The following is a 57,344-nucleotide window of genomic DNA, read 5'->3' as shown; positions in this document are numbered from 1 at the left end:
ATTCCATTTGCTTCAGCGTGGTGTTCTGCGACATGGAAAAACTGCGCTGAACCTCCGCAGCAGCAAGGTCCGCACTGATCGAAGACAGCAAATCCCCTGCCAGTCCTGCGGATGAACGCGCCGCCGCGGTAAACCCGCCAGAGGCCGGGGCCCGGGCAACGTTCAACGCATCTGCAAGATCATTAATGAGGCTGGCATTGCCAACCGGTCCCTGTGTCGTTGCGCCCAAACCATCCCTTATTTTCCACAGATTTCCGCCTTGAGCAGGGTCGATCAGAGCGTTTACAGCAAGACGACCAGACAAACCGATTTCCGTAAGGGGGTCGAAAACGGCGCCATTATCCGTAAATAGCCCAGGATCGCCCGGGGGTCGCGTTCCATCGAGTGCGGGGTCTTCGAAGCGCTCCATCAGATCTCGGGCAAATCCATCCAGGCGGGTTTGGGCCTCTACCGCAAGTTCATCACGAATTTCAAACTCGGCCGCAAGTGACCCACCATGGATCGGACTCCGCACACCATCCGTGCGAACCGGCTGGCCGTTCATGGTCAGCCCCGACAATGCACCACCCGATTGGGACATTTCCGGAACAATCATGTTTACCGGGGTAAAGCCGAACTCAGCGGCTTTGTGATCCAGCACGATGGCGCCACCGGTGGTCATCAAGGTAACCATTCCATTTTCACGTGGCATCTGTTTCAGGGGAACAATCGACGAAATCCGATCAATGGTTTGCTGGCGCAGGTCCATCAAACCAGAAGGATCCACGCCCCGGGTGACTGCTTCCTGAATTTTGACATTTAATTGTTCAACCTGCTTGAGGCCGGTGTTCAACTGACCAACTTGAGCGGCGATATCTTGATCCGCATCCAGCCTTGCCTTCTGGATATTGCCGGATGTCGATTCGAGATGTGAAACAATGCTTTTTGCGGCCTCGTTCACCGCCGACAGCCTTGCCTGGCTTTCGGGTTGAGATGACGCCTCAATCAATGCGGCCTCAAATTGGGCAAGCCGACCAGACAGGGACCCGGCCTGGTCCGGGGTCCCGATCATGCTTTCCACAGATTTCAGGAAGTCAGCTTTCGTATTATCATACCCAACCGCGGCATCGGTCAACCTTCGGTCCCCAATCAGCACTTCGTCGGTGTGGCGGGTCACCCCTTCGACAAAAACACCCGAGCCGGACCCGGCGAGCGAACGGGACGAAAGTTCGAGTGACCGGGGTCCATAACCTTCGGTCATGGCATTGGCCACGTTGGACGACACCAGGTTTGCCGCTCGGGACGCTGCGTTTAACCCTGACAGGGCATTTTGCATCGAGTTTGCAATGGTCATGTCTCAACCTCCGAACCCACCCCGGAAGTTACCGTTTGATGTTCGTTGTTTCCTGCAGCATTTCATCCACAGTTTGGATGACCTTGGCATTTGAACTATAGGCCCTTTGGGTCTGGATCAGCGACGTCAGTTCGCCGGCCACATCCGTGGTCGACCCTTCCCGGGCAAATCCGACCACCTCACCGGTCGGACCATCCCCTGCATTCCACAGGAAAAAAGAACCGGATTGCGGAGAAACCTGGTAGGCCTGATTCGAGAGGGATTTCAGCCCGTTCGGGTTCGGAATATCGACCAGCGGCACTTGATAAATGGTGCGCGTAAATCCGGTATCATAAGTGGCTTTGATATAGCCATGTTCATCAATTTCAACCGCGGTCAGATTGCCAACTGGTGAACCGTCTTTGGAAATCGAGCTTGGCGCGAAACTATCGGACAGCTGGGTCAACCCGTTCGGGTCACCAATCTTACCGATGGTCAGAGTAAGCGGACCACCGTCAACGGTCAGGGCCAGCTCGCCCGTGGCCGCATCATAGGCCCCGCCGGAAACAACCGCGACCGAAGCCAAGGTCCCGCCGTCTGCACGGCTGTCATCAAAGGTCAGGGTATATTCACCGATCAGGTTGTTCCCACCCGCGCTGTCCCGGATTTCCATTGTCCAAACATTTGATGGTGCGGTGCCGCTGGCTGGCACGGTTGGCGTAAAGGTGAAATCCAGCGTTTCAGATGTTCCGAGGTTCCCGAAGTATTCAACGGACAACGGCAGAGAATTCCCTGACGCTCCAACCTCGGTATCGACAGCTGGCAAGTTCACACCAAGTTTCAGGCGTGTCGTCGGGTCGCCTGCAGTCTGGTTGGAGTTGATAACAATCGGTTCAAGCGCCGCGGCGGTATCGCGTGGATAAACACCTACATTCCCATCAGCATCCGCTGGCCATCCCAAAAGCACCAACCCGGTTTCCGTCTTCAACACACCTTCACTATCGGTGCGGAATGACCCGGTGGTGGTCATCATCATCGGGCGTTCGCCAGAGTTCCCCCCCAGGTACACCTCTTGCGTCACCGGCAACATGCCGCCCCCGCCGATGGCGATATCCAATGGGTTGGACGTTGAGATCAGCGGTCCATGCTCATCGATCAACCGCTGGGTGGACACGCGCACACCACCAGCAGAGTAGGTCCCTGCCCCGGCATTGCCACCAATAACCATGCTCTGGAAATCAGCTGTGGCCCGTTTGTACCCAAATGTTGAGGAGTTTGCGATATTATCCGAAATCGTGGCGAGTTTCGTTGCGTTGGAGTTCAGCCCGGCGACTCCGGCACTCAGCGAAGATGAAATCGTCATGGTGCGCCTTTCTGCTGCATCATCTATGTTCAAATCGGACCTTAGCCGCTCACCCCTTAACAGCGGCCTAACAGCTAAAATCCAATTTGTTTCATGCGGAAGATTTCAGGACGGTTGGAGTTTGCCCAACATCTATTATGACCGCTACCGTCCTTTTCTCAGCAGGATTAGCTCGATGCGGTTGTTGCGCAGCGCCATCGGGTTGCGCGCAGCCGGCTTTCTGTCTGCATGCCCGGTTACCCGCCGAACACGAGACCCGTCCAATCCATGCGTTTCCAGAAGCTCTCGCATAATGTCCGCCCGATCCCCGGAAAGATCCCAAGCGGTGTTTTCGGCAACCACCACGGGTTGCGACCGCACGTGGCCTTCAACAGACACTCCGTTTCGCACAAGGGAAAACGTGCGCGCCATCAATCCGGCCAACTCGACCATAATCGGGGTTGGTGCATTGGTTACCGGGTCGAAAAGCGGTTCGCCCTCAATATCGAACAGTTCGATCAGCAGACCTTCATCGGTGACACGTGTCACAATGTGGCGACGGCTTTCATCGCTGACCATGCTTTCACCGGATTTGCCCAAAAGCAGTTCTTCGACCTTATCAATCGCCTCTCTGTCTTCCTGGGCTTCATCCGCCTTGCGACCGCCAGAGTGTTCCCCTTCGCGATCCTCGGTCGGATTGCGCGGCAGCCCCCCGTTCCCGGATTGGGCCAGCGTTTCCTCGGTAAAGATCGAATCCCCCCCGAAAGAGCCGGATCCACCGCCCGACACCCGGTTGACCGGGATGGTTGGACTGAAATAATCCGCGATCCCCTTGCGTTGTTTTTCGGTTGTTGCATTCAAAAGCCACATCAAGAGAAAAAACGCCATCATGGCGGTTACGAAGTCGGCATAGGCCACTTTCCAGGCCCCACCGTGGTGACCATCGCCACCACCCTTCTTGATTTTCTTGATGATAATAGGCGCTTGTCCTTGCGCACTCATCCCACCACCTCATTTTTATTCACCCAGGATCATGAATAGCAAAGAGGCGTTTACGCCCGCTTAACCCCTCAAATTGTCAGCATTTCCACTAAAGCCGACCGATTGGCCTGTTTTCCTTGACTTCATTGCATATGCAACAATATTATTTAACCAGCGAAAGGATCCGCCCAAACCGTCAGGGCCGGGCGTCAGGAACAGGGAAACAGCATGAGCAACAACAGCGGTCTGCGCGAGATGACGCGCGCGGTGTCAAATGTCGGCACCGATGTGGAATATATGCCCGGCTGGGCCAATGATTTCGAAACCGAAGCCCTGCCCGGCGCCTTGCCGCAGGGCATGAACAGCCCGCAGCGCTGCAACTATGGGCTCTACGGCGAACAGCTGTCCGGCACTGCCTTCACCGCCAACCCGCCGGAACGCACATGGTGTTACCGGATCCGCCCGTCGGTGAAGCATTCGGCGCGCTACACCAAGGTGGATATGCCCTATTGGAAATCCGCCCCCAATGTTGACCCGGATGTGATCTCGCTGGGGCAATACCGCTGGGACCCGGTCGAGGCCACCGAAGGGCTGACCTGGATCACTGGCATGCGCACCATGACCACGGCGGGGGATGTGAACACCCAGGTCGGGATGGCGAGCCATGTCTATCTGGTCACCGAAAGCATGGTGGATGATTATTTCTTCTCGGCCGACAGTGAACTGTTGGTGGTGCCGCAGGCCGGCAAGCTGCGGTTTTACTCCGAACTGGGCGTGATTGATCTGGAACCGAAAGAGATTGGGATCATCCCGCGCGGTCTGGTCTATCGGGTCGAGCTGGTGGATGGCCCGGCGCGTGGCTTTGTCTGCGAAAACTACGGTCAGAAATTCGAGCTTCCGGGACGCGGGCCCATCGGGGCAAACTGCATGGCAAATCCGCGCGACTTCAAGGCGCCAGTGGCGGCGTTTGAAGACCGCGAAGTGCCCTCAACCATCACCGTGAAATGGTGCGGCCAGTTCCACAAGACCGAAATCGGCCAGTCGCCACTGGACGTCGTGGCGTGGCACGGCAATTATGCGCCCTACAAATACGACCTGACCACCTATTGCCCGGTTGGGGCGATCCTGTTTGATCACCCGGACCCCTCGATTTTCACCGTGCTGACCGCGCCGTCGGGCCATCCGGGCACCGCCAATATCGACTTTGTGCTGTTCCGCGAACGCTGGATGGTGGCCGAAAACACCTTCCGCCCGCCTTGGTATCACAAGAACATCATGTCCGAACTGATGGGCAATATTTACGGCCAATATGACGCGAAACCGCAGGGCTTTGTGCCGGGCGGGATCAGCCTTCACAATATGATGCTGCCACACGGGCCGGATCGCGATGCGTTTGAAGGCGCGTCGAATGCGGATCTGAAACCCGAGAAGCTCGACAACACCATGTCGTTCATGTTTGAAACCCGCTTCCCGCAACACCTGACCGAATTTGCCGCCAAAGAGGCCCCGTTGCAGGACGAATATATCGACTGCTGGGACAGCCTTGAGAAGAAATTCGACGGCACACCGGGTGAAAAATGAGGGGTGAGATGTGATGGCGTTGAAGCTCTACACCTATTGGCGCTCGACCGCCGCCTACAGGGTGCGGATTGCCCTGAACCTCAAGGGGATCAAGGCCGATATGACCTCGGTCCATTTGGTCAAGGATGGTGGGCAGCAACATACGAAGGCGTATGTTTCCAAGAACCCGACCCATCTGGTGCCCTCACTGGAGCTGGAGGATGGCACGGTGCTGGCCCAATCGCTGGCAATCATCGACTATCTCGAGGCGCTGAAACCCACCCCGGCCCTGTTGCCCGCTGATCCCGTTTTGCGCGCCCGCACTCTTGCCGCCGCCCATGTGATCGCCATGGACATCCATCCGGTGAACAACCTGCGGGTTGCAGCGCATCTGGGCGACGTGTTCGGGGCCGACGCTGAGGCCAAGAAAGACTGGATGTGTCACTGGATGGCCAAGGGCTTTGATGCGCTTGAGAAAATGGTCATGAAGGACAAAAAATACGCCTTTGGCGACACGCCGTCACTGGCCGACATCTGTCTTGTTGCCCAATATTACAACGCAAGGCGATGGGGGCTGAACCTGGCCCCCTATCCGCGCCTGACCGAGATCGAACAAACCTGCCTCGCGCTGCCGGCCTTTGCCGACGCAGCCCCCGAGGCCCAATTTGATGCAGAGTGAGAGACCATGAGCCAACTGAAAAAATCCTGGGTGGACAGCGCCAACTCCGCTGACACACCGTTTCCGCTGAACAACCTGCCCTACGGCGTCTTTTCTATCGGCGACGAAGAACCGCGCTGTGGTGTGGCCATTGGGGACATGATCCTTGATATGGCCGCAGCCGAAGAGGCCGGGCTGGTTGAAATCAGCGACGATCCCGTTTTCGACGTGCCGTTCTGGAACGAGGTGATGGAGCTGGGGTCCGATGCCTGGGCCGCCCTACGCACCCGTATGGAACAGCTTCTCAGTGAAAATTCAGGCGAGCGTGAGGCAGTAGAGCCCCTGTTGGTGGCGCAAGCCGACGCCGAAATGCACATGCCGTTCCTTGTCGCGGAATACACCGATTTCTATGCGGGTCGTCAGCACGCCGCCAATATGGGCGCAATCCTGCGCGGATCCCCGGATCTGCCCGCCAACTGGCTGCATATCCCAATCGGGTATAACGGTCGCGCATCCTCCGTGGTGATTTCCGGCACCCCGATCCACCGCCCCAACGGCCAGCGCAAAGCACCCGACGCCGAGATGCCCAGCTTCGGCCCCTCGATGCGTCTGGATATCGAGCTGGAAATGGGTGCCATTGTCGGCAAAGCGTCAGAGTTCGGCCAGCCGATCACGGTGGACGAAGCCGACGACATGATCTTTGGCTACGTGCTGCTGAATGACTGGTCCGCGCGTGACATTCAGGGCTGGGAATATCAACCGCTTGGGCCGTTTCAGGGCAAAGCGTTTGGTACCTCGATCTCTCCGTGGATCGTCACCGCCGCCGCGCTGGAAGAGTTCCGCGCGCCCACGCCCGAGCGCGAGAAGGAACTGCTGCCGTATCTCGATGGCTCAAAGGACGGTCTTTATGACATCGACCTGCAGGTGCTGATGCAGCCGGAAGGCGCGGAGAAAGCGACCGTGGTGGGCGAAACCAACTACACCCGCATGTATTACTCCGCCGCCGAACAGCTGTGCCACCACGCGGTGGGGGGCTGTGGCATGAATGTCGGTGATCTGCTGGGATCGGGCACCATCTCTGGCCCTACCAAAACCGAATACGGCTCCCTGATGGAAATGAGCTGGGCCGGGCGCGAACCCTTCACGCTTGATACTGGCGAGACCCGCACCTTTATCGAGGACGGCGATACGCTCACCCTGCGCGGGGCCGCCAAAGGCGACGGGTTCCAGATCGGCTTTGGCGATTGTGTCGGCCAGATCCTGCCCGCCAAAAGCTGGCCGAAATAATGGGTCTGGCGCTCAGATCATCCTGCGGCCGATTGCCATTCGAGGATTGCCTCGGAGGGCATCAAAAGCATGATGATATTGAGCGCCAACCCGTCTCGGATCAGGTAAGTGGTCAGCACCTCGAACCCAACGATGATGGCAACCGAGGCCCAGATCGGCAGGCGCAGCGCCAGCCAGAAGCCAAGGAACATCGCCAACAGGTCCGCGCCGGAGTTGATCACCGCGTCGCCCCAATATTCACCGGACACGGTGAACTCGCGGTACCGGTTGATCACGGCCTCGGTGTTTTCGGCAATCTCCCACGCGGCTTCGACCCCGGTCGCAACCAACAATCGCCAGCCCAGCGCGAACCGGCGCATGGTCAGGAAGGTGATCCCGTAAAACAGGAAGCCGTGGATCAGATGACTGGGCGCGTACCAGTCCAGCAAATGCTGCGACCCCTGCCCGCTGTCATCGCCGGAATACCACAAGAGCACATATCCGCAGGGGCAATACAGGTTGCGCCCCATCAGAAGCAAAATCACCAACATCGCGATGGTGACACCGAAAACCGCCCAATAGGGCAAATGACGTCGATCAAACATGCAGGAACAGAATCACGTTATTCTGACTGCGTCTAGGAAGGAAAACCCAACCATGGCAAAAGCTTTTGCGTCCCAAGGGGACATGACTGAGAAGAAAATCACCTTCGAAGAGGTGGGGCGCGACATCTATGCCTTCACCGCCGAGGGCGACCCGAACTCCGGTGTGATCATTGGCGATGACAGCGTGATGATCGTCGAGGCCCAGGCCACGCCGCGCCTTGCAAACAAGGTGATCGAATGCGTGCGTTCGGTGACGGACAAACCGATCAGCCACGTGGTGCTGACCCACTATCACGCCGTGCGCGTGCTGGGCGCGTCTGCGTTCGGCGCCGATCAGATCATCATGGGTGACACCGCCCGCGCGATGGTTGTGGAGCGCGGCCAGGAAGATTGGGATAGCGAGTTTCAACGCTTCCCGCGCCTCTTCGAAGGCCACGAGAGCATCCCCGGCCTGACCTGGCCCACCACCACCTTTTCCGAAGACATGACCGTCTATCTCGGCAACCGTCGCATCGACCTGATGCATCTTGGGCGCGCCCACACCGCAGGCGACATCGTGATCCACGTGCCGGATGAAAACGTGATGTTCACCGGCGACATCGTCGAATACCACTCGGCTTGCTATTGCGGCGACGGGCATTTCAGCGATTGGGGCGACACGCTCGACAATATCGCCGCCTTCGACGTAGACGCCATTGCGCCGGGTCGTGGCGATGCTCTGGTCGGGAAAGAGATGGTGAACGCCGCGATCGAGAACACCCGCGATTTCGTGGAAAGCACCTATCGTCCCGCCGCCAAGGTTGCCGCGCGCAATGGCACGCTGAAAGAAGCCTGGGATGCAGTGCGCGCCGAATGTGACCCGAAATTCGCCGATTACGCGATCTATGAACACTGCCTGCCGTTCAATGTTGCCCGCGCCTATGACGAGGCCCGCGGCATCGATACCCCGCGCATCTGGACCGCCCAGCGCGATCTGGAGATGTGGGACGCGCTGCAAGGCTGACGGAACACCCCGGTGTGTGGGGCCATCTTTGGTCCTCAAATATCCCCGCCGGAGGCACCCAACAAAAGAAAACGGACCCGCGCAAGAGGAGAGGGCGCGGGTCCAACGAAACGCGCCGAACCCATGGCCGTTCCCTTCCTAAAAAGGGCGGCCGCTTGTCGGAGGAGGAACGACATGACGAAAATCTTTGAAACCCCGCTTTATGCCTATAAGCGGAGCCCCGATCAGGACGTGGAAACCCCCACGCGCCGCAAAGTCGTGGTGATCGGCGCCGGCCCCATTGGCCTCGCCATGGGCATCGAAATGGCCCAGGAAGGCATCGAGGTGGTGATCCTCGATGACAACGACAAAGTATCCTTCGGGTCGCGCGCCGTGTGCTACGCCAAACGCCCGCTGGAAATCCTCGACCGCCTGGGCTGCGGCCAGCCGATGGTCGACAAAGGGGTCGAATGGAATGTCGGCAAGGTGTTCTTTGACGATCGCGAGGTCTATCAGTTCAACCTGCTGCCAGAGGAAGGCCACGAACGCCCGGCCTTCATCAACCTGCAGCAATATTATTTCGAAGAATATCTGGTGAATCGGGTCCGCGAGCTGGAGGCCGAAGGCGCGCCGATTGAAATTCGTGGCAACAACAAGGTCACCGCCATTGGCACACATGATGACCATGTGACGCTGGAAATCGACACGCCGGAGGGGTCTTACAACCTCGAAGCGGAGTGGCTGGTGCCGTGTGATGGCGCCGCCTCTCCAACCCGCAAGATGCTGGGGCTGGATTTTGTCGGTCGCGTCTTTGAAGACAACTTCCTGATCGCCGACGTGATCATGGAGGCAGAGTTCCCGACCGAGCGCTGGTTCTGGTTCGACCCTCCCTTCAACCGCGGCCAGTCCGCCCTCTTGCACAAACAGCCCGACAATGTCTGGCGCATCGACCTGCAACTGGGTTGGGACATCGACAAGGACGAAGAGAAGAAGCCGGAAAACGTCATCCCGCGCCTCAAGGCCATGCTGGGCGAAGACGTGCAGTTCGAACTGGAATGGGTGTCGATCTACACGTTCCAATGCCGCCGGATGGAACAGTTCCGCCATGGCCGCGTGCTCTTTGCCGGGGACGCCGCCCACCAGGTGTCGCCCTTTGGCGCACGGGGGGCAAACTCCGGCCTGCAAGACACCGACAATCTGGGTTGGAAACTGAAACTGGTGATGGAAGGCAAGGCCCCCGAGAGCCTGCTTGACAGCTATGACATGGAACGGGTGCATGGCGCGGATGAAAACATCCTGAACTCCTCGCGCTCCACCGATTTCATCACGCCCAAATCCGAGATGTCCCGCATTTTGCGCGATGCGGTGCTGGATCTGTCGGAGCAGTTCGAATTTGCCCGTCCGCTGGTGAATTCCGGCCGCCTCTCGGTGCCCTGCACCTATGATGGCTCGCCGCTGAACTCCTCCGATGCGCTGGATGGCCCGGATCGCACCCGTCCTGGGTCTCCCTGCCCGGATGTACCTTTGAGGGATGCATTTTTGCTGCCGAAACTGGGGGGCAAGTTCACCCTGCTGACCATCGACGCGGAGGCGCCCGATGTGATCGAGGAAGACGGGGTCGAAGTCACCCGGCTGGCCCTGTCGGTCAAAGATGACAAATCCGGTGCGCTCAAAGCCCGCTATTTGGGGGATGCGCCCAGTGCGGTCTACCTGATCCGCCCGGATCAGCACGTGGCCGCCCGTCGCCCCAATTTCGATGAAAACCTGATGCGCGCCGCCATCCGTCGCGCCACTGGCAAGGAGTGAGTCCCATGAACGAGACCATGCCAACCGACCTGATCCTGACCCCAAATATCGATGGGGCAGATGATTTCTATGCCGAATTGCTGGAGGCGCATGAAGAGCTTTCGAAAGAGAAAAGCGATGCGCTGAATGCGCGCCTGTTGCTGGTGCTCGCCAATCATATCGGCGATCGCGCGGTGCTGAGCGCGGCGATCTCAACCGCGAAATCCGCGTTGAAGTAATCGCAGCACAACGAAAAGCGGGGGCGCCCGGTCGGTGCCCCCGCGCGACTGCCGCCCCAAGGGGTCTTGGCAGCCGGTTCTATGGCCAGCGCGTTACGCGCCGGGGGCCTTGGCGAACCGCAGATAGGGCAGCTTGATGTCCAGATCGCCGTATTGTTCGCGTGCCTGATCATCATCCAGCGCCAGACCGACAATCACGTCCTCGCCCGGGGTCCAGTTCGCCGGGGCGGCCAGGGGTTTGCCATCCGTCATCTGGATCGCATCCAGCGCCCGCAGCACCTCGGCGAAATTGCGGCCAATGGTCATCGGATAGGTCATCGACAGGCGCAGCTTCTTGTCCGGCCCGATGATGAACACCGAACGCACGGTGGCACTGTCGGCGGGGGTGCGCCCGTCTGGCAGATAGGCCTCGGCGGGAAGCATGTCGAAGGCTTTCGACACCTCAAGCCCTTCATCCGCGATGATCGGGAACCCGGCCTTGGTCTGGGCAAACCCTTCGATATCGGTCTTCCACTTGCGGTGCTCCTCGGCGCTGTCCACGGACACGCCGATCACCTTGGTGCCGCGCTTTTCCCATTCATCCGCCAACTGGGCCACCGCGCCAAATTCGGTGGTGCAGACGGGGGTGAAATCCTTGGGATGCGAGAACAGAATCGCATAGTTGTCGCCAATCCAATCGTGAAAAATGATCTCGCCCTGATCGGTCATGGCGGTGAAGTTGGGGACGGTGTCGTTGATACGCAGGCCCATTTCTGAACTCCTCTTTGTGTCATTCCCTATCAACTTACGTGTGAATTCGGGAATTTGAAGAAGGGGCGTGGATATGTCGCAAATATAATTTGATCAAATTATTGCACTCCGGGCTTGCGCCCCGATATAAGGAGTGCAAGAGTGCAGCCAAATCCGTCCATGGAGTCAGGAATATGATCGAGAAACGCGACTTTTACATCAACGGCCAGTGGGTCGCCCCGGCCAAGGCACATGATTACGAGGTGATCGACCCGTCGACCGAAGAGGTCTGCGCGGTTATTTCCTTGGGCGATCAGGCCGACACCGACGCCGCCGTGGCCGCCGCCAAAGAGGCGTTCAAAACCTGGGGTATCACGTCGAAGGAAGACCGCCTGGCCCTGATCGAAAAGATCTTCGAGGTTTATGGCGCGCGCGCCGAGGATCTGGCGCAGGCCATGACGATGGAAATGGGCGCGCCCCTGGATCTGTCCCGCAACAATCAGGTTGGGGCCGGCAGCTGGCACATTGCCAATTTCATCAAGGCGTTCAAGAAGTTCGAATTCGACCGGATGCTGGGCGACCACGCCCCGAATGACCGCCTGCTTTATGAACCCGTTGGTGTGACAGCACTGATTACCCCGTGGAACTGGCCGATGAACCAGGTGGCCCTGAAAGTGGTTGCCGCCTTGGCGGCGGGCTGCACCATGGTGCTGAAACCCTCTGAAATCGCACCGCTGTCGTCGATTGTCTGGACCGAAATCATGGACGAAGCAGGCGTTCCCGCCGGTGTCTTCAACATGGTCAATGGCGACGGGATGGGCGTGGGCTCGCAACTCACCTCGCACCCCGACGTGGACATGGTCAGCTTCACCGGCTCCACCCGCGCGGGCATCGCGATTTCCAAATCCGCCGCCGACACGATCAAACGCGTGGCGCTGGAGCTGGGTGGCAAGGGCGCCAACATCATCTTTGATGACGCCGATGACAAAGCCGTGGTGCGCGGCGTGCGCCACATGATGCAGAACACCGGGCAAAGCTGCAACGCCCCCTCACGGATGCTGGTGCAGCGCGGGATCTATGACCAGGCGGTTGAGATTGCCCGTGAAACCGCCGAGAAAACCGCCGTGGACGTGGCCCATAAAGAAGGTCGTCACATCGGCCCGGTGGTGAGCGAGCTGCAATGGGGCAAAATTCAGGATCTGATCCAGAAAGGCATCGACGAAGGCGCGCGCCTTGTGGCCGGTGGCCTTGGCCGCCCGGAAGGTCTGAACAAGGGTTACTTTGTCAAACCCACCGTCTTTGCCGACGCCAACAACCAGATGACCATCGCCCGCGAGGAAATCTTTGGCCCGGTCCTGACCATGATCCCGTTCGATACCGAAGAAGAGGCGGTCGAGATCGCCAATGATACGGTTTACGGCTTGACCAACTATGTGCAGACGCAAAACGGCGAGCGCTTGAACCGGGTGATCCGCCAGATGCGGTCAGGCATGGTCGAAGCCAACGGCACTTCCCGCGCCGCTGGATCACCCTTCGGTGGCTACAAACAATCCGGCATCGGCCGCGAAGGCGGCGAATTGGGCATCGAGGATTTCCTCGAAGTGAAAGCCGTGTCGGGTTGGTTTAACGGGTAAACCCCGGCCACAGTAAACACAAAAGGGCTCGCAATTTGCGGGCCCTTTTGGCCTAAAAGATATTCGGATCGCATTTCCAAACAAGGTAGAGCCACAGCCCAAGAGTTGGCACGACAACAAGCATAGAACGCAAAAAGCCTTTCAGCGTATAGGCTCTACTGCTTAATCCTATATTCCGTTTGATGGCTTCTACCCAATTGTATCCAATGGATTTAGCTTCACGCCACACACATATGAATGCTGCCCCCCAGAAGTAAACAAAGGGCCAGAAACTGCTACCTTCGATACAAGCCAAGTGCTCCAATCAATCGGCTCCTACTTTACATTTACTCACTTCGCCGCACCACCACAGACCCCACCGAGTAACCCGCTCCAAACGAGCAGATCACCCCGGTATCCCCCGGCTGCAGATCGTCGGAATATTTCGAGAACGCGATGATTGATCCGGCGGACGAGGTATTGGCGTAGTCTTGCAGGATATTGGGCTGCTCGCCCTCTTCCGGCACCCGACCCAGCACCTTTTTCCCGATGAAATCATTCATGGTCTTGTTGGCCTGATGCAGCCAGATCCGCTTCAGATCATCCTGCCCGATGCCCAGCTCTTCCATGTGGCCAAGGATGTGTTTCGAGACAATCGGCAGCACCTCTTTGAACACCTTCCGCCCGTTTTGCATGAATTGCATGTCGCGCCGGTCGGGCAGCGCGCCGCCCTCTTCGCGGGCGCGACGCAGGAACCCATTGTTGTTGCGGATGTTGTTGGAAAACTGGGTCAGGCATTTGGTGCCGAGGATCTCGAAATGATCGCCCTTCGCGTCCTCTTTGCGCTCCAACACGGTTGCGGTGCAGACATCACCAAAGATGAAATGACAATCCCGGTCGCGCCATTCCAGATGGGCCGAGCAGATTTCCGGGTTGACCACCAGCGCGCGGCGCACGGACCCCGACCGGATCATGTCTGCCGCCGCCTGAATACCAAACGTGGCCGAGGAACAGGCGACATTCATGTCAAAGGCAAAGCCTCCCGCGCCCAGCGCCTGCTGGATCTCAATCGCAATCGCCGGATAGGCGCGTTCGTGGTTCGAGGCGGCGCAGATCACCAGGTCAATCTCATCGGCCCGCACCCCGGCCTTGATCAGCGCCTGACCACAGGCCTCCACCGCCATTTCGGCCATAATGCCCAGTTCGTCATCCGCGCGTTCCCGCAGTTTCGGGCGCATCACCATCGGATCAAGCACACCGGATTTGTCCATCACATAGCGCTGCTGAATGCCCGACGCGTTGACGATGAATTCCTCGCTGGAATGCCCAATCGATTCCGCGTCACCCGCCGCAATCGCATCGGCATTTTCGGCATTCACCCGGTCGGCATAGGCATTAAAAGCCACAACCAATTCTTCATTGGTGATGATTTCGCTGGGGGTGAACACACCGGTGCCAGAGATGACGGGTTGGAACATGGGGATCTCCTCATAAAGCGTTTTGACTTTGTTGCCCCTCACAGCAAAAAGTCGAAACGCCCGGAACATATAGCCGTTGTGGGCGTTTCCAAATGAAGTTGTGACCCAACTTAATCTGGAAACGCTTTGGATCCCGACACTCAAGCAAATAAGGGGCGCAAGGGCAAGGTGGGTGACGTTTCGTCAATCTCGCGAAACCGCCTAGAACGGCACTTTGGCGCGGAAATTCATGCCCCTGCCACCATCCGGGTGACGCAGGCGCAGCTGTTCTGCGTGCAGCATCAGGCGTGGTGCATCGCGCGCCTCGCCCGTGGCATAAAAGGGATCGCCAAGGATCGGATGACCGAGTTCGAGCATATGCACGCGGAGCTGGTGGCTGCGGCCGGTTTTGGGGAACAGGCGCACGCGGGTGTTGCCACCTTCAAAGCGCATCACCTTCCAGTCGGTCAGCGCAGGCTTGCCAGTTTCAAAATTCACATGCTGCTTCGGGCGATTGGGCCAGTCGACGATCAGCGGCAGATCCACCGTGCCTTCTTTTTCCGCCATCTCACCCCAGACCCGCGCCACATAGGTTTTCTTCATCTGGCGCTTTTCAAATTGCAGCCCAAGGTGGCGCTGCGCGTGAGGGGTGAGCGCAAAGACCATCACGCCAGAAGTGTCCCGGTCGAGCCGATGCACCAAGAGCGCCTCGGGAAACACCGCCTGAATGCGCGCAATCAGGCAATCGGCCAGATGCGCGCCCCGCCCCGGCACAGAAAGCAGGCCGGACGGCTTGTCGACCACGAGGATTTCATGGTCCTGATGCAGGATTACCAGTGGATCCTGGGGTGGGGTGTAGCTGTCAGTCATGCGGCCCAGATAGCGGGCGTGGTCCAGTGACACAAGGGGTGGCGCGTCAGTGGTAATGTTTGTTGCGCGACATTTTCCCGATGCCCGGGTTCATGGAATTGGTCGGATCGACGGATTTATAGAACGCGGCCAGGTCCGGCTTGGCGGTGTAAAGATGCCCCACATTATGTTCCGCCGGATATTCCGCTCCACGCTGATCGAGGATCTTCAACATCGCGGCCTTCAGCGCCTTGGGATCCGCGCCTTTCTTCACGATGTAATCCTGATGCAGCACGTGGCACATGAAATGGCCGTAATAAAGCTTGCTGACCAGTTGATCGCTGATCTCGGCGGGCAGCTCTTCGAACCAGTCCCGATCATTGCGGCGCAGCGCGATGTCCAGCGCAAGGATATCTTCGACCTCGGCCCGATGCACATTCATGTACCGCACCGCGGCCCCGGCGGCGGCAAAGCGGTGCAGCCCGGCCATCTTGGCCTCGCGCGCGTCGCATTCGAAATAATCAAGCTGCCCGGCGGCTTTCATGTCAGACAACAGCGCCTGTGCTTCGGCAATCCCGCCATCGCGCATTTTCAGGATCAGGTGATGCGGGTATTGGGCGCGGAAATCACGCATCCGCGCAGGCAGAATATCCGGCCAGATCCGCGCCAAACCTTGCATGAACTTGTCGGTGAAGTTTGCCATCCCCGGCACATTCGCCAGGCGCGCATCCACCGCGCCTTTCAGCGCAAAAAATATCGGCAGCCGGTCGGTGCCCAGCTTGTCGATCATCACCATCGTGTCCTTGCCGTAGCGGTCAGACAGGTCGAACACCTCTTCATGCATGTATTCGGCGGACACCGGCAGAGTTTCGAAATCGGCCAGAATGCGGCGGCGCAGCTCGGTCAGGGCGGCGGTGTCTTGTGTGCCGACATAAAAGGTCCGTTCGGCGTCATTCATCGGATAGGTGTCCAGCCGCACGGCAAAGACCGCCAGCTTGCCGGCACAGCCCGCCGCTTCATACAGGCGCGATTTATCCGCGTTGAACCGCGCGGGCGTATCGGCATTCACATTGCGCACCCGGCGGGCATAATCGGTGTCCGACGCTTTGCGGTTGGAGCTTTCCAGATCGGCGGGGGTGAAATCGCCTGCCTCCAGCCGGGTCAAAATCTCTTCCGGGGTGTCGCCCAGATTGATGCCCAAATGGTTGACCAACTCCAACCGGCCCTCCTCGGTGATCCGGGCGTAAAGCGACAGTTCAGTGTAAGACGGCCCACGTTCCACCAGCGAGCCGCCGGAATTGTTACACACGCCGCCCACCACGGACGCCCCGATGCAGGACGACCCAATCACCGAATGCGGTTGGCGTTTCAGGGGGGCGAGCAGTTTTTCCAGCGCAAACAAGGTGGACCCCGGGAAGGAAATCACCTGCGTACCATCTTTGATCAGCTGCAACCGATCCATGCGCCGCGTGTTGATCAGCACCACGTCGCGATCATATCGGCCCTTTGGGGTCGACCCTTCGGTCAGGCCGGTATTGGCCGCCTGCATGATCACGATCTTGTCGGCCTCCACGCAGGCCTGCAGAACCTTCCATTGCTCCAGAAGCGTGGCGGGTTGCACCACGGCCAGCGCATCCCCTTCGCCCGACCGAAACCCCTTGCGAAAGCGGGCGGTGCGGCGGGCATCGGTGAGCACATGGCGGCGCCCACAGATGTTTTGCAAGGTCTTGATAAGGTCGTGATCGGTCATGCCCCCACCCTTTCTTAATAGGCAACCGAAGGCAACCAGGTGGCAAGCGCGGGCCAGAGGAAGACCAACATCAAGCCCAGGAGCTGCAAGAGCACGAAGGGGATGATGCCCTTGTAAATGTCGGTCAGTCTGATTTCCGGCGGGCAGACCCCCTTGAGGTAGAAGAGCGCAAAGCCAACTGGCGGCGTCAGGAACGAGGTCTGAAGCGTCACCGCGACCAAGATCACAAACCACACAAGGGCAGGTTCGTCGATGGCCCCAAAGCCGGGAATATCCAGCCCCAGCGCGTTCACAATCGGGCGCATCAGCGGCAGCACGATCAGGGTGATCTCGATCCAATCCAAGACGAACCCCAGAAGGAAAACGATGAAGAGGATCATGAAGACCGTGCCATTGGCCCCCAGGCCCGCGCCGTGGATCATGTCTTCGATCAGGGCATCCCCGCCAAGTTCACGCAGCACATAGCTGAACACCGTCGCACCAAGGAAGATCGCGAAGATATAGGCGGTGGTGTTGAAGGTGGCCTTCAGCACGTTCACCAGTTTGCGCAGGGTGAGCTTACGATAGCCAAGCGCCAGAAGGGTCGCGCCCAATGCGCCCACACCCGAGGCTTCGGTCGGCGTGGTCAGCCCCGCGAAGATCGAGCCTAGCACAGCGAGGATCAGGCCCAGCGTTGGCAAAACCGCGATCAACACATCTTTCACAGCGGCCCAATCCGGGCGGGTTGCCCCCGCGGGCACCGGGGCCACGTCGCGTTTGATCAGGGCAATCACGAAGATATAGGTCAGGTAGAGCCCGCCGATGATCACCCCGGGAAAGACCGCTGCCATGAACAGATCACCGACAGACAAGGCCATCTGATCCGCCATGATCACCAACATGATCGAGGGCGGGATGAGGATGCCCAGCGTGCCTGAGGCCGAGACCACACCGGCCGCAAGGCTGGGCGAATATTTCTGCTCCATCATCGAGGGCAGCGACAAGACGCCCAAGAGCACAACGGAGGCCCCGATGATGCCGGTCGAAGCGGCAAGGATGATACCGATCATCGTGACCGTGATCGCAAGTCCGCCGCGCACCGTGCCAAAGAGGCGCTGCATTGCGGACATAAGGCGTTCCGCCACGCCGCTTTCATCCAGCATCAATCCCATGAAGATGAACATCGGAAGGGCCACCAGAACCGCGTTGGACATGGTCGCATAGACCCGGTTCACCACGGCGCCCAGCGTCAGATAATCCAGCCCGGTAAAGGTGCTTTCCAACCCGGTCCACAGCATCAGATCATTGTCAAAAAGATAGGCCAGCCCACAATAGGCCACGCCAACACCGGCCAGGGTCCAAGCCACCGGGAAGCCGGTGAACAAAAGCGCGATGAAGGTGAGGAACATGGCGATGACCAGCTTTTCCTCGGTGCTTTCCACAAGGAACGTCAGCCCGGTTGCGACCACGGCGAAGGCCACAAGCGCCCAGAGGATCAGGCGCAGGTCCTTGCCCATCCGCTCTTCGCTATGCGCCACGAAAATCGCGTGGGCATCGTGAATGAGGCGCGCGACGGCGGCCAATGCCAAGAGCACGAAACTGGCCGGGATCACCGCCTTCAGCGCCCAGCGCGCGGGCAGACCTGTGGGGCTGTCGGAACGTTCGTTTACCCGCCAGCTTTCATAGAAATAGTCATAGCCCTGATCGATCATCAGATAGATGAACGGCACCAGCAGGGCGAGGATGCCAATCACCTCAATCACCCGTTGGGCACGACGCGACAACTGCATATGCAGGATGTCGACGCGCACGTGACTGTCGGTGACCAGCGCATATGAAATGCCCACCATGGTGACCAAGCCATAGAAATGCCACTGCACCTCATCCAGCTTGGGCAGGTTCACGTTGAACAGATAGCGCAGGCCAACTTGGGTCACGATCGCGGCGACCAGCAGCAGGTTCGCCCACATCACCACATTGCCGATCCCCTTGACCGTCTTGTCGATGGCGACGGCGGCAACCTGCGTGTCACGATCCTCGTGTTCCAGGATGTGTTCGTAGACGTCAATCGGATCCAGATCGGGATCATTGGGGGCAGGTATATTCTGGGTCACATTTTGGGCCATGGGGCGTCCTCCTCAGAAACTGGCGCGAAATGGGCGCGGCTCACGGGATGGAAAAGTCACAAATCTGTGTGGGAAAAGGCGCGCGGCAGGGTGGTGCCGCGCGAGGGTGAGGGGCGGGTAGGCCACCGCCCCTCATGCGCAAGCAAATGGGTTACTTGCGCGGGAGGAAGGCGTTTTCTTTCCAGATGGCATAACCGTCGCGGAATTCGGTCATGTCCCCCAGAACCTTGGCAAAGAAGGCGTCATTGGCGGCCTCTTCCTGTGCCACGGCGTCCCAGTTTTCGCGGAAGGTGGCGAGCATCTCGTCATTCCACTTTTTGATCTCGACCCCGTTGTTTTCAACATTGTCGATCAGGGCCGCGTGCTGGATTGCTTCACCTTCGGCAAAGCTATCGGTCATCGAGGCCTTGCAGGCGTTTTCGATGATCGCCTTATGCTGGTCACTGGCCTCGTTCCACACGTCCTTGTTCACCAGAAGTTCAAACACGGTCGCCTGCTGGTGCCAGCCGGGGAAGTAGTTGTATTTGACCAGTTTGTGGAAGCCAAGACGGGCGTCGATGGCGGGCATCGAAAACTCGGTCGCGTCAATCGCGCCTTTTTCCAGCGCCGGGAAAATTTCGCCGCCGGGCAGCAGGCTGGTGGCGACGCCAAGGCGTTGCATCACTTTGCCACCCAGACCGAAGAAGCGCATTTTCAACCCGTCCAGATCGCCCGGCTGGTTGATTTCCTTGGCAAACCAGCCCGAGGTTTCAGGGGCGATGATCGCGCAGGGCAGAACCTTCACGTTGAAACCGGCTTGGTCATACATTTCCTGATACAGGGTCATGCCGTTGCCATAGTAAAGCCACGCCATGTATTCGCCCGCCTCAGGGCCAAACGGCACGGCGGAAAACAGCGGGGCTGCGGGGATTTTCCCGGCCCAGTAGCCCGCCGTGGTGTAGCCCGAGTTGATCTTGCCCGACGACACGGCGTCCAGAATTTCAAACGGCGGAACCAGCTTGCCCGGCTCATATACCTTCATTTTCAGCGTGCCACCCGACATCAATTGCAGCTGTTCGGCAACACGCGGGATCGGAGAGCCAAGGCCCGGCAGCGCAGTCGAAAACGCGATCGGGGTTTTCAAAAGCAGTTTGTCAGCAGCTTCCGCAATCGGGGCGGTCAGCAGGGTGGCAGCCATCGCCACCGAGGTCAGGGTCTTTTTCATGTGGGTCTCCTCCAGAATGCAAGCAAGCCGCCTCCACGGCTTCAACCGGTGCCAATTCAGCACGGCATTATTGGTCAATAATATTTACCACTTTATTATGTCAACAAGATTATTTACCACTGATTGCCCAAGATCGGCTGCGTTCAGCCCCGCTTCGCCCCCACAGAAGCCGCGAAAAAACGCCTCATTTTCTGATATTTTCTATCAATGACAAATGATTGCACCGCACCGTCGCGCGCGGCTTCGACCTACGCTTTCGCTTGATCTGGCGCGGGTCAGTGGTAAAGATAAAGAACATGTTCCTTCACCGACCCATCATCAAGGAGCCAAGATATGAGCGACACCAGCCCCTTCGATCCGGTCGGTCACGAATCGTTGGCCGAAGCCGTGGTCGAGCAGATCGAGACGATGATCGTGGATGGAATCCTGAAAGAAGGGCGCAAATTGCCGTCGGAACGCGAACTGGCCGAGGCGATGGGTGTGTCGCGTCCCAAGTTGCGCGAAGCCCTTCAGACGCTCGAAGACCGGGGGTTGGTGCATGTGCGCCACGGCGAGGGCACCCATATCGCATCGCTGTCCGGGCGCGCCATGTCCCCTGCGATGCTGGCGCTTTACACCCGGCATGGATCCGCGTTTTACGACTATCTGGAATATCGCCGGGAGCAGGAAGCCTTTGCCAGCCGCCTTGCCGCCCAGCGCGCCACCCAATCGGACAAGGACCGGTTGAGCGACATCCTGAACACGCTGCAGATAGCCTGGGAAAGCGGTGACACGGATGCCAGCGAAGAGGCCGATCTGGCGCTTCATGTCGCCGTGGTGGATGCCAGCCAGAACACCACGCTGATCCACATGATGGCGTCGATCTATGACCTCACCCGGCAGGGGTTGTTTTATAACCGGAAATTCCTGCGCACGATGGATGGCACGGGGAAAAAGCTGCTTGATCAACACCGCGAGATTGTCGAGGCCATTCTGGACGGCGATCCAGACCGCGCCGAGGCGGCCGCCCGCAACCACCTTGATTTCGTGGAAACCAGCTTTCGGATCGGCCAGGAGCAGGCCGAGCGCGAAGCCCGCGCCGCAAAACGGCGCAAGCTGTCACAGTTATAATCGGCGCGTGTATAATCGGCGCGTGATCAGGCGGACACCTGCTGTAGGTGGTCAAATTCCGACACATGGGTCCCAACCCCCAGACTGACCGACCGCAGCTCGGTGACGATATCGGTCATTTCCGCCAGCGGGACCAGCGCCTGTACCTCGTCCCAACCGGACCAGCCGGGTTTGGCGTCAAACCCCAACAGCTGCCCGCGCCGCCCGGACACAATGCGCTGCACTTTGGGGGTGAACTCGGCGGGCACCGACAGGCTGACCTTGTGAATGGGCTCCAGCGTGATCGGCTTGCATTGCGGAATGGCCTCGCTCATCGCTTTGATCGCGGCGCGTTGAAAGGCCATGTCAGAGCTGTCCACATTGTGATGGCTGCCATCGACCAACGTCACCGCAAGATCGACAATCGGGTGGCCGTTTGGCCCTTTCTGCAAATACTCGCGCACACCTTTTTCGACCGCCGGGATGTATTGCTTGGGCACCGCACCGCCCACAATGCGGTCGTCAAAGGCAAACCCCGTGCCACGCGCCAGCGGTTTGATCTCGATCTCGACATCGGCAAATTCCCCATGCCCACCGGATTGCTTTTTGTGCCGCGCCTTCTGGGTGATCGGCTTGGTGATGGTTTCGCAAAACGGCACTTTCGGGGACGATTGGGTCAGCGTCAGCGCGCTGTCGGCCTCGAGCTGTTTCAACGCGATCTGCAGCTGGATGGCGCCCTGCCCTGACAACACCAGCTCTCCGGTTGCCGGGTCGTGCCCGGCCCGGATCGACGGATCGCCTTCGGTCAACCGCCCCAGCGCTGCGGACAAGCGCACCTCATCCGCGTGATGTTCGGTTTGCAAAGCCACCGAGAAAAGTGGTGACGGCGGCGTGGGCCAATTGGCCGTGGCGGTGCCGTCGCGGGTCAGAAGATCCCCGGTCTGCACATCATTCATGCGACCCAGAGAGACAACTTCGCCCGCGCCAGCCGACTGCACCTGCTCAGATTTGGCCCCCAGATGGCGACGGATATTGGCAACCCGTGTTCCATTGAGCGTATCGCCACCCGACACCTCACCCGCCCAGACCCGCGCATAAGACAGCTTGCCCGCCTTACCCGCATAGGCGGTGCGGAACACCTGCGCCACCGGGCCGTCCATTGGCAGGCCGAGCCGCGCGGCAGAGGCGGCCACATCTGGCGCATCGTGGCGCAGTGCTTTCATCAGCCGACGGATGCCGTTTTCATTTTCCGCCGAGCCGAAGAACACCGGCACAATCAGATCTTCGCGCAGGTCCCGGGTCAGATTTTCATAGATCTCATCGGTCGAGGGCACCACGTCGTCCAGCAGCTCCATCATCAGGGTATCGTCAAAATCCGCGAGCGATTCCAACATCGTGTTGCGCGCATCCCCTTCCAGATCGGTCATATCCTTGGGCAGGGTGATCATCTCGGATTTCTTGTGCGGCTCCCACCGCCAGGCGCGTTCGCTGACCAGATCCACCATGCCGGTCAATTGCCCGTCCGCATCGCGGATCGGGATTTCGCGCATCAACAGCGGACGCGAGGACACGGTTTGCAACGCTTCAAACGTGGCGCGCACCGAGGCCTCCTCCTGATCCATCTTGTTGATGTAAATTAGGTGCGGGATATTGCGATCATCCAGGAATTGCAGGATCGGCGACAAGGTCACCGCACGGTCCGGTTTCGGGTCGCAGACCACCACCACGATATCCGCCACCATCATCGCGCATTGCGCATCATAGTTCAGTTCAACCGATCCCGGACAATCGAGCAGCGTCCAATCTTCGCCCAGATAGTCGAAGGTCGCGACATTCACCTCGGTCGACATGTCGCGCGCCCGCGCTTCGGGGGACGCGTCCCCCAATGTGGTGCCGTCTTTCACCGTGCCCCGTCGCGGGATTGCACCCGCCGCAAACAGAATATCTTCCATGAGAGTGGTTTTGCCGCTGGAATATGGCCCGACAAGGGCCGCCACTCTGGCGCCGTTTTTTTGACCTGATGTGGTGTCTGACATGGGGATCCTCCGTTCGGCCGATTGGCGGGTTGCGCAACCGGATCGCACGGGAGGCCGGACCCGTGCGGTCCGGTAGGGGCACTGTCATACCCACGCGTTTTCGCGTCCATGATATGCATCAATCGGAAAGCCGCAGAATACCCGGCATCTCCGCATTGGCATTCCGCATTCTTGAACAAGCGACCTGGTTCGAAGCGACGAACACATGTGGCCCCAATAAAAGACAACCGCGCGGGTTGGAGCTTTAGTTTGCCCTAGCCCTGGCCAACTTGGCAATGCTCAGCTGGCAGCACCCGCATCATCGGTAATGTCACCCGTGGCAAGAATTGGCGCAGCCGAGATTTCATCCGCATTCATCAGGGCTGCAAGACGCTCTGCCGCGGCCAGCAGCATTGCCTGCTCCCAATCTTCCAAACGCTCGAAGCGGCGGGCAAAGTCACGCTGCATAGGGTCGGGCGCATTTTCCAAAGCCTCCCGCCCCGCATCCGTGATCAGGATGGTTTTCTTGCGCCGATCCTGATCCGAAACCCGCCGTTCGATCATCCCCTTCGCCGCGAGCTTGTCCAGGAGCGCGGTGATCGTCGCCTGCGACACCCGCATATGATAGGCCAGCGTCGTGGCCGTCGCCCCACCGGCATCGTGCGTGATTTTCAAAAGTCGCAGCTGCACCGCCGTCAGCCCCACCGCGCTCGCCACTTCACGACCGTGCAACTCGGTGGCGCGAAGGATCTGCCTGAGGGCGGTCAATGTGGCGTTGGTGCGGTCCATATCTATCCTCTACTCCGGAAACTGGTTTCGGCCAAGCAGGTATTACTATGCCTACCTAAGTGTTTTCGGGCCACGTACCCCTTCAAGGCACCCGTAAGCCACGGCAAAGAAACGGGTTGATTGCCTGAACCTTGTCACAAAACAAACTATTAGCTTAGCTAAACTAATTAATAGCCATACAAAGTTGCGCGAAAACATAGGGAGAAATTCATGCGGAAACTGATGATTGGTGCGGTGCTTGGCGCCGCCATGCTGCCCGGATTGGCCGCCGCTGAAGATTGCGGCGAGGTGTCGATCACCGAAATGAACTGGGCGTCATCCGCGATTGTCACACAGGTCGCGAAGTTCCTGCTGGAGCAAGGTTATAAATGTACGGTGCAAACCGTGCCGTCCTCAACCGTGCCCGCGGTCACCTCGCTTGCGGAAAATGGCGAACCGGACATCGTCACAGAAATGTGGACCAATGGCGGCGGCCCGGCCTATCTGAAGCTGCGCGACGAAGGCCGTGTTGCGGAACTGGCCCCGGTGCTGGATCCGGGTGGGGTTGAAGGTTGGTGGATCCCGACCTGGCTGGCCGAAGAACACCCCGAGCTGAAAACCATTGAAGGCGTTCTGGCCAATCCTGAACTGGTCGATGGGCGGTTCAACAACTGCCCCGAAGGGTGGGGCTGCCGCATTTTGAACGACAACCTGGCACGCGCCCTGAACGTCGCCGACAGCGGGATTGAAATCTTCAATCACGGGTCGGGCGAAACCCTTGCCACGTCCATCGCCTCGGCCTTTGAAAACAAAGAACCCTGGTTCGGCTATTACTGGGCGCCCACCAAGGTGCTTGGCAAATATGAAATGACCAAGGTGGAACTGGGCCCGGTGGATCCGGAAATCCATGCACGCAACCAGGAAAAAGACCGCGATGCGCCGGAAATCTCCGACTTCCCGCCCTCGCCGGTCTGGACGGTTGTGACCAAAGAGTTCGAAGCGGAAAAACCCGCGATCTCTGCCATGTTGTCCAAGCTGACCTTCGATGTTGATGCCATGTCGTCGATCCTGGCCTGGCAGGATGAAAACGGCGCGTCTGCCGAAGAGGCTGCGGTGAATTTCCTGTTGAACAACAAGGATGTCTGGGCGGATTGGCTGGATGACACGGCCAAAGGCAACCTGTCAAAAATCCTGAACTAAAGGCGGCTGCGCCTTGCGGGGCCGCCTGTACAGGGCGGCCCTTTTTCTATGCCAGAGACACAGGCCAGAGGGGGCAGAACAGATGGCGAGCTATGATTTCCTGTTTGACGGGATGGGGATGCGCGATTGGTGCGATGCGGCAGGCAGTTCTGCCCCCACCTCGATGGCCGACCTGCTGGCGCAAGCCAGCGGCGAAGAGGCGAAGGTGACGGCGTGGGAATTCCCTTTCCCGTCACTGGATGCGCTGAACGAAGCCTGCGGGCAGGTGCCGGAAACCCGCGACCTGACCAAGGGGCTGGAGGATGGGTTTCTTGCCATCAAGGACACGCTGCGCTTTGTGCTGGACCCGATCACCGAACCGCTTAGCTGGCTTCTGGACGGGGCACTGCATCTGGCGCAGGTCACACCCTGGTGGATCGTAATCCCGCTTCTGCTTCTGGTGACCTACCTGATTTCGCGCTCCTGGCCGCTGGTCATCGGCGTGGCGGCGTCAATCATGGGGCTCGCCTTCATCGACCATTATGATTACGCAATCCAAACCCTGTCGATCATCTTTGTCTGTGCGGCCATATGTGTCGCCCTAGGCGTGCCCATCGGCATCGCCATGTCCCGATCCGACCGATTGCAGCGCATGACCATCCCGGTGCTCGACATGCTGCAAACCCTGCCCACCTTCGTCTACCTTATCCCCCTGATCTTTCTGTTCAGCGTGACGGAAAGCAAACTCTATGGCATCGCGATCATCCTTTACGCCATTGTGCCTGTGGTGCGCCTGACCGATCTGGGCATCCGCATGGTCGACAAAGAGGTGTTGGAGGCCGCGCAGGCCTTTGGCATGACGCCACGCCAAAAGCTTTATCAAGTGCAGATCCCGCTGGCCCTGCCCAATATTATGGCGGGCGTGAACCAGACCATCATGATGAGCCTCGCCATGGTGGTGATTGCCTCGCTTGTCTCGGCCCCCGGCCTTGGCGTGTTGGTGCTGCGCGGCATCCGGTCACTGGAGCTGGGCGTGGGTCTTGTCGCCGGGCTTGGCATTGTGATCCTTGCGATCATTCTGGACCGCGTCACCAAATCGGCGCTGGCGCGCGTGAACGCCGCGCAGAAATCCTAAGGAGGCGGCCCCATGAGCGACGCTATGATCTCGATCCGCAATCTTTACAAAGTGTTTGGCGGTGACCCCAAAGGCATGATGCAATATGTCCACGCGGGTATGGACAAGGAACAGCTGAACGCCGCGCACAACCACGTGCTTGGCCTGCGCGACATCAATGTCGATATGCGCGAAGGCGAGATCACCGTGATCATGGGCCTGTCTGGGTCCGGGAAATCGACCCTGGTGCGCCACATCAACCGGCTGATTGACCCCACCGAAGGCGAGGTGCTGGTCGCGGGTGAAAATGTGCTCGACTATGACGAAGCCCGCCTGCGCGAGCTGCGCCGGCGCACCATGTCGATGGTATTTCAGCATTTCGCCCTGCTGCCCCACCGCACCGTGTTGCAGAACACCGCCACCGCCCCGATCGTGCGGGGCGAGGCGAAAGGCGACTACGAGGCGAACGCATTGCATTGGCTCGACCGGGTGGGGCTTGGAGGATACGAAGAAAACTATCCGCACCAACTCTCTGGCGGGATGCAGCAACGGGTGGGCATCGCCCGCGCGCTGACGTCGAATGCACCGATCATGCTGATGGACGAGGCGTTCTCGGCGCTGGACCCGCTCATTCGCACCGACATGCAGGATCTGCTTTTGGAACTGCAAACAGAGTTGAACAAAACCATCGTGTTCATCAGCCACGATCTGGACGAGGCGCTGAAACTGGCGGATCACCTTGTGATCCTGAAGGATGGCGAGGTTGTGCAACAGGACGAACCGCAGCATATCCTGCTCAACCCCGAAGACGATTACATCGTCGACTTCATTTCCGACATCAATCGCGCCCGCGTGTTGCGCACCCGCTCGATCATGGCGCCCTTGAACGGGGTGGAAAGCTTTGTGGGCGAGGTGCAGCACGAAGATACGCTGGAACAGGTGATCGCGCAGACCGGGGGCGCGTCCGACGGGCTGTATCGCGTCATGCGTGACGGTCAGCCCGTGGGACAGTTGGAGATGGGCGCGCTGGTCCGTGCACTGGTGCCGCAAAAGCGCAGCGGGGCCTGACCCGGCCGCACGCAGTCCGCATCATCAAGCGCGCTTGGCGTCGATCTGCGCGATGCCAAGCACGTCCAGCACCTTGGCTTCGATGTCCTTGGCTGACAGGCCAGCCTCTTCATACATCCGCGCGGGGCTGGCGTGATCAATGAACGTATCAGGCAGGACCATTGAGCGGAATTTGAGCCCGGTGTCGAATACGCCCTCATCCGCCAAAAGCTGCGCCACATGGCTGCCAAATCCGCCAACCGCGCCTTCCTCAATGGTGATCAGCGCCTCGTGATCTGCGGCCAGGTCCAGGATCAGGTCGCGATCCAGCGGTTTGGCAAATCGCGCATCGGCAATGGTGGGTGTGATCCCTTTGGCGGACAGCGCTTCACCCGCTTTTTCCACCTCTGACAGGCGGGTGCCGAAGGACAGGATTGCCACCCGGGCGCCCTGTTGGATCATCCGCCCCTTGCCGATCTCCAGCACCTCACCTTTTTCCGGCAGCTCGACCCCCACCCCTTCGCCGCGCGGATAGCGGAAGGCGGACGGGCGGTCGTTGATCGAATGCGCCGTGGCGACCATATGCATCAGCTCGGCCTCATCGGCGGCGGCCATCACCACCATATCGGGCAGGTTGGCCATGAAGGCGATGTCAAAGCTGCCCGCATGGGTGGCACCATCGGCCCCCACCAGACCCGCGCGATCAATGGCAAAACGCACCGGCAGGCGCTGCACCGCGACATCATGCACAACTTGGTCATACCCACGTTGCAGAAAAGTCGAATACATCGCGCAGAAGGGCTTCATGCCCCCCGCAGCCAGGGCGGCCGAAAAGGTCACGCCGTGTTGTTCAGCAATCCCCACGTCAAAGCAACGCGAGGGATAACGCTCGGCCATCAGATTCAGACCCGTCCCATCCGGCATCGCGGCGGTCACGGCGCAGACCTTGTCATCTTCACCCGCCAGCTCCACCAGCGCTTTGCCAAACACCGAAGTGTAGCTGGGCGCGTTTGACGGCGCTTTGTGTTGCTTGCCGGTGGGCACGTCAAACTTGGCGGTGGCATGGCCCCGATCCCGCGCATTTTCGGCGGGCGCATACCCCTTACCCTTCTTGGTGATCACATGGATCAACATCGGCCCGGTGGCGCGGTCATGCACGGTGCGCAGGACCGACAGAAGGCTGTCCATGTCATGCCCGTCAATCGGACCAACGTAAGAAAAGCCAAGCTCTTCAAACAGGGTGCCGCCCACGGTCATGGTCTTGACCATTTCCTTCGCCCGGCGCGCGCCCTCCTGGAAAGGTTCGGGCAGAAGGCTCACCGCGCCTTTGGCGGCGGCGCGCAATTCCTGAAACGGTTCACCCGCGTAAAGGCGCGACAGATAGGACGACAGCGCGCCCACCGGTGGGGCAATCGACATGTCATTGTCGTTGAGAATGACAAACAGGCGCCGGTTCAGATGGCCCGCATTGTTCATCGCCTCAAACGCCATGCCCGCCGACATCGACCCGTCACCGATCACGGCAACCGCATCGCCGATGCCATGTTCCGGCGCACCGCCCAGATCACGTGCCACGGCAAATCCAAGGGCCGCGGAAATTGACGTGGAGCTATGCCCTGCGCCAAACGGATCAAACGGGCTCTCAGAACGCTTGGTGAAACCGGAAAGGCCGCCTTCCGCGCGAAGGGTGCGAATGCGATCGCGCCGCCCGGTCAGGATCTTATGCGGGTAACACTGGTGGCCCACATCCCAGATCAACCGATCGCGCGGCGTGTCAAAAACAGCGTGCAGCGCCACAGAGAGCTCGACCACACCAAGCCCCGCGCCCAGATGCCCCCCGGTTTCCGATACGGCAGACACGGTTTCGGCCCGCACCTCACTGGCCAGCTGGGTCAGCTGTGCATCTGACAGGGATTTCATGTCAGCGGGCCGCGAAATACGGTCGAGGATCGGAGTATGCGGGCGCTGGGTCATGTATCCACCTTGGGGCCTGACGTGAAATGCTTGGGCAAAACCAGAAAACTACCTGTCGCGCTGGATAACGAAACGGGCGGCTTCTCGCAAGGTATCTGCCGCGTCACCATAGGGCGACAGCGCGTCACAGGCATCGGCGATCAACCCCTCTGCGCGGGTCTTTGCCGCCTGAAGCCCTAAAAGCGAGACGAACGTGGCCTTGCCAGCATCGGCATCTTTGCCCACGGCTTTGCCCACGGCAGCGGCATCGCCCTCAACATCCAGCACATCGTCCCAGATCTGAAAGGCCAGGCCCAGAGCGGCGGCGTAATCACTCATTGGCTGGGTGTCCGCCCCGGCCAGAATGGCACCGGCTTCTGCGGACCAGCAAATCAGCGCGCCGGTTTTGCCCGCTTGCAAATGGGTGATGTCCTCCAACGTCAGGGGGGTCGCCGCCGTTTCCGCCGCGATATCCAGCGCCTGCCCGTGCACCATCCCCAACTGCCCGGCCGCCAGCGACAGGGAGCGGATCAACGGGATACGCGCATCGCCGGTCTCGCCCGCCAACGCCCCGTGGGTCAGCAGTTCAAACGCGAGCGTTTGCAGCGCATCCCCCACCAGAACGGCGGTCGCCTCGTCCCATTTCTTGTGCACGGTGGGCAGGCCGCGACGCAGATCATCATCATCCATGCAGGGCATGTCGTCATGCACCAGCGAATAGGCATGAACCGCCTCGATCGCCGCCGCCGCCCAGACCGAACGGTCATCCGGCACACCGTGGATATGCGCGCTTTCCATCACCAGAAAGCCGCGCAGCCCTTTGCCACCACCGGTCGCGTATTTCATCGGCTCGGCCAACGCACCTTTGCGGGCGATCTCGCCATGCAGACAAGCGCGCGCCGCCAGCGACGTGGCCTCCAATCGGGATTTGAACATTTACGCGCCGCCGTTTGAATCTGACACGGGGGTGGTGCCGGTGGGGGTGCCGGTGGCATCCAGCGTGATCGCGGCCACCTTTTCCTCGGCTTCTTTCAGCTTGGCTTCGCAGCGCGCCTTCAATTCGGCCCCGCGCTCGTAAAGCTTGATCGACGCGTCCAGCGCCACGTCGCCGCGCTCAAGCTGGCCAACCACGGCCTCCAGCTCGCGCATCGCTTCTTCGAAACTCATCTCGGCAACTGGTGTGTCGCTCATCCGCCCCGCTCCATCATCACTTCAATATAGGCGCCAACACTTTCGCCCAGCGCGGTCAGATCATAACCGCCCTCCAGCGAAGACACCACCCGGCCTGCGCAGGTTTCATCCGCCAGATCGCAGATCCGCCGGGCCAGCCAGGCGAAGTCATCGGTGGACCAGTTCAGCCCCGCCAATGGGTCGGCCTGATGCGCATCAAACCCGGCGGAGACAAGGATCAGTTCCGGCTCATACCGGCGAAGCGCCGTGTCGATCACCCGATCCCAGGTCTCGCGCATTTTCACACCACCGGACCCTGATTCGAGTGGTTTGTTCAGAATTTGACCATGCGCGCCCTGTTCATTGCGCCCGCCCGATCCGGGATAAAGCGGCATCTGGTGTGAGGACACAAACAGCACCCGATCCTCATTCCACAACACATCCTGTGTGCCATTGCCGTGATGCACGTCGAAATCCAGCACAGCGATGCGCGACAGGCCATGATGTTCGGCCGCATAGCGCGCCGCGATGCCGACGGTGGAAAACAGGCAAAACCCCATCGGAGTTTCCGTTTCTGCGTGATGGCCCGGCGGGCGGCAGGCCACAAAAGCGTTTTGCGCGTTGCCTGCCATCACCGCATCAATCGCCTCAAGGTTGCCGCCAATGGCCCGCATCGCGGCCTCCAAAGACCCCGGCGCCATGAACGTGTCCCCGTCCAACTGCCCCCACCCCTCTTGCGGCTCATTGGCAACGATCCGGTCGTAATGGCGGCGCGGGTGACACAGCTCAACCTTGTCCGGTGTCGCCATGGGGGCCTCGCGCCGTTTCAGCCGGTCAAACAGCGGCGCGGAGAGCGCGGCTTCGATCGCGGACAGCCGGGCCACCTGTTCCGGATGACCGGGTGGCGTGACATGGTCGTGACATTTCGGGTGGGTATAGAGAAAGGTTGTCATGGAGCGACGCTAAGATACTGTATCCCCATTCTCAAGGAGACATTCATGCGCCTGATCTTTCCCCTGCTGATTGCAACCAGCCCCGCCTCCGCCGAAGATCCTTTCCCCACCCAGCTGCAAGGCGATTTCACCGGCGACGGGGTGACCGACAGCGCAGAAATCATCGAGACCGTGCAGGGCGAAGGCACCTTGCATCTGACCCTCAGCAACGCCCCCGCCGTGACCAAATCCAACCTCGTCTGGATCGGCGGGATTGGGCAGAAACCCTGGCTGGAACGCACCCCACAGGGATCCCTTCAAGTCTTCTCACAAAACAGCGCCATTGGCCGCAACCGGTGGGAGCAGGTCCTGACGCTTGCCTTTCGCGACGGGGCCATGCGCGTCGCGGGCTATACGTTCCGCTGGTATGACACGCTGAACCTTGACGACATTGGCACCTGCGATCTGAACCTCCTGTCCGGCAGAGGCGAAATCACCCTCGGACAAACTGGCGAAACCACCCGCATCACCGTTCAAACCCGCGCCCTGCCCGTCACAGATTGGCCCGAAGACATGCCCGCGGAATGCGCAAAGCTTTACCAGTGATCACGGCCTGCCATCTTTGGTCCAGAAATATCCTGCGGGGGTCTGGGGGTGCAAAACCCCCAGCCACCACGGCTGGCCGCGTCAATCCGGCGCCAGCATATAACCCGCACCGCGCACGGTTTGCAGATAACGGGGTTGCTTCGGGTCGGCCTCAAGCTTGCGCCGCAGCCGGGTGATCTGCACATCCACCGCGCGTTCCTGGGCCTGACCGCCGTCTTTACCGGCATCACGGCCCAGTTGCTCAACCAAAGATCCGCGCGACACGGGCTCTCCCGGCTGGGCGGAAAAAATCTTCATCAACTGGCTTTCGGTGGCGGTCAGGCGAACCAACTCCTCCCCCTGCCACAGCTCTCCACGCTCGATATCATAACGCAGTGTTCCAAGGCCCAGCGTGGTTGGCGCCACCTCCTCCACCGCGGGCACCCGACGCAGGATCGCATTGATGCGCAGCAAAAGCTCTTTTGGTTCAAACGGTTTGGCGAGATAATCATCTGCCCCCGCTTCAAGCCCTTTGATCCGGTTTTCAGTTTCCCCCTTGGCGGTCAACAGCAGGATCGGCGTTGTCAGATTGGCCCGCAGAGAGCGGGTCAGGGAAATGCCGTCTTCCCCCGGCATCATCACGTCACACACAATCAGGTCGAAATCCAGCCCCGACAGGATCTTGCGCGCATGTTCCGCATCCCGCGCCGCCGTCACCCAGAACCCATGGCGCATCAGGAACTTGCGCAACAGGGTGCGAATACGTTCATCATCATCAATGATCAGAAGATGGGCGTCTGCCAGATCAGCCATTTTGCGCCTCCTTCAATCGATTGAAATGCCGCCGCAATTCCGGATCCATCATCGCCTCAAGGACAGCCCGAAATCCCTGAACCGCCTCTGGCCCCGCCTCGCGATAGGCCGCACGCATTCGCGTCCGTTGCGCATCCGACAGTTCCTGCTCCAATGCCTCACCGGCCTCGGTCAGAAACAGGTGGCGTTCGCGTTTGTCCTTGGTGCCAACCCGGCTTTCCACCAGCCCATCTTCGATCAGGGTCCGCAACACACGGTTAAGCGACTGTTTGGTCACCCCAAGAATAGACAGAAGATTGTTCACCGTGGTGCCAGGGCTGCGGGAAATGAAATGGATCGCCCGGTGATGCGCGCGCCCATAGGCTTTTTCTTCGAGGATGCGATCCGGATCGGCGGTAAACCCCCTGTACGCAAAGAACATCGCTTCGATCCCCTTGCGCAGCTGCTCATCTGTCAAAAACAGCAACGCCTGCCCACCGGGGGTCGGTGATCTCGTGTCACTCATGCCCGTTCCCTCTCTGCACTGATCGACATCCAGTCCCACAAGACATCTTCACAATTAATGTTACAAGTTTGGATTTTATGTCAGTGTTGTTGACTTTCCAAGAATCAATTGTTAGCGATGCTCAGTTTTTGCGCAACATTATGCCCGATGCGGACTTATTCTGCGCAACTTTCGCAAAGGCGACTTGCCGGGATAAGAATGCGACCCCCGGCTTGCCGCCTTCCAATTGACCCGCGGCGCCCAGCGTCCGCATTGCAAAGGAACGGACCATGAGCGGATATGACGACCGCGACGGCAAAATCTGGATGGATGGCCAACTGATCGACTGGCGCGACGCAAATGTCCACATCCTGACCCATGCACTTCACTATGCTTCTTCGGTGTTTGAAGGCGAACGCCTCTATGACGGCAAGATCTTCCTGTCGCGCAAACACTCTGAACGGCTGCTGAAGTCCGGTGAGATGATGGACATGCCCATCCCCTACACTGTTGACGAAATCGAAGCCGCCAAACAGGCGGTGGTCGAAGCCAACGGGCTGACCAATGCCTATGTGCGCGTGGTGGCCTGGCGTGGCGCCGGCGAAGACATGGGTGTCAGCTCTGCCAAGAACCCGGTGCGCATGGCGGTCGCGGCCTGGGCCTGGGGCGATTATTACGGCGACGCCAAGATGAAGGGCGCCAAGCTCGATATCGCCAAGTGGAAACGCCCGAGCCCGGAAACCATTCCGACCGCCGCCAAAGCCGCCGGTCTTTACATGATCTGCACCATGTCGAAACACGCAGCCGAGGCCAAAGGGTGTTCCGACGCGCTCTTTATGGATTATCGCGGTTACGTGGCCGAAGCGACCGGCGCCAACGTATTTTTCGTGAAGGACGGCGAAGTGCACACGCCGATCCCCGACGCAATCCTGAACGGCCTGACCCGCCAGACCGTAATCGGCATGTTGAAAGAAAAAGGCATCACCGTGCATGAACGCCACATCATGCCCGAAGAATTGGCCGATTTCGAACAATGCTGGCTGACCGGATCCGCCGCCGAAGTTACTCCGGTCGGGCAAATCGGTGACTACACATTCGAAGTTGGCGCGCTGACCCGCGAGATTTCCGAAGACTACGAAAAGCTGGTCCGCAGCTGAGGCAATCCCCATAAATTCATCAAAAAACCCGGCGCCCACCGCGTCGGGTTTTTCATTTTGGCAGCGCCTTCAAGACTGCAAATTTCCCGTCGTCATTAACCTGTTTTGAACGTCCAATTGCTAGGGTTCCTCGCGGGCACCTTTTGCCCGGGAAAGGGCGCGGATGGTAAAGACGGCAACCGTTACAACTTTGGGCACCATCATCGTGGCCCTCGTGTTGCCTTCAGGCCTGTCCCTGTTGTGGCATCACTGGTCTGGTGACCCGATGATGCGCCCGCTGGGCATCACGCAAGAGGCGTTGCAGGATCAGGGCGAAGCCGATGGCGATGCTCTGGCGATCTATGCCCATGTAAACTGGGACCCGTCGGATCCCAGCTTTCCTTCACAAGACGCGCTGACCCGAGCGCTGACCAACGGATTTTCCGCCAAGGGGCTTCGGGTGAAGGTCAAGATGTCATCCGGGAGCGGCGGAACCGCCGTCACTTACGAAGTCGGCCCGTCCACGATAGGCCCCTTCCCAGCCTCAAACGCCGCCAAGGGCATCAATGCCGCGACGGCGGCCTATCGCATGAACCACCCATTTGAGCCAAAATAACGCGCAGGCAAACCCATGTACGACAAACTTCAATATCTGTTCGCGATCATCGCCGTGGTCGTCACACCAACCGTATCGATGCTCACCTATTACGCCGCTACGGGCGACCCGACCCTGCGCCCCTTGGCAGCGTCGGTGAAACAGTTGCGCGGGTATTTCGCCGGTGGGGATGACATTCTGGTTGAGGTACATTGGGGCAGCGATGCATCAGGCCCGCAGACACAAGACGACGTTGAGAAAATACTGCGTTCTGCGTTCCTCTCGAAAGGGATAGACGCCCATGTGGTGTTCCGAAACGTGAACGGGTCCCGGTTCATTCATGTCACCTATAAAGTTGGTGTTTCCGAGTTTGGCCCTATGCGACTGACAGAAACCCCACGCGTCGTGCAAAGCGTTGTCGCCGCCTATCGCATGGGGAAAAGATCCTGATACGACGAACGGAAAACGGGCCGCCCCTATCAGGCGGCCCGTCCGTTTCACACAGGCAACACGCCCTATTGCCCCATCGGCATCAGCTCAGCTGACGGTCGCGGCGTGGCTTTGGTCTCCGCTGGCAATACAGGCGTGGTTTGCGGTGGCAGCGCGCCGGTCAAGCTATCAAGAAAAGCGACAATCTGGGTCACTTCGCCATCTGAAAGCGATTCACCCAACTGGCTTTCCGCCATGATCTGAACGGCGACGTCCAGATCCCAGACCTTGCCGGAATGGAAATAGGGCGCGGTGATGGAGATATTGCGCAACGGTGACGCGCGGAACACATATTCATCATCCGCCGTTTCTGTCACGGCAAATCGCCCCTTATCCCCTTCGGGCAGGATCTCGCTGCCGGGTTTTTCAATCAGGCCAAACGGATAATAGCCATGCCCGCCAACATTCACGCCCGAATGACAGGACGAGCAGCCCTTGTCCATAAACAGCTCCAGCCCCGCCAACTGGTCCGCGCTCATCGCGCTGTCATCCCCATTCAGCCAGGCATCAAAGGGGGCGGGCGTCAAAAGCGTGGCTTCATAGGCCTCAATCGCCTTCGCCATATTGTCGAAGTTCACCCCGTCGGAAAAGCTCTCGTTAAAGCGCTCCACGTAATCCGGCATCGAGTTCAGCGTGGCGACAACATTGTCAGGCGTGTTTGCCATTTCAACACCCGCCTGGATCGGCCCCTTGGCTTGCGCAGCCAAATCAGCGGCGCGCCCGTCCCAAAACTGCGCTTCGTTCAGAACCGAGTTCAACACAGTCGGCGCGTTGCGCGGCCCCTTCTGCCACCCGTGCCCAATCGAGGTTTCCAGATTGTCATCCCCGCCCGTCGCCAGATTGTGACAGGAATAGCAGCTGAACACCCCAGACGCCGACAAGCGCGGATCGAAATAGAGCATTTTGCCCAGTTCCACCTTTTCAGGCGTGCTGGGGTTGTCGGCCACGGCGGGCACAGTGGACGGGAGCGGTTTGAATGCGTCCAATGCAGCTTCGCGTAGATCGCCCTGCGCCAAAGCCATCCCTGGAAGGGTGAGAGCGGTTGTCAGAAGAATCGGGAAAGAAACATGTTTCATGAGAAGCCTCCTTTTTTAGAAGCTTTCTAATAATGATTCTAAAATGTCTTTGATTTAGATCAATTCTAAAAGCGGGACGCTTACTTAACCCGCTGTTTTTGTTAACTCATTCAGCGCCCAATGCGCAGCGTCCCGCACGCATGGATCTTCTGATTGAATATGCAGATTAGCAGATTGGGCCAATTCTGATCGGCCGGAATTGCCAATCGCATAAAGCACGTTGCGCATAAACCGCCCCCAACCAATCCGCTTGATCGGACTGCCGGAAAATTTCTCGCGGAACGCGGCATCATCCAGTTGCGCCAACTCTGCAAGATCTGGCGCAATCAAATCGGCTCGGGCCGCATAGCGCAACTCCTGCGCCTCGACCGCAAATTTGTTCCACGGACAGGCGGCCAGACAATCATCGCAGCCATAGATGTGGTTGCCCAGTTTGCCCCGTAACTCTTCCTCAATCGGGCCTTTGTGTTCAATGGTCAGATAGGAAATGCACCGCCGCGCATCCACCTGAAACGGTGCGGGGAAGGCGTCAGTGGGGCAGGCATCAAGACAGGCCCGGCAAGAGCCGCAGTTTTCCCGCGCGGGCGCGTCGGGCGGCAGATCCAGCGTGGTGAAAATCGCGCCGAGAAAAAACCAGTTCCCCAGTTCACGCGACAGAAGGTTCGAGTGTTTTCCCTGCCAGCCAAGCCCCGCCGCCGCGGCCAGCGGTTTTTCCATCACCGGGGCGGTGTCGACAAAAACCTTAATCTCGCAGCCGTACTGCTCAACCATCCAGCGCCCCACCCGTTTCAGGCGCTTCTTCACGATGTCATGGTAATCGCGATTCTGGGCGTAAACGGAAATGGCACCTTTGTCGGGCAGACCAAGCACATCCAGCGGATCATGTTCCGGCGTGTAGGGTTCTGCCAACATGATCACGGAACGCGCCTCGGGCCAAAGCGCCGCCGCCGATCCGCGCCAATGCATCCGCTCTTCCATCCAGGCCATGTCCCCATGGCGCCCTTCGGCCACATATTGCGCCAGACGTTCAGCGGTTTCCGGTGTTGCATCGGGACGGCACACGCCAGAAGCCGCAAACCCCTCAGCCCGCGCTTTTTCCGCAATCGCAGATTTAAGGGCGGCGGTATCCACCGGGCCGGATGTCAAAAATCAAGATCCGCGTAATGGGCAGGCGGCGGGAAGCCCGACACCTGATCGGCCAGGATCGCGCGAAACGCCGGGCGGGATTTGATCTTGCTGTACCAATCCCGCACGTTTTCATTGCGGTTCCAATCCACGTCCGAAATGTAATCAAGCGCCGACAGGTGGGATGCCGCCGCAAAATCGGCCAGCGTCATTGCATCCCCGGCCAGCCAGCGACGCTGTTCCAAAAGCCACCCCATGTAATCGAGGTGATATTTGATCGCCTTCGCCCCGGCCTTGATCCGTGCGCTTTCGGGGTAACCTGCCCCCATCACCTTCTTGTTCACACGCTCGTACAGCAGATTTGCGGTCACTTCATTGTGGAACTTGTCATCAAACCAGCTGACCAGGCGGCGCACCTCGAACCGGCCTTCGGCGTCACCGGGCATCAAAGGCGGGGTTGGGTGCATTTCTTCAATATATTCGCAAATCGCCGCACTTTCCGTCAGCAGCTTGCCATCCATTTTCAGAACCGGCACCTTGCCTGCCGGATTGCGGCGCAGGAAATCTGTCTGTTTCTCCCAATACCGCTCCTCCACCAGCTCCACCTCAAGCTTCTTTTCCGCAAGCGACAGGCGCACTTTGCGGCAAAACGGGGAAAGGGGAACGTGGAACAGTCGGATCATGTCGGGTCGCGTGTCAGTTGAGATATGTTGCCCCCCGTATTGCCCGCTTTGGCCGAAGGGATCAATCCTCGAAACAATCCGCCCGCCCATCTCGGCGGATCGTGGCGGCCCCATCTGCAATGCGTGCTGCCCGTTTTTGAAGCGCGGTTGAGGGTCTTGAGGCCGATCTTTCTTTCGGATTGGGCAGAACCGCCGCAAGGCGCGCGGCCTGACGGGGGGTCAATTTGCCGGGCCCCACACCGAAGTAATGGCGGCTGGCGGCCTCAACCCCAAACACGCCTTCGTCAAATTCGACGACATTCAGATAAACCTCGATAATGCGCCGCTTGGTCCAAACAAGCTCCACAGCCGGGGTCAAAACCGCTTCCAACGCTTTGCGCGGCCAGGATCGACCCTGCCAGAGATATGTGTTCTTCACCACTTGCTGAGAGATCGTGGAGGCCCCGCGCGCAGCGCCATCGTCAAGGGCCGCGCGGATCGCCCCCATGTCAAACCCCCAATGTAGGCAGTAATTTGCATCCTCAGCCGCCACCACGGCGCGCGCCATGACAGGGGCAATTTCATCCATGTCCACCCATTGATGATCGACATATCCAAGGCGCATTTTCTCGGCAATCATGTAGGGCGTAGTGAAAGGATTCAGCACCGCATATGCGGCAACCGCCAGCGCCATGATCGCAAGAATGGCAAGCACAAACCGACGCAGCCAACGCCGCGCCCAGCGGATCGGATGAAACCCGGTGCTGGTTTTGGCTTTGCCTGTCTTGCCCTTGCGCGCCTTTTTGGCGGCGGGCTTTTTGCCTGTCTTGCTCTTTGCCACGGTGAATTTTCCCACAGGGCGCGCGGGGGGTCAATGATCGTGGGCGAAGTGATCAGCGATAGGTCGCAGCGGTGATGAATTCGGAAAATGCCTCACACCAGATCAACACGGTGTCGTAGTTGTCCAAATTCACATCATCGGGCATGTCCAAAATGAACCCTTCGAAGGTCTTCACCGGCCCAATCACCTGTGCCTGGTCTTTCACCGCAAGAAAACCGGCCTCATCAGTCACGAAATTCGGCACCAGATAGGCCATGTAATCGGGCCCCGGCGCAAGGGCGCCTTCGTGGATCAACCGGGTCGGTGTCAGGCTGATTTTACCTTCCCCCCAGTGAAACAGGTCACTGCCTGGCAGGTCACGCGTGAAACTGCCGGTATAAACGGCGTCCTGCGCCATCTCTTCCAGCATTGTGGCGTTGGGGGAAGGCGGTGCCGTCAGGATTGGCAGGACATAAATGCCCAGAGCAAAGCCAAGCCCCACAGCAATGCCATGGGTGATCAGCCAAAGAATGAAACGGCGCATGGGACCCTCCTGATTTGGTCATGGCAAGGCTAGGGCGGAACCGCCCCGCCGTCTATTGAGGAGTTCAGCAGGTGATTGTTTCAATAAGTTAAAACACAAAAGAAAAGACGCCCACCATGGCGGGCGCCTTTCTGAATTTGTGACGGCACTGGCTTACTCAGCCGGCACAGCCGCCGCTTCCAGCGACAAGGGTGCCGGGATCTTATCCAGCATCTCTTTCGGGCAAACCTGCAGGAAGTTGCCCTTTTCGATGTCCCAATGGCGCAGAATTTCAGCCGCCTTGGCCGATCCGGTTTCGGCCACATGGCGTTCAACCAGCTCTTTCAGTTCAGCTTCCCAATGGTCCACGGTCACCGGGCAGCTGACCAGGCTTTCCATATTCATCAGGTCAATCATTTCACCTTCCGGGTCATAGAGATAGGCCATACCCCCGGTCATGCCAGCCCCAAAGTTCGAGCCGATCGACCCCAGGATCACGGCCACACCGCCGGTCATGTATTCGCACCCGTTCGATCCGCACCCTTCGATCACCACCTTGGCGCCCGAGTTGCGCACGGCAAACCGTTCACCGGCACGGCCCGCCGCAAAGAGATACCCGTCGGTTGCGCCATAAAGCACGGTGTTGCCGATGATCGTGTTCTCGGATGCGACCAGCGGGCTGGCCATTGGCGGACGCACCACCACGGTGCCACCAGACAGACCCTTGCCCACATAGTCGTTGGCATCGCCCGACACTTCGATCTTCAGGCCCGGCGCCGCAAAGGCGCCCAGCGCCTGACCGGCAGACCCGGTCAGTTTCACGGTCAGGTGATCGGGTTGCAGATTGTTGCGCATGCCGAACTTCTGCACGATATGCGAAGACGTGCGGGTCCCCACGGTCCGGTGGGTGTTCTGCACGGCGTAAGACAGTTGCATCTTCTCGCCATCCTTCAGGAACCGCGCGGCATCGCGCACGATCTCGGCGTCCAGCGTGTCGGGCACCGGGTTGCGCGGGCGGTCCCGGTCATAGGAAATCCGGTCCGACCCATCCACGGTCAGCAGAAGCGGGTTCAGATCGAGGTCATCAAGATGCGCAGAGCCACGCGACACCTGCGACAGCAGGTCGGCCCGACCGATCACCTCGTCCAGCGACCGCGCGCCGATCGAGGCGAGGATCTCGCGCACTTCCTGCGCATAGAAGGTGATCAGGTTGACCACCTTGTCCGCCGACCCCGTGAACTTAGCGCGCAGGTCATCATCTTGTGTACAGACGCCCACCGGGCAGGTGTTCGACTGGCACTGACGCACCATGATACAGCCCATCGCAATCAGCGCTGCGGTGCCGATGCCGTATTCCTCGGCCCCCATCATCGCGGCCATCACAATGTCACGCCCGGTGCGCAGGCCCCCATCGGTGCGCAGGGTCACCCGGTCACGCAGGTTGTTCATGGCAAGCACCTGATGTGCCTCGGTCAGACCCATCTCCCACGGCAGACCCGCAAATTTGATCGAGGTCGCGGGCGAGGCCCCGGTGCCACCATTGTGACCCGAAATGAGGATGATATCCGCTTCGGCCTTCGCCACACCGGCGGCGATGGTGCCAACGCCCGACGAGGCCACCAGTTTCACTGTCACCTTACAATGCGGGTTGATCTGCTTGAGATCATAGATCAGCTGCGCCAGATCCTCGATCGAATAGATGTCGTGGTGCGGCGGCGGCGAGATCAGCGTCACGCCTTTGGTCGAATGGCGCAGCTTGGCGATCAGGTCGGTGACCTTCATGCCGGGCAGCTGGCCGCCCTCGCCGGGTTTCGCGCCCTGTGCCACTTTGATCTCAAGCTCTTCACAATGCAGCAGGTATTCGGCGGTCACGCCAAAACGACCTGATGCCACCTGTTTGATCTTGGCGGAGGCGTTGTCGCCATTGGGTTCGGGCGTGAAATCCTCGGGGCTTTCGCCGCCTTCACCCGAATCCGACTTGGCGCCGATGCGGTTCATCGCAATCGACAGGGTACGGTGCGCTTCGGGGCTGAGGGCGCCCAGCGACATGCCGGGGGTCACAAACCGTTTGCGGATCGCGGTGATGCTTTCCACTTCTTCAATCGGCACCGGGTTGCCCAGCGGCTTGATCGCCAAGAGGTCACGAAGGTGGATCGGCGGCATCGACTGCAGTCGCTTGGAATACTGCTGCCACATCGAATAGGACGCGCGGTCGCAGGCGTTTTGCAACAGGTGCATGCTCTGCGCTTCCCAGGCGTGGGTCTCGCCCGATTTGCGCGCCTTGTAGAAACCACCCACCGGCAGCACCTTATTGCCCGTGCCAAAGCCTGCAGAGTGCACCTCTTCCAGTTTCTTCTGGATGCCCGAGACACCGATACCCGAAATGCGGCTGATCATGCCGGGGAAATATTCCGCCACCATGGCGCGCGACAGACCCACGGCTTCGAAATTCAGGCCACCGCGGTAGGATGAGATCACCGAGATCCCCATCTTCGCCATGATCTTCAACAGACCCTGATCAATCGCCTCGCGATAGCGGCGCACCGCTTCGGTCAGCGAGCAATCCAGGAGGCCCCGGTCGATGCGATCAGCAAGCGAATCCTCGGCCAGATAGGCGTTGACCGTGGTGGCACCACAGCCCACCAGAACCGCGAAATAATGCGGATCAAGGCATTCGGCAGAGCGCACGTTCAGCGAGGTAAAGGTCCGCAGGCCTTTGCGCACCAGCCAGCTGTGAATGGCCGAGGTGGCCAGGATCATCGGCATGGCAATACGCTCTTCACTCTGCCCCTGATCGGTCAGAACAAGGTGGCCGGCCCCCGATTGGATCGACTCTTCGGCCTGGGCGCGGATGCCGGCCAGGGCGGCCTGCAGCGCACCGTCACCGCCATCCGCCGGGAAGGTACAGTCAATTTCGACCATCGGCGCTTCGAACGCCTTGATCATGGCACCAAATTGTTCGTTGCCCACAAAGGGGCTGTCGAGAACGATAATCTCGGTCTGGCCGCCATTTTCATCCAGCACGTTTTTCAGGTTCCCAAAGCGCGTCTTCAGCGACATGACGCGGAACTCGCGCAGGCTGTCGATTGGCGGGTTGGTCACCTGGCTGAAGTTTTGGCGGAAGAAATGGCTGAGCGGGCGGTATTTGGTCGACAGAACCGCCGAGGGGGTATCGTCGCCCATCGAGGCCAGCGATTCTTTTCCGTCTTCGGCCATCGGGGCGAGGATCTGTTCCAGCTCTTCCAGCGTATACCCCGCAGCCACCTGACGGCGGCGCAGCTCATCCCCGGAAAAGAGTGGCTTTTCCTCGATCCCGGACAGATCTTTTTCCAGATCGTGGATTTTACCAACCCAGTCCCCAAAGGGTTGGGCAGCCGCCATTTTGTCTTTGATTTCCGTGTCGTGATAGAGCTTCCCCTCGGCCATATCGACGGCCAGCAACTGACCCGGACCCAGCGCGCCCTTCTCGACCACCGAGGCCTCATCCGTGGGCACCATGCCCGCCTCAGAGCCCGCAATCAGCAGCCCGTCACCGGTCACAACATAGCGCATCGGGCGCAACCCGTTGCGGTCAAGACCCGCACAAACCCAGCGGCCATCGGTCATGGCAAGGGCGGCGGGGCCATCCCAGGGTTCCATCACCGAGTTGCAATAGGAATACATGTCTTTCCAGGCCTGCGGCAGATCAATCGCCTGCTTCGACCAGCTTTCGGGCACCAGCATGGTTTTCGCCATCGGCGCCGACCGGCCCGCGCGCACCAGCACTTCGAACACCGCATCCAGTGCGGCCGAGTCAGACGACCCACCCGGCACGATCGGCTTGATGTCTTCCGCCAGATCCCCGAAGGCAGACGAAGCCATGCGGATCTCATGCGACTTCATCCAGTTCATATTGCCCTTCAGCGTGTTGATCTCGCCGTTATGGGCCAACATGCGGAACGGCTGTGCCAGCCACCATTGCGGGAAGGTGTTGGTTGAATAGCGCTGGTGATAAATCGCGAAGGACGACTTAAACCGCTCATCCATCAGGTCCGGATAGAACACGGCCACCTGTTCGGCCAGCATCATACCTTTATAGATGATCGACCGGCACGACAGCGATGCGATGTAAAGTCCGGCAATATTGGCATTGGCGGCGGCTTTTTCGATCCGGCGACGGATCACATAAAGCTCGCGTTCAAAGGTTTCTTCATCCACACCTTTGGAATTCGAGATCATGATCTGCTCGATTTCCGGGCGGGTGGCGTTGGCCTTTTCACCCAGACAGGTGATGTCGACCGGCACGTGGCGCCAGCCGTAGATGTAATAGCCCATGCGCAGAATTTCGGTTTCCACGATGGTCCGGCACGCTTCCTGAGCGCCAAAATCCGTGCGCGGCAGAAAGACCTGACCCACGGCAATCAGTTGATTTTCGCGCGGCTCATGCCCGGTGCGACGCACTTGGTCGTAAAAGAAAGGCACCGGGATCTGAACATGGATACCAGCCCCATCGCCTGTTTTACCATCGGCATCCACCGCCCCGCGGTGCCAGATTGCCTTCAGCGCGTTGATGCCTGCTTCCACCACCTGACGAGAGGGATTGCCATCGGTGGCAACCACAAGGCCAACCCCACAAGAGCTGTGCTCGTCTTCTTCGCGATAGAGGCTGTGTTCCGACATATAGGCGCGCTTCGCTTCTTCGCGGGCCACCCAGTTTTCATCATATTTCGTCATCTTCTGTCTCCTCATCGGGCGTGGGCCGTGACGGCCCGGCATGCCCGGGATATGTCCTGATTATTCTGCGGCGAGCGCGGCTTTGGCGGCCAGGGTCTCGACGATATGCGCGCCAGCTTCGCGGCCATCGCGGATCGCCCAAACCACAAGGGACGCGCCACGCACAATGTCACCCACGGCCCAGACGCCATCCATGTCGGTCTGATGCGTGCCAAAGGCGGCCTTGACCGTACCCCAGCGGGTGACCGGCAGGTCCGGCTGATCCCAGAGGGTCGGCAGATCTTCGGGTTCAAAGCCCAGCGCCTTGATCACCAGATCGGCCTCTTCCGTGTAATCCGACCCTTCGATCACCTCGGGGCTGCGACGGCCTGAGGCATCCGGTGCGCCAAGGCGCATCTGCTGAACAACCACGCCAGATACCGGATCCCCGGTGAACCCTTTGGGGGCGGCAAGCCAGACAAATTCCACGCCTTCTTCCTCGGCGTTTTGTGTTTCACGCTGCGATCCGGGCATATTGGCGCGGTCGCGACGATAAAGACATTTGACCGAGGTTGCGCCCTGACGGATCGCGGTGCGCACACAGTCCATGGCGGTGTCACCGCCGCCGATCACGACGACTTTCTTACCCCTGGCATTCAGCTCGCCGCTTTCAAATTCGGCCACCGTGTCACCAAAATCGGTCTTGTTCGAACAGGTGAGATAGTCGATGGCCCGCACGATGCCTTTTGCACCCGACCCCGGCCCTTGCAGGTCGCGGGTTTTGTAAACGCCCGTGGCAATCAGCACAGCGTCATGTTGCGCGCGCAGATCTGCAAAACTGACGTCTTTGCCGATATCGGTGTTCAGCGTGAAGGTCACACCCGCGCGCTCCAGCAGCTCGACCCGGCGCATCACCACGTCTTTTTCCAGCTTGAAGCCGGGGATGCCATAGGTCAGCAACCCGCCCGCGCGGTCGTGACGGTCATAGATGGTGACAGCGTGGCCCGCGCGCACCAGCACATCAGCCGCGGCCATTCCCCCGGGGCCTGCGCCGATGATGGCAACGCTTTGACCGGAGGCAGGACCCACGGGGATGTCTTCGACCCAACCTTCTTCCCACGCGGTGTCGGTGATGTATTTTTCGACCGCGCCAATGGTGACGGTGCCATGGCCGGATTGTTCAATCACGCAGTTGCCTTCGCACAGGCGGTCTTGCGGGCAAATGCGGCCACAGATTTCCGGGAAGGTGTTGGTGGATTGCGACAGGGCGTAGGCCTCTTGCAGGCGACCGGTGGCGGTCATGCGCAGCCAATCGGGGATGTTGTTGTGCAGCGGACAATGCGACTGGCAATAGGGCACACCACATTGGCTGCAGCGGCTAGCCTGTTCGGCGGCCTTGGCGGCTGCGAACTCGGCATAGATTTCCTGAAAATCTTCTTTGCGGGTGTCGGCAGGCCGCTTTTCAGGCATATCGCGGTCGACACTCACAAATTTCAACATCGGCTGTTTGGCCATTCCTTGCTCTCCGTCACTCGAGCGTTTCATGAACGCATGGCTGGGAATGCCCTTTTATTTAAGCTCGGGAGAAATGAAAAGTCAGCACAGTTGACCTATATGTTGGTTTTTGAGGTTTTCTTGTGGGATTTTTTGCAAACTTAACGCGTTATTAGTCAGCGTTGCTGACTTTTCTTTCGCCAACCCCCTTCAAAACAACGCCATCCCCGGCAAATCCGCGAAGAACCGCCCTGCTTTCCGGAATTCCAAAATGAGTGATTCAGATTTGCAAAAAAACCCGGTAGCTTGCCGAAAACCATAATCCGCAGGCGCGCTTAATGTCACTGGCCCATCTTTTTCTTGTCGCGATCATTCAGGGAATCACTGAATTCCTGCCGGTTTCCTCTTCCGGGCACCTGGCCTTGCTGCCGATCCTGACCGGATACCCCGATCAGGGACAGGTGATTGATGTGGCCGTGCATCTGGGCACGCTGCTGGCCGTGGTCTTGTTCTTCTGGCGCGACGTGCGCATGGGGCTTGCGGGCATTCCACGCATGTTGACCGGCAAGATCGACACGCCCGGCGCGCGTCTCGCTTTTCTGTTGATGATCGCCACGATCCCCGCCGTACTGTTTGGTCTAATGCTGAAACTGACCGGGCTGGATGATGCGATGCGGTCCATCCGCGTGATCGCCTGGACCATGCTGATCTTCGGCATCGTGCTTTACGTGGTGGACCAGAAAGGTGCCGTGACCAAACGGGCCGGGGATTGGTCCGTCAAGGATGCGCTGATCATGGGCTTGTGGCAGGCGCTGGCGCTGATCCCCGGCACCTCGCGCTCTGGCGCAACGATCTCGGGGGCGCGGGCGCTGGGGTATGAACGGTCGGATGGGGCGAAGCTTGCCATGTTGATGTCGATCCCGACGATCTTTGCCTCGGGTGTACTTCTGGGGGGCGAGGTGATTGCCACCGCCAATGCGCAGGCCGCAATTGATGGCGCGATTGCCGCCGGGTTTTCCTTCGTTGCGGCCCTCTTGGCGCTCAGCCTGATGATGCGACTGCTGCGTTCGGTCAGCTTCACCCCCTACGTGATCTATCGCGTGGTGCTTGGCGTGGCACTGCTGGTCATCGCCTATAGCTGAGGCAACAAAAAAGGCGCGGTCGATGCCGCGCCTTTTGTCATTCCAGCGTCACCTTCAGGCGGGGCTGCCCTCAGGTCTTGAGGTTCTTGGCCGAGGCGGTGATATCAGCATATTCCCCCCCATCGCGAAAGCGCCACAGATAATCGGGCAGCATCGCATCCATCGGTTTGGGCGAGATCCCCAGGTCTTCAAAGGTCTTCGCCCCTTCATGCACCACAGTGTCAGAGCGCAGGCTGCGCACCTGATCACGGCTGAGAAGCGCGGGCACCAGACCGCCGGTCAGTTTTTGCACCATGTCAAAGAAGAACGCATTGATGCGGGCGATGCCGAAGGGAATGTTCACAATCCCACGGCGGCGCTGTACGTGGCGCAGCATCCGCTTCAGCAGATCGCGGAAGCTCTCCACCTCCGGTCCGCCCAATTCGTAAATTCCGGGCTCGGCCTGACCAAGCGCGCCTTTCTCGGCGGCGGCGGCCACGTCATCCACATGTACCGGCTGGAACAGGGTGTCCGCACCCACCACGGGGATCACCGGGCTCATCCGGGTCATATTGGCGAAACGATTGAAGAACTGATCTTCTTGACCAAAAATAATCGAGGGGCGCAGGATCACAGCGTTCGGGAAGGCCGCTTGCACCGCAGCATCACCGCGCGCCTTGGTGCGGCCATATTGGCTGAGCGCCTCTGGATCGGAGGCCAGGGACGAGACATGGACCAGCTGCCCCACGCCTTCTTCGGCAGCGATTTTCGCGATCCGTTCGGCAGCAACATCATGCACCTGGTGGAACGTGTTCTTGCCAACAGCCAACAAGACCCCCACGCAGTTCACAACCGCATCGGCCCCCTGCATGGCAGCCCGCACCGACGCATCGTCGCGCACATTGCACAGGATCGGCTCGACCTGACCAACAGCCCCATAGGGTTTGACGAACAGGGCTTCGTTCGGGCGACGCACCGCCACACGAACACGCCAACCTTGCTTGGCCATACGGCGCGCCACGTAACGTCCCACGAAACCGGAACCGCCATAAATGGTCACTAGCTTGGACATCGATGTCCTCCTTGCAAATCTCATGCGCACATCTCGCGCAAGGCTTATCGCATTTCTCGCGCAAATGCATAGCTTTCCCGGCCCAATTGAGCAAGGTGCAAAGCTTTTTCCAAGTTTCTCAAAATATCCGCTTGACGCCCCCTGCCCCACGCATTACATCGCCCCTCACCAACCGTGCCCAGATGGCGGAATTGGTAGACGCGCTAGCTTCAGGTGCTAGTGTCCGTATGGACGTGGAGGTTCGAGTCCTCTTCTGGGCACCATTTCCCCCCGAAATGGCAGACACAAAAAACCGCATAACGGTGATGTGCGCGCGGCGTGCTTGAGATGCGCGCCGGATAGGCTTGGCGCTCTGCGACCGCCACGCGCTCTTACGCCCTTCGGAAAGACTTGTCATTTTGCGCCGGACGGGCAAAGTTACCGCCACAGACCCATTTGGATCAGTTTGCCCTGTTTCGCAGGGAGTTGTGCAAAGGATATTATTGTGGCTTCGCCTTCCAAGAAGAACCTGGTCTTGATTAGTTTCGATGATGCTGTCGCCCTTTGGAAATACAAAACCCTGTTCGGCCAGCAATTGCAGACCCCGAATTTCGACCGGATCTGCGCGCAATCCACCGCCTTTCACAACGCCTATTGCCAGGCCCCGGTCTGCAGCCCGTCACGGGCCAGTTTCATGTCCGGCCTTTCTCCGCATCAGACCGGTGTGACCAGCTCTGACTCTCAGTATTTCAACAAGATTTCACCCAGCTCCATGTGGCCCTTTCGCCTGAAAGAAAACGGGTATTTCTGTTCATCGGGCGGCAAGGTGATGCGCGGCTATGTACCGCTTCCGGACGAGGTGCATCAGACGCTCTTTTCCGACGCCCCCAAGAAGTTCAGACTGGGGCCACCCAAGCGGAACTTCAAAGATCGGAAGATCCCGGGCCAGATCGAATATGGTGGTTATCGCGGCGGTCCGGCAACGATCGACGACAAATCCGACCGGGAGCTTTACGATCATCAGGTTGCCGATTCAGCGCTGGAGTTCTTTGAAACTTACGATGGCGACGCCCCCTTCTATCGCGAGGTCGGCTTTTCCGGTCCGCATGGCCCCTGGACCACACCCCGGCGCTTCAAGGACATGTACCCGCCTTGGAAGTTCAAAAAGCCCGCCGCGTGGAAAAATGGATTTTCCGATGCGGCTGCCATTGACGAGGTCGGCCCCAAAAACATCGACTCGCGGCATTACAGGTTCTGGGCGCGAAGCGTGCGCAACTATTTCTCTGCGGTAACCCATGTGGATCACCAACTGGGCCGGGTCTGGGATGCACTCAAGGCCTCCCGCCACGCCGACAATACGATTGTCATGATTGTTTCGGATCACGGATTGCACCTCGGAGAACGGGATCGGTTTCGAAAACATACGCTGTGGGAACAGGTGACAAATGTTCCGCTTGTCCTGCATGACCCGAAGCAACGCAAAGCCAAGGTGATCGAAGATCCGGTTGGGCTGATCGACGTGGGGCCAACGGTCATGGATTACCTGGACCTGCCACCGATAAAGGACTGCGTGGGACGTTCATTGCGCCCCTATGCCAAGGGCCGCAAGAAAGACAAGAATCGCGCGGTTCCCACCTTCCTGTTCGACAATTCCGCCATTCGCAAAGGCAAGTATCGCTATATCCGGTACCAGGACGGCAACACCGAACTTTTCGATCTGTCCGAAGATTGGTGGCAGACCCAGAACCTCGGCCCTGACCACCCGGATTATGACATGATGCGAAAAGCGCACCGGGAGTGTTGTCTGGACTACGGGTTGGACGTGGATGCGCTCGACAAAGAACTGGAAAGCACACCCGCCTAAAGCGCCGGGTCCCCCGGGCAACCACGGCTGCAAGATCGCTGCGCCACGGCAGAGCATCTAACCCATGCTCTCGCCTCTGCATCCGGGGAATCGCCGCGCAGCATCCGCGAGCAAAACAGGGGTCTAACGGGGGTTTCCAATCGGCACTCAGTGACCAGAAACACGAAAGCCGCGTCTTTCGACGCGGCTCGCAACACCTTGATAGGTAAGGTGAAAGTGGTGAGCCGTGAAGGATTCGAACCTTCGACCCACTGATTAAAAGTCAGTTGCTCTACCAACTGAGCTAACGGCCCACTCTGTGAGGGCGGGTTCTAGTGTTGTGGACAGAGGGGGTCAAGCGAAAAAACGCAGAAATTTCACGATCTCTGGCAAATCCTTTCTGAAAGGACTATATCGCGCGTCATGGAACATGGCTTCGACCTTCAAAACCTGCGCTTCATGAAATGGCATGGGGCGGGAAATGACTTCGTGATGATTGATTCACGGGGGCGGGAAGCCATTGTCACCCGCGATCTGGCCGCAGCTCTGGGCGATCGCAACCGGGGCGTTGGGTTTGACCAGCTGGCGGAGATCCGAAGCTCGGACCTGGCGGATATTGATCTGGACTTCTGGAATGCCGATGGATCGCGCGCGGGGGCCTGTGGCAACGCGACCCGCTGTGTGGCGCGTTACATGATGGATCAGACGGGTCAGACAGAGCTGACCATCCGTACCGCGCGCGGCATCCTTATGGCCCGGGCCGACGGGGATCAGGTGGCGGTGAATATGGGCCATCCGCAAACCGCGTGGGCAGATGTGCCCTTGGCGGAGGAGGTCGACACCGCCCATCTGCCGATTGACGGCGACCCGGCGGCGGTGGGCATGGGCAATCCGCATTGCGTGTTCTTTGTCGAAGACGCCGATCAGGTGGATGTGGCCGGGATCGGACCCAAGTTTGAACATCACCCGCTGTTTCCGCAACAGACCAATGTCGAATTCGCCACGGTCCGTTCCCCCGAAGAAATCAGGATGCGGGTGTGGGAACGCGGCACCGGGATCACGCTGGCCTGCGGGTCAGGGGCCTGTGCCACCGCTGTCGCCGCCCATCAGCGCGGGTTGACAGGGCCCAAGGTGCGGATGGAGCTGGATGGCGGCTGGCTGACGCTGGATATCCGCGAGGATGGCGTCTGGATGACCGGCCCCACCGCGTTTGTTTTTGAAGGCCAGCTGACGCCCGCCTTTCTGAAGGGTCTTTAATATGACCAGCAAACCGCCCGTCTTTGCGACCATGGGCTGTCGCCTGAACGCCTATGAAACCGAAGCCATGAAACGGCTGGCGGAGGATGCGGGTGTGGAAGGCGCGGTGGTGATCAACACCTGCGCAGTGACCGCCGAGGCCGTGCGAAAAGCGCGGCAGGAAATCCGCAAACTGCGCCGTGACAACCCCGAGGCCAAGCTGATCGTCACCGGCTGCGCGGCCCAGACCGAACCGGAAACCTTTGCCGCGATGGGCGAAGTGGACGCGGTGATTGGCAACAGCGAAAAGATGTCGCCCGAAACATGGGCAGGACTGGCGCCCGACCTGATCGGCGACACGGAACGCGTGCAGGTCAATGACATCATGTCGGTCACGGAAACCGCAAGCCACCTGATTGACGGGTTTGGCACGCGAAGCCGCGCTTATGTTCAGGTGCAAAACGGCTGTGACCACCGCTGCACGTTTTGCATCATCCCCTACGGCCGCGGTAACTCGCGGTCGGTGCCGGCCGGCGTTGTGGTGGATCAGATCAAACGCCTTGTGGACAAAGGGTTTAACGAGGTGGTTCTGACCGGCGTCGACCTGACCAGCTGGGGCGATGACCTGCCCGCCAAACCGCGCTTGGGCGATCTGGTGATGCGGATCCTGAAGCTGGTGCCGGACCTGCCGCGCCTGCGCATTTCGTCGATCGATTCGATCGAGGCGGATGAGAACCTGATGCAGGCGATCGCGACGGAACCCCGTCTGATGCCGCATCTGCACCTGTCGTTGCAGCATGGCGACGATCTGATCCTGAAACGGATGAAACGCCGTCACCTGCGCGACGATGCCATCGCCTTTGTCGAAGAGGCGCGCCGCCTGCGCCCCGACATCACCTTTGGCGCTGACATCATCGCGGGCTTCCCGACCGAGACCGAAGCGCAGTTTGAAAACTCGGTGAAGCTGGTGCGCGACTGCCACCTGACCTGGCTGCATGTCTTCCCCTATTCGAAACGTGACGGCACGCCGGCGGCAAAAATCCCGAACCAGGTGAATGGGACGGTGATCAAGGACCGCGCCGCCCGGTTGCGCGCCGCAGGGGACGCGGCGGTGCAGGACTATCTGACCTCGCAGCTGGGACAAACCCATAATATCCTTATGGAAAATCCTCATATGGGCCGCACCGAACATTTTGCCGAGGTAAAATTCAGCAGCCCACAAATTGAAGGGGCGATTGTCACGGCAATCCCGACAAACCACCTAGACGGGCAGCTTCTGGTCTGATCTTCTGTCCTCGGTTGTTTTCAAGATATTGATTCTGCACGAGGCCCCCAATGCATCCAAATCCCGCTTTCCGTCAGGTTGATGATGCGACCAGTCTGGCGTTTGCGCGCCAACGTGGTTTTGGCGTTTTGGGGGTGAATGGATCGGTCGGACCCATCATGATCCATGTGCCATTTCTGCTGAGTGATGATGGCAAGTTCGCCGAGTTTCATTTGGTGCGTTCGAATGAGATTTCGCGCCTTTTGTCCCAGCCGATCCCGGCCACCCTGTCGGTGAACGGGCCCGATGGGTATGTCTCGCCAGACTGGTACGGCGACGGCGGGCAGGTGCCGACCTGGAACTATGTCGCCGTGCATCTGCGCGGCCATGTCGAGGGGCTTCCGGATGAACGACTGCGGGATATCGTTGAACGTCAAACCGCTGATTTCGAAGGGAATATTGACGGCAAGGCCCCGTGGACGCTCGATAAAATGGACGAGGATGCACTATCCCGCATGATGCGCATGATCCGCCCGGCGCGTATGGCCATCGAACGCATAGAAAGCACCTGGAAACTGGGCCAGAACAAGACGGACCCCGCCCGCCTTGGGGCCGCAGAACAGCTGACGGGTGGCATGGGACACGAGCTGCAATCCCTTGCCGAGTTGATGCGCTCGCCGCCCGGGTAAGTGGACTTTTGCCCAGGAGTTCTTATATTTGAAGGCAGTAAACCAGACGGGAGGAACCGATGGCTTTGCCCCTTGCCCCAATCGCCGCCGTGGCACTGCGCTATGGAACCGTGGCTGTGGCCACTTATGCCATTGCACGCAAAATGGAACGCGGGCGCCGTGATCAGCGGGCCGAAGATGCGCTGGATGATGTACCCGAGGGGCTGACCGCACGGCGTGGCAATGGGCATGAACGCAACCAGGTCAATGCGACCGGACGTATGCGCCGGGTGTTCCGCCTGGGTACAAACGGGCCGGGCGTGGAAATCGACGCCATTTCCCTGACCCGGATCCGGTTTCGCAAAGTTTAAACTTTTTAAAGGTCCACAGCGCAAAACTTTAAACTCTTTAAGGGTCCAATCCGAAAACTTTAAAGTTTTTAAAGGCGCAGAATCAGAAGGCTGACCCCATGACTGCCCTGAAACTGATCTCTTCCCCCGCGTCGCCCTTTGCCCGCAAAGCCAAGGTGCTGCTTTTGGAAACCGGGCAGGAGGATGTGGAGGTGGTCGAAATCATGTCCTCGCCCACCGAACCACACCCAGAGCTGCGGGCGGCCAATCCCCTGTCGAAAATCCCGGCGCTGAAACGATCAGACGGAGGCACGCTTTATGACAGCCGGGTGGTGACCCGGTATCTGGATGCGCGATCCGGCGGCGGCTTGTATCCGGATGCCCGGATCTGGGATGTGTTGACGCTGGAGGCCACGGGCGATGCGATCATGGATGCGGGGGTTTTGATGGTCTATGAAAACCGCTGCCGCCCCGAAGACATGCAATTTGGCGGCTGGATGGATGCGCAATGGGGCAAGATCGAGGGCGCGCTGGACGCGCTGAACGACCGCTGGATGAGCCATCTGGCGGGGCCGGTTGACATGGGCCAGATCGCTGTGGGCTGCGCGCTGGGATATCTCGATTTTCGCCATGACGACCGCAACTGGCGCAAGGGGCGGGATGCGCTGGACGATTGGTTTGCGGTGTTTTCTCAACGCGACAGTTTCACGGCGACGAAACCGGGGTGAGATGGGCCCGCGACGCGCTGTCCGGGCTCAGGCTCTTTGAACTAAGATGCCACGAAAAAAGCCACCGATCACTCGGTGGCTTTTGTTGCTTCAGGACGGTGCAAGCGTCAGTTGAACTTCTTGATCTCACCCGACTTGAGGCGCGACAGATAGCTGTCGAGTTCGCGTTTCACGATCGGCATCAGGAAGTAGAGCGCGATGATGTTCACCACGGCCATCGCAAAGATCGCCGCATCCGAGAAGTCGATCACCGGGCCAAGGTTGGCCGATGCGCCGATCACCACGAAGATGCAGAAGATCACCTTGAACACGATCTCTTTCGTCTGGCCTTCGCCAAACAGGAAGGTCCAGGCCTTCAGGCCGTAATAGGACCAGCTGATCATGGTCGAGAAGGCAAACAGGATCACCGCGATCGCCAGAATGTATTTGAAGAACGGGAAGGCCGATGAGAACGCCGCCGAGGTCAGCGCCACGCCCGTGTTGCCATCCACGGTCTGAATGGTGCTGGCCCCTTCGTCCAACAGATACATACCGGTGGCCGGGTCGGTCACCAGTTGGCCAGTGATGATGATCACCAGCGCGGTCATGGTACAGATCACCACGGTGTCGATGAACGGTTCCAAAAGCGACACGAACCCTTCGGTGATCGGTTCCTTCGTGCGCACGGCCGAGTGGGCGATGGCAGCCGACCCAACCCCTGCTTCGTTCGAGAACGCGGCGCGTTTGAAGCCCTGGATCAGCGCGCCGACCATGCCACCCGCAACACCCAGACCGGTGAAGGCCCCTTCGAAGATCTGGCCAAAGGCCCAGCCGACCATATCGGCGTTCATCAGGATGATCACCAGTGCCGTCAGCACATAAAGGACCCCCATGAACGGCACGACTTTTTCGGTCACGCGCGCGATGGATTTCAAGCCGCCCACAATCACCGCGAACACGATGCCCGCGAAGATGACGCCGGTGATCCAGCCCGGGTAATCCCCGACCACATTGGCAATCTGCGCGTGGGCCTGGTTGGCCTGGAACATGTTGCCGCCGCCAAAGGCACCGAGGATACAGAAGACCGAAAACAGCACCGCCATGAATTTGCCCGCCGGGATGCCGCGTTCGGCAAAGCCTTTTGTCATGTAATACATCGGGCCACCGGACACGGTGCCGTCGGCGTATTCATTGCGGTATTTCACACCCAGCGTACATTCGGTGAATTTCGACGCCATGCCCATCAGACCCGCAAGGATCATCCAGAACGTGGCCCCCGGCCCGCCGATGCCCACCGCCACGGCCACGCCGGCGATATTGCCCAGGCCAACGGTGCCGGACAGCGCGGTGGCCAGCGCCTGGAAGTGGCTGACCTCGCCCGCGTCATCAGGGTCGGAATAATCGCCCTTCACCAGCGAGATCGAATGGGGGAAGGCGCGGAACTGAATGAACCCGAAATACAGCGTGAAGATGGTTGCGGCGATCACCAGCCAGGCCACGATCCACGGAAAGGACGTGCCGGGAAACGGGCTGAAGATGAAGCTGACGAACCAACCTGTCGCCCCGGCAAAGGCGTCGTTGATTTTTTCGTCCATGGATTGTGCCAGTGCGGGCATGGATGTGCCCAGCATGGCCGTCGCGGTCAGGGCCGCGGCCAATGTTGTCTTTTGCATTACTATCCCTGTTCTTTTTTTCTTATGGAACAATGGTCACCGGCACCGACGAGATCTGGGCCAGGCTACCGGCCACAGATCCGAACAGGCGAGATGACAGGCTTGAACTTGCGTTGCGTCCGACCACGATCTGCGTTGCGCCCTCTTCCGTGACGATCTTGCAGAGGGTTTCGGCGATATTGCCGTATTTCAGCGCGGTGGTGGCGGTGACGCCCCGCGATTCCAATAGCTTCATCACCGGGGCCAGAACGGCGGTTTCGGCGCGTTCCAGTTCTTCGGCACGCCGTTTGTGGCGCTCTTCCAACTCGCTGGGGGTCAAAAACGAATAGGGTGACCATTCCAGCACATGGGCTACAACGATGCTGCCCCCCTGTGCATTTGCCAGATCGACGGCGAAATCCAGCGTTGCGGTGTCGCCGCCGCTGCCGTCGAAACCGACCACAATCTTGTTGGACATATTCTTCCTCCCTTGGGTGTTAAACCTCTGTTATGCAACCATAGCGCAAATCCGCAGTTTTCGAAACTCTGCGCCCGACGTTGCGCCAGTCTGCCCAGATATGCGGGTTTGTCGGCGCCATGAGCGCCTTTTGCGAATATTTACAGATAAAAACCGACATGCAGATCAGGGCAGGTCGAAACGACCATGCTTTGGGGGCGGGTGGCGCCGGTTTGACGGGGGTGCTAGGGGCGGCGGCGAACGGTTGGGGCCAATGCCACCCTGCGACTCACGTGACGGATCGTCGCGCGCATTTGAGGCAAATCATGGTGGGCAGACGCAATTTTTTACAGAATCACCCATGAATTTTCACATGTTCGCGCCAACAGCGTGGGCTGGGTATGGTTTCAGGGCGTCAATGCCTTGAAAAGCCGCTCCTGCGCTCTAATGACTTCTGGACTGGCGCGCCATCCTTGGCTAAACAGCCGCGAAGCAGGCCGCATTTTTGCGGTCTCATGTCGTGTTGGTCGCACGAATTGCGGCCCAGCTAAGGAGATGCGCACGTGTCACACGCCGACGACCACGAAGGAACCCGCCGGGATTTCCTTTATTATGCGACCGGTGGCGCCGCAGCCGTAACGGCCGGTGCAGCGGTTTGGCCCCTCGTCAACCAAATGAACCCCTCTGCTGATGTCCGGGCGCTGAGCTCGATCCGCGTCGATATCGCCGACGTGGCTGTTGGCAGCCAGATCACCGTGAAATGGCTTGGCAAGCCGGTGTTCATCCGCCGCCGCACC

General features: G+C 59.4%; 51 protein-coding genes and 2 tRNA genes (2 of these 53 running past the window's edge). 24 read left to right on the top strand and 29 right to left on the bottom strand.

The features are described 5' to 3' along the window. The 3 genes from flgK to ACP15V_RS11180 all read right to left on the bottom strand — a co-directional run. Positions 1–1,333: the 5' portion of a flagellar hook-associated protein FlgK gene (gene flgK, locus ACP15V_RS11190; protein ID WP_424943761.1), read on the bottom strand. 125 nt of this gene lie to the left of the window's left edge; 1,333 of the gene's 1,458 nt are visible here — the first part of the coding sequence; its start codon is at positions 1,331–1,333; the stop codon falls past the left edge of the window. Positions 1,334–1,361: 28 nt separating this feature from the next. Further along, entirely contained in the window at positions 1,362–2,675 is a 1,314-nt protein-coding gene (locus tag ACP15V_RS11185; RefSeq protein ID WP_424943760.1) for a flagellar hook protein FlgE, read from the bottom strand. Positions 2,676–2,819: 144 nt separating this feature from the next. Next, the gene (locus ACP15V_RS11180) at positions 2,820–3,656 is read right to left on the bottom strand and encodes a flagellar motor protein MotB (RefSeq protein WP_424943759.1); all 837 of its coding nucleotides are present in this window, start codon (positions 3,654–3,656) and stop codon (positions 2,820–2,822) included. Between the two features lie 207 nt (positions 3,657–3,863). Between ACP15V_RS11180 and hmgA the strand changes: the two genes are divergently transcribed. Genes hmgA through fahA form a run of 3 tightly spaced genes read left to right on the top strand, consistent with a single transcriptional unit; the run spans position 3,864 to position 7,140 of the window. Beyond that, a complete protein-coding gene (gene hmgA / locus ACP15V_RS11175) occupies positions 3,864–5,216 on the top strand; it encodes a homogentisate 1,2-dioxygenase (RefSeq protein ID WP_424943758.1) in 1,353 nt (450 codons plus the stop codon). A gap of 13 nt (positions 5,217–5,229) precedes the next feature. Continuing rightward, on the top strand, positions 5,230–5,874 hold the full coding sequence (gene maiA / locus ACP15V_RS11170; RefSeq protein WP_424943757.1) for a maleylacetoacetate isomerase: 645 nt from the start codon (positions 5,230–5,232) through the stop codon (positions 5,872–5,874). 6 nt (positions 5,875–5,880) lie between these two features. Further along, a complete protein-coding gene (fahA, locus tag ACP15V_RS11165) occupies positions 5,881–7,140 on the top strand; it encodes a fumarylacetoacetase (protein WP_424943756.1) in 1,260 nt (419 codons plus the stop codon). A gap of 17 nt (positions 7,141–7,157) precedes the next feature. Here fahA and ACP15V_RS11160 read toward each other — a convergent pair whose 3' ends face one another. Further along, positions 7,158–7,724 (bottom strand): DUF2585 family protein, encoded by a 567-nt coding sequence (locus ACP15V_RS11160; RefSeq protein ID WP_424943755.1) that lies wholly within the window; start codon positions 7,722–7,724, stop codon positions 7,158–7,160. A 52-nt stretch (positions 7,725–7,776) separates the two neighbouring features. Here ACP15V_RS11160 and ACP15V_RS11155 point away from each other — a divergent pair, with 52 nt between their 5' ends. From ACP15V_RS11155 to ACP15V_RS11145, 3 genes are all read left to right on the top strand, one after another. Then, positions 7,777–8,727, top strand: coding sequence for an MBL fold metallo-hydrolase (locus ACP15V_RS11155; RefSeq protein WP_424943754.1), 951 nt, complete (start codon positions 7,777–7,779; stop codon positions 8,725–8,727). Positions 8,728–8,901: 174 nt separating this feature from the next. Beyond that, positions 8,902–10,512: an FAD-dependent oxidoreductase gene (locus ACP15V_RS11150; RefSeq protein ID WP_424943753.1), complete on the top strand. Its 1,611-nt coding sequence runs from the start codon at positions 8,902–8,904 to the stop codon at positions 10,510–10,512. A gap of 5 nt (positions 10,513–10,517) precedes the next feature. Then, on the top strand, positions 10,518–10,730 hold the full coding sequence (locus ACP15V_RS11145) for a DUF2783 domain-containing protein (protein ID WP_424943752.1): 213 nt from the start codon (positions 10,518–10,520) through the stop codon (positions 10,728–10,730). A gap of 93 nt (positions 10,731–10,823) precedes the next feature. On the opposite strand, the gene ACP15V_RS11140 is transcribed toward ACP15V_RS11145, so the two are convergent. Further along, the gene (locus tag ACP15V_RS11140) at positions 10,824–11,480 is read right to left on the bottom strand and encodes a peroxiredoxin (protein WP_424943751.1); all 657 of its coding nucleotides are present in this window, start codon (positions 11,478–11,480) and stop codon (positions 10,824–10,826) included. A gap of 173 nt (positions 11,481–11,653) precedes the next feature. Between ACP15V_RS11140 and ACP15V_RS11135 the strand changes: the two genes are divergently transcribed. Further along, entirely contained in the window at positions 11,654–13,093 is a 1,440-nt protein-coding gene (locus tag ACP15V_RS11135; RefSeq protein WP_424943750.1) for an aldehyde dehydrogenase family protein, read from the top strand. A 326-nt stretch (positions 13,094–13,419) separates the two neighbouring features. Here the strand turns inward: ACP15V_RS11135 and ACP15V_RS11130 are convergent, their stop codons facing one another. From ACP15V_RS11130 to ACP15V_RS11110, 5 genes are all read right to left on the bottom strand, one after another. Then, complete coding sequence (locus ACP15V_RS11130; protein ID WP_424943749.1) at positions 13,420–14,550, bottom strand: beta-ketoacyl-ACP synthase III; 1,131 nt, start codon at positions 14,548–14,550, stop codon at positions 13,420–13,422. Between the two features lie 201 nt (positions 14,551–14,751). Beyond that, the gene (locus tag ACP15V_RS11125) at positions 14,752–15,399 is read right to left on the bottom strand and encodes an RluA family pseudouridine synthase (protein WP_424943748.1); all 648 of its coding nucleotides are present in this window, start codon (positions 15,397–15,399) and stop codon (positions 14,752–14,754) included. Between the two features lie 46 nt (positions 15,400–15,445). Then, positions 15,446–17,128 (bottom strand): D-lactate dehydrogenase, encoded by a 1,683-nt coding sequence (gene dld, locus ACP15V_RS11120; RefSeq protein WP_424943747.1) that lies wholly within the window; start codon positions 17,126–17,128, stop codon positions 15,446–15,448. 14 nt (positions 17,129–17,142) lie between these two features. Then, complete coding sequence (locus ACP15V_RS11115) at positions 17,143–19,233, bottom strand: TRAP transporter large permease subunit (RefSeq protein ID WP_424943746.1); 2,091 nt, start codon at positions 19,231–19,233, stop codon at positions 17,143–17,145. Positions 19,234–19,384: 151 nt separating this feature from the next. Beyond that, a complete protein-coding gene (locus ACP15V_RS11110; protein ID WP_424943745.1) occupies positions 19,385–20,437 on the bottom strand; it encodes a TRAP transporter substrate-binding protein in 1,053 nt (350 codons plus the stop codon). A 333-nt stretch (positions 20,438–20,770) separates the two neighbouring features. Here ACP15V_RS11110 and ACP15V_RS11105 point away from each other — a divergent pair, with 333 nt between their 5' ends. Then, positions 20,771–21,547: a FadR/GntR family transcriptional regulator gene (locus ACP15V_RS11105; protein ID WP_424943744.1), complete on the top strand. Its 777-nt coding sequence runs from the start codon at positions 20,771–20,773 to the stop codon at positions 21,545–21,547. Between the two features lie 26 nt (positions 21,548–21,573). Here ACP15V_RS11105 and ACP15V_RS11100 read toward each other — a convergent pair whose 3' ends face one another. Continuing rightward, the gene (locus ACP15V_RS11100) at positions 21,574–23,562 is read right to left on the bottom strand and encodes an elongation factor G (RefSeq protein WP_424943743.1); all 1,989 of its coding nucleotides are present in this window, start codon (positions 23,560–23,562) and stop codon (positions 21,574–21,576) included. A 279-nt stretch (positions 23,563–23,841) separates the two neighbouring features. Next, complete coding sequence (locus tag ACP15V_RS11095; protein WP_424943742.1) at positions 23,842–24,330, bottom strand: MarR family winged helix-turn-helix transcriptional regulator; 489 nt, start codon at positions 24,328–24,330, stop codon at positions 23,842–23,844. A gap of 210 nt (positions 24,331–24,540) precedes the next feature. On the opposite strand from ACP15V_RS11095, the gene ACP15V_RS11090 reads away from it, so the two are divergent. The 3 genes from ACP15V_RS11090 to ACP15V_RS11080 all read left to right on the top strand — a co-directional run bounded on the left by ACP15V_RS11090 (position 24,541) and on the right by ACP15V_RS11080 (position 27,670). Next, positions 24,541–25,509 carry an ABC transporter substrate-binding protein gene (locus ACP15V_RS11090; RefSeq protein WP_424943741.1) on the top strand — a complete coding sequence of 323 codons (969 nt, stop codon included), beginning with the start codon at positions 24,541–24,543 and terminating at the stop codon, positions 25,507–25,509. 82 nt (positions 25,510–25,591) lie between these two features. Continuing rightward, positions 25,592–26,623: an ABC transporter permease gene (locus ACP15V_RS11085; protein WP_424943740.1), complete on the top strand. Its 1,032-nt coding sequence runs from the start codon at positions 25,592–25,594 to the stop codon at positions 26,621–26,623. Positions 26,624–26,635: 12 nt separating this feature from the next. Beyond that, positions 26,636–27,670: a betaine/proline/choline family ABC transporter ATP-binding protein gene (locus ACP15V_RS11080; RefSeq protein WP_424943739.1), complete on the top strand. Its 1,035-nt coding sequence runs from the start codon at positions 26,636–26,638 to the stop codon at positions 27,668–27,670. Between the two features lie 24 nt (positions 27,671–27,694). Here ACP15V_RS11080 and dxs read toward each other — a convergent pair whose 3' ends face one another. Genes dxs through ACP15V_RS11060 form a run of 4 tightly spaced genes read right to left on the bottom strand, consistent with a single transcriptional unit; the run spans position 27,695 to position 31,725 of the window. Then, complete coding sequence (dxs, locus tag ACP15V_RS11075) at positions 27,695–29,623, bottom strand: 1-deoxy-D-xylulose-5-phosphate synthase (protein WP_424943738.1); 1,929 nt, start codon at positions 29,621–29,623, stop codon at positions 27,695–27,697. A gap of 48 nt (positions 29,624–29,671) precedes the next feature. Then, positions 29,672–30,538 (bottom strand): polyprenyl synthetase family protein, encoded by an 867-nt coding sequence (locus tag ACP15V_RS11070; protein ID WP_424943737.1) that lies wholly within the window; start codon positions 30,536–30,538, stop codon positions 29,672–29,674. Then, a complete protein-coding gene (locus ACP15V_RS11065) occupies positions 30,539–30,793 on the bottom strand; it encodes an exodeoxyribonuclease VII small subunit (protein WP_424943736.1) in 255 nt (84 codons plus the stop codon). Further along, positions 30,790–31,725: a histone deacetylase family protein gene (locus tag ACP15V_RS11060; RefSeq protein WP_424943735.1), complete on the bottom strand. Its 936-nt coding sequence runs from the start codon at positions 31,723–31,725 to the stop codon at positions 30,790–30,792. Before ACP15V_RS11060 ends, ACP15V_RS11065 begins: the two co-directional genes overlap by 4 nt. A gap of 45 nt (positions 31,726–31,770) precedes the next feature. On the opposite strand from ACP15V_RS11060, the gene ACP15V_RS11055 reads away from it, so the two are divergent. Next, positions 31,771–32,310, top strand: coding sequence for a hypothetical protein (locus tag ACP15V_RS11055; protein WP_424943734.1), 540 nt, complete (start codon positions 31,771–31,773; stop codon positions 32,308–32,310). A gap of 81 nt (positions 32,311–32,391) precedes the next feature. Here the strand turns inward: ACP15V_RS11055 and ACP15V_RS11050 are convergent, their stop codons facing one another. Both ACP15V_RS11050 and ACP15V_RS11045 read right to left on the bottom strand, forming a co-directional pair. Next, the gene (locus ACP15V_RS11050) at positions 32,392–33,102 is read right to left on the bottom strand and encodes a response regulator (RefSeq protein WP_424943733.1); all 711 of its coding nucleotides are present in this window, start codon (positions 33,100–33,102) and stop codon (positions 32,392–32,394) included. Beyond that, positions 33,095–33,607: a MarR family winged helix-turn-helix transcriptional regulator gene (locus ACP15V_RS11045; RefSeq protein WP_424943732.1), complete on the bottom strand. Its 513-nt coding sequence runs from the start codon at positions 33,605–33,607 to the stop codon at positions 33,095–33,097. Before ACP15V_RS11045 ends, ACP15V_RS11050 begins: the two co-directional genes overlap by 8 nt. Before the next feature lie 269 nt (positions 33,608–33,876). On the opposite strand from ACP15V_RS11045, the gene ACP15V_RS11040 reads away from it, so the two are divergent. The 3 genes from ACP15V_RS11040 to ACP15V_RS11030 all read left to right on the top strand — a co-directional run bounded on the left by ACP15V_RS11040 (position 33,877) and on the right by ACP15V_RS11030 (position 35,767). Next, entirely contained in the window at positions 33,877–34,743 is an 867-nt protein-coding gene (locus ACP15V_RS11040) for a branched-chain amino acid aminotransferase (RefSeq protein ID WP_424943731.1), read from the top strand. Between the two features lie 163 nt (positions 34,744–34,906). Further along, complete coding sequence (locus ACP15V_RS11035; protein WP_424943730.1) at positions 34,907–35,338, top strand: hypothetical protein; 432 nt, start codon at positions 34,907–34,909, stop codon at positions 35,336–35,338. Between the two features lie 15 nt (positions 35,339–35,353). Continuing rightward, positions 35,354–35,767 (top strand): hypothetical protein, encoded by a 414-nt coding sequence (locus ACP15V_RS11030; RefSeq protein WP_424943729.1) that lies wholly within the window; start codon positions 35,354–35,356, stop codon positions 35,765–35,767. A 65-nt stretch (positions 35,768–35,832) separates the two neighbouring features. On the opposite strand, the gene ACP15V_RS11025 is transcribed toward ACP15V_RS11030, so the two are convergent. The 7 genes from ACP15V_RS11025 to ACP15V_RS10995 form a co-directional block, all read right to left on the bottom strand. Continuing rightward, entirely contained in the window at positions 35,833–36,882 is a 1,050-nt protein-coding gene (locus ACP15V_RS11025) for a cytochrome-c peroxidase (RefSeq protein WP_424943728.1), read from the bottom strand. An 84-nt stretch (positions 36,883–36,966) separates the two neighbouring features. Beyond that, the gene (queG, locus tag ACP15V_RS11020; RefSeq protein WP_424943727.1) at positions 36,967–38,013 is read right to left on the bottom strand and encodes a tRNA epoxyqueuosine(34) reductase QueG; all 1,047 of its coding nucleotides are present in this window, start codon (positions 38,011–38,013) and stop codon (positions 36,967–36,969) included. A gap of 11 nt (positions 38,014–38,024) precedes the next feature. After that, positions 38,025–38,690, bottom strand: a complete 666-nt coding sequence (locus tag ACP15V_RS11015; protein WP_424943726.1) for a glutathione S-transferase family protein — start codon at positions 38,688–38,690, stop codon at positions 38,025–38,027. A 61-nt stretch (positions 38,691–38,751) separates the two neighbouring features. Beyond that, on the bottom strand, positions 38,752–39,510 hold the full coding sequence (gene mtgA / locus ACP15V_RS11010) for a monofunctional biosynthetic peptidoglycan transglycosylase (RefSeq protein WP_424943725.1): 759 nt from the start codon (positions 39,508–39,510) through the stop codon (positions 38,752–38,754). A gap of 52 nt (positions 39,511–39,562) precedes the next feature. Beyond that, a complete protein-coding gene (locus tag ACP15V_RS11005; RefSeq protein WP_424943724.1) occupies positions 39,563–40,033 on the bottom strand; it encodes a DM13 domain-containing protein in 471 nt (156 codons plus the stop codon). A 153-nt stretch (positions 40,034–40,186) separates the two neighbouring features. Continuing rightward, entirely contained in the window at positions 40,187–44,725 is a 4,539-nt protein-coding gene (gltB, locus tag ACP15V_RS11000) for a glutamate synthase large subunit (protein ID WP_424943723.1), read from the bottom strand. A gap of 60 nt (positions 44,726–44,785) precedes the next feature. After that, on the bottom strand, positions 44,786–46,219 hold the full coding sequence (locus ACP15V_RS10995; protein WP_424943722.1) for an NAD(P)-dependent oxidoreductase: 1,434 nt from the start codon (positions 46,217–46,219) through the stop codon (positions 44,786–44,788). 317 nt (positions 46,220–46,536) lie between these two features. Between ACP15V_RS10995 and ACP15V_RS10990 the strand changes: the two genes are divergently transcribed. Next, positions 46,537–47,340, top strand: a complete 804-nt coding sequence (locus tag ACP15V_RS10990; protein ID WP_424943721.1) for an undecaprenyl-diphosphate phosphatase — start codon at positions 46,537–46,539, stop codon at positions 47,338–47,340. 70 nt (positions 47,341–47,410) lie between these two features. Here ACP15V_RS10990 and ACP15V_RS10985 read toward each other — a convergent pair whose 3' ends face one another. Continuing rightward, positions 47,411–48,391, bottom strand: a complete 981-nt coding sequence (locus tag ACP15V_RS10985) for a complex I NDUFA9 subunit family protein (RefSeq protein ID WP_424943720.1) — start codon at positions 48,389–48,391, stop codon at positions 47,411–47,413. A 176-nt stretch (positions 48,392–48,567) separates the two neighbouring features. On the opposite strand from ACP15V_RS10985, the gene ACP15V_RS10980 reads away from it, so the two are divergent. Beyond that, a tRNA-Leu gene (locus tag ACP15V_RS10980) sits at positions 48,568–48,654 on the top strand. Positions 48,655–48,875: 221 nt separating this feature from the next. After that, complete coding sequence (locus tag ACP15V_RS10975) at positions 48,876–50,234, top strand: sulfatase-like hydrolase/transferase (protein WP_424943719.1); 1,359 nt, start codon at positions 48,876–48,878, stop codon at positions 50,232–50,234. Between the two features lie 217 nt (positions 50,235–50,451). Here ACP15V_RS10975 and ACP15V_RS10970 read toward each other — a convergent pair. Further along, positions 50,452–50,527 (bottom strand) — tRNA-Lys (locus ACP15V_RS10970). 109 nt (positions 50,528–50,636) lie between these two features. On the opposite strand from ACP15V_RS10970, the gene dapF reads away from it, so the two are divergent. The 5 genes from dapF to ACP15V_RS10945 all read left to right on the top strand — a co-directional run bounded on the left by dapF (position 50,637) and on the right by ACP15V_RS10945 (position 54,459). After that, entirely contained in the window at positions 50,637–51,470 is an 834-nt protein-coding gene (dapF, locus tag ACP15V_RS10965) for a diaminopimelate epimerase (protein ID WP_424943718.1), read from the top strand. A gap of 1 nt (position 51,471) precedes the next feature. Continuing rightward, a complete protein-coding gene (gene mtaB, locus ACP15V_RS10960; RefSeq protein WP_424943717.1) occupies positions 51,472–52,734 on the top strand; it encodes a tRNA (N(6)-L-threonylcarbamoyladenosine(37)-C(2))-methylthiotransferase MtaB in 1,263 nt (420 codons plus the stop codon). A 50-nt stretch (positions 52,735–52,784) separates the two neighbouring features. After that, positions 52,785–53,402 (top strand): FMN-binding negative transcriptional regulator, encoded by a 618-nt coding sequence (locus tag ACP15V_RS10955; RefSeq protein WP_424943716.1) that lies wholly within the window; start codon positions 52,785–52,787, stop codon positions 53,400–53,402. A 59-nt stretch (positions 53,403–53,461) separates the two neighbouring features. Beyond that, complete coding sequence (locus ACP15V_RS10950; RefSeq protein WP_424943715.1) at positions 53,462–53,752, top strand: hypothetical protein; 291 nt, start codon at positions 53,462–53,464, stop codon at positions 53,750–53,752. Positions 53,753–53,859: 107 nt separating this feature from the next. Continuing rightward, positions 53,860–54,459, top strand: a complete 600-nt coding sequence (locus tag ACP15V_RS10945; RefSeq protein WP_424943862.1) for a glutathione S-transferase family protein — start codon at positions 53,860–53,862, stop codon at positions 54,457–54,459. Positions 54,460–54,566: 107 nt separating this feature from the next. Here ACP15V_RS10945 and ACP15V_RS10940 read toward each other — a convergent pair whose 3' ends face one another. Together ACP15V_RS10940 and ACP15V_RS10935 are read right to left on the bottom strand one after the other, a co-directional pair. Continuing rightward, entirely contained in the window at positions 54,567–56,111 is a 1,545-nt protein-coding gene (locus ACP15V_RS10940; protein ID WP_424943714.1) for an alanine/glycine:cation symporter family protein, read from the bottom strand. Between the two features lie 22 nt (positions 56,112–56,133). Beyond that, complete coding sequence (locus ACP15V_RS10935; protein WP_424943713.1) at positions 56,134–56,568, bottom strand: universal stress protein; 435 nt, start codon at positions 56,566–56,568, stop codon at positions 56,134–56,136. A gap of 542 nt (positions 56,569–57,110) precedes the next feature. Here ACP15V_RS10935 and petA point away from each other — a divergent pair. After that, positions 57,111–57,344 carry the beginning of a ubiquinol-cytochrome c reductase iron-sulfur subunit gene (petA, locus tag ACP15V_RS10930; RefSeq protein ID WP_424943712.1) on the top strand. It continues 333 nt past the right edge of the window, so the window shows 234 of its 567 coding nt (coding positions 1–234); it begins with the start codon at positions 57,111–57,113; its stop codon lies off the right edge, out of view.

It is taken from the genome of Aliiroseovarius crassostreae (assembly GCF_049803815.1).
Lineage (GTDB): Bacteria > Pseudomonadota > Alphaproteobacteria > Rhodobacterales > Rhodobacteraceae > Aliiroseovarius > Aliiroseovarius crassostreae_A.
This window is presented reverse-complemented; position numbering and strand designations above follow the sequence as displayed.

Bases quoted from the DNA above. Each gene is read 5' to 3' on its own strand.
- ACP15V_RS11185 (WP_424943760.1), bottom strand. From the start codon at position 2,675: ATGACGATTTCATCTTCGCTGAGTGCCGGAGTCGCCGGGCTGAACTCC.
- ACP15V_RS11180 (WP_424943759.1), bottom strand. From the start codon at position 3,656: ATGAGTGCGCAAGGACAAGCGCCTATTATCATCAAGAAAATCAAGAAG.
- hmgA (WP_424943758.1), top strand. From the start codon at position 3,864: ATGAGCAACAACAGCGGTCTGCGCGAGATGACGCGCGCGGTGTCAAAT.
- maiA (WP_424943757.1), top strand. From the start codon at position 5,230: ATGGCGTTGAAGCTCTACACCTATTGGCGCTCGACCGCCGCCTACAGG.
- fahA (WP_424943756.1), top strand. From the start codon at position 5,881: ATGAGCCAACTGAAAAAATCCTGGGTGGACAGCGCCAACTCCGCTGAC.
- ACP15V_RS11160 (WP_424943755.1), bottom strand. From the start codon at position 7,724: ATGTTTGATCGACGTCATTTGCCCTATTGGGCGGTTTTCGGTGTCACC.
- ACP15V_RS11155 (WP_424943754.1), top strand. From the start codon at position 7,777: ATGGCAAAAGCTTTTGCGTCCCAAGGGGACATGACTGAGAAGAAAATC.
- ACP15V_RS11150 (WP_424943753.1), top strand. From the start codon at position 8,902: ATGACGAAAATCTTTGAAACCCCGCTTTATGCCTATAAGCGGAGCCCC.
- ACP15V_RS11145 (WP_424943752.1), top strand. From the start codon at position 10,518: ATGAACGAGACCATGCCAACCGACCTGATCCTGACCCCAAATATCGAT.
- ACP15V_RS11140 (WP_424943751.1), bottom strand. From the start codon at position 11,480: ATGGGCCTGCGTATCAACGACACCGTCCCCAACTTCACCGCCATGACC.
- ACP15V_RS11135 (WP_424943750.1), top strand. From the start codon at position 11,654: ATGATCGAGAAACGCGACTTTTACATCAACGGCCAGTGGGTCGCCCCG.
- ACP15V_RS11130 (WP_424943749.1), bottom strand. From the start codon at position 14,550: ATGTTCCAACCCGTCATCTCTGGCACCGGTGTGTTCACCCCCAGCGAA.
- ACP15V_RS11125 (WP_424943748.1), bottom strand. From the start codon at position 15,399: ATGACTGACAGCTACACCCCACCCCAGGATCCACTGGTAATCCTGCAT.
- dld (WP_424943747.1), bottom strand. From the start codon at position 17,128: ATGACCGATCACGACCTTATCAAGACCTTGCAAAACATCTGTGGGCGC.
- ACP15V_RS11115 (WP_424943746.1), bottom strand. From the start codon at position 19,233: ATGGCCCAAAATGTGACCCAGAATATACCTGCCCCCAATGATCCCGAT.
- ACP15V_RS11110 (WP_424943745.1), bottom strand. From the start codon at position 20,437: ATGAAAAAGACCCTGACCTCGGTGGCGATGGCTGCCACCCTGCTGACC.
- ACP15V_RS11105 (WP_424943744.1), top strand. From the start codon at position 20,771: ATGAGCGACACCAGCCCCTTCGATCCGGTCGGTCACGAATCGTTGGCC.
- ACP15V_RS11100 (WP_424943743.1), bottom strand. From the start codon at position 23,562: ATGTCAGACACCACATCAGGTCAAAAAAACGGCGCCAGAGTGGCGGCC.
- ACP15V_RS11095 (WP_424943742.1), bottom strand. From the start codon at position 24,330: ATGGACCGCACCAACGCCACATTGACCGCCCTCAGGCAGATCCTTCGC.
- ACP15V_RS11090 (WP_424943741.1), top strand. From the start codon at position 24,541: ATGCGGAAACTGATGATTGGTGCGGTGCTTGGCGCCGCCATGCTGCCC.
- ACP15V_RS11085 (WP_424943740.1), top strand. From the start codon at position 25,592: ATGGCGAGCTATGATTTCCTGTTTGACGGGATGGGGATGCGCGATTGG.
- ACP15V_RS11080 (WP_424943739.1), top strand. From the start codon at position 26,636: ATGAGCGACGCTATGATCTCGATCCGCAATCTTTACAAAGTGTTTGGC.
- dxs (WP_424943738.1), bottom strand. From the start codon at position 29,623: ATGACCCAGCGCCCGCATACTCCGATCCTCGACCGTATTTCGCGGCCC.
- ACP15V_RS11070 (WP_424943737.1), bottom strand. From the start codon at position 30,538: ATGTTCAAATCCCGATTGGAGGCCACGTCGCTGGCGGCGCGCGCTTGT.
- ACP15V_RS11065 (WP_424943736.1), bottom strand. From the start codon at position 30,793: ATGAGCGACACACCAGTTGCCGAGATGAGTTTCGAAGAAGCGATGCGC.
- ACP15V_RS11060 (WP_424943735.1), bottom strand. From the start codon at position 31,725: ATGACAACCTTTCTCTATACCCACCCGAAATGTCACGACCATGTCACG.
- ACP15V_RS11055 (WP_424943734.1), top strand. From the start codon at position 31,771: ATGCGCCTGATCTTTCCCCTGCTGATTGCAACCAGCCCCGCCTCCGCC.
- ACP15V_RS11050 (WP_424943733.1), bottom strand. From the start codon at position 33,102: ATGGCTGATCTGGCAGACGCCCATCTTCTGATCATTGATGATGATGAA.
- ACP15V_RS11045 (WP_424943732.1), bottom strand. From the start codon at position 33,607: ATGAGTGACACGAGATCACCGACCCCCGGTGGGCAGGCGTTGCTGTTT.
- ACP15V_RS11040 (WP_424943731.1), top strand. From the start codon at position 33,877: ATGAGCGGATATGACGACCGCGACGGCAAAATCTGGATGGATGGCCAA.
- ACP15V_RS11035 (WP_424943730.1), top strand. From the start codon at position 34,907: ATGGTAAAGACGGCAACCGTTACAACTTTGGGCACCATCATCGTGGCC.
- ACP15V_RS11030 (WP_424943729.1), top strand. From the start codon at position 35,354: ATGTACGACAAACTTCAATATCTGTTCGCGATCATCGCCGTGGTCGTC.
- ACP15V_RS11025 (WP_424943728.1), bottom strand. From the start codon at position 36,882: ATGAAACATGTTTCTTTCCCGATTCTTCTGACAACCGCTCTCACCCTT.
- ACP15V_RS11015 (WP_424943726.1), bottom strand. From the start codon at position 38,690: ATGATCCGACTGTTCCACGTTCCCCTTTCCCCGTTTTGCCGCAAAGTG.
- ACP15V_RS11005 (WP_424943724.1), bottom strand. From the start codon at position 40,033: ATGCGCCGTTTCATTCTTTGGCTGATCACCCATGGCATTGCTGTGGGG.
- gltB (WP_424943723.1), bottom strand. From the start codon at position 44,725: ATGACGAAATATGATGAAAACTGGGTGGCCCGCGAAGAAGCGAAGCGC.
- ACP15V_RS10995 (WP_424943722.1), bottom strand. From the start codon at position 46,219: ATGGCCAAACAGCCGATGTTGAAATTTGTGAGTGTCGACCGCGATATG.
- ACP15V_RS10990 (WP_424943721.1), top strand. From the start codon at position 46,537: ATGTCACTGGCCCATCTTTTTCTTGTCGCGATCATTCAGGGAATCACT.
- ACP15V_RS10985 (WP_424943720.1), bottom strand. From the start codon at position 48,391: ATGTCCAAGCTAGTGACCATTTATGGCGGTTCCGGTTTCGTGGGACGT.
- dapF (WP_424943718.1), top strand. From the start codon at position 50,637: ATGGAACATGGCTTCGACCTTCAAAACCTGCGCTTCATGAAATGGCAT.
- mtaB (WP_424943717.1), top strand. From the start codon at position 51,472: ATGACCAGCAAACCGCCCGTCTTTGCGACCATGGGCTGTCGCCTGAAC.
- ACP15V_RS10955 (WP_424943716.1), top strand. From the start codon at position 52,785: ATGCATCCAAATCCCGCTTTCCGTCAGGTTGATGATGCGACCAGTCTG.
- ACP15V_RS10950 (WP_424943715.1), top strand. From the start codon at position 53,462: ATGGCTTTGCCCCTTGCCCCAATCGCCGCCGTGGCACTGCGCTATGGA.
- ACP15V_RS10940 (WP_424943714.1), bottom strand. From the start codon at position 56,111: ATGCAAAAGACAACATTGGCCGCGGCCCTGACCGCGACGGCCATGCTG.
- ACP15V_RS10935 (WP_424943713.1), bottom strand. From the start codon at position 56,568: ATGTCCAACAAGATTGTGGTCGGTTTCGACGGCAGCGGCGGCGACACC.